The organism is Pseudomonas sp. 1176_21, from assembly GCF_052850635.1.
Genome location: NZ_VXCV01000001.1, coordinates 1,017,238 through 1,060,859, shown reverse-complemented (window position 1 = coordinate 1,060,859; position 43,622 = coordinate 1,017,238). Strand labels below are relative to the sequence as shown.

The window sequence follows — 43,622 nt, the reverse complement described above, 5'->3', positions numbered from 1 at the left end:
TTACCTGTATGAGCCGGGCAGCTTTGTGCCGGTGGCCCAAGCCCTGCGCAGGGGGCCGGTGCGGCTGCACAAGCAGCCGGACTGGAGCCAGCGCAGTTACGACTTCGACCAGGACCCGTTGTGGCACACGCACATGCAGCCGCAGGCGTTTGATGCGATTGCGTGGTACCAGTGCGATCACCTCGGCACGCCGATGGAGCTGACCGACCACAAGGGTGAGGTGGCGTGGGCGGGGCAGTACAAGGTGTGGGGGGAGGTGCATGAGGAGCGGTCGGGCTGGGCAAAGCAGGTAGGGCTGAGTAACCCGCTACGGTTTCAGGGCCAGTATCACGACCGGGAGACTGGGCTGCATTACAACCGGTATCGGTACTATGATCCTGGGATTGGACGGTTTGTTAGCAAGGACCCGATTAGTTATTCGGGTGGGTTGAACCTGTACCAATACGCACTAAATCCGACGGATTGCGTTGATCCATTGGGTTTGGCGGGGCGAAAAGTAGCTAAACCTCGTATTGATCCTGGCAATCGAAAAGAAGGCTGGCAACATATTGATGAGCGGCATGTGAGTGGCACCCATCCAGGGGGCCATGGCGACCTGTTTCCTGAGGGGACAACGCAAGAACAAATTCAGACGGCATGTGAGTGTCTTGTGAAAAAGGGTAATAGAGTTTCTGATCCTAGTAGCAGAATGCAAATCTATGAGAAGCGCATAAAAATAAATGGTCGCACCGACCGGGTTCGAGGTGTATTCGACTCTCATGATGGAAATAGGACAATTACGGTTTTCCCTGTTAGAGGAGGCTAATAGTTATGGAGTTCTACATTTCGAGATCCGAAGAGGGCGGTGAGCCAGAAGGATTTGACTTGGGGGATATGAGGCTTTCCTCTGGCGATCAAGGTATAGACTCCAAGGATGATTCAAGACTTCGGATGATGATATATTTGTCAATTACCTCCTTAATTGATGGCTTGGTGAAATTGAAAAGCACAAAATCTTTTGAATTTATCGGAGTTGATTCATCTTTTGCGTTATTATTTAAGATTAAAGGAGAAAGGCTTTCTATTTTTTATCAGGGTCGTTTTTTTGCCGAAGCTAGTTATCGTGTTTTTTTAGGGGTTATTGATCGTGAAGTCGATAGGTTCCTTGCTGAAGAAGGAATTTCTATTGTCGATCCGGTTTTTGGGGACGTGGAGGCTTCTAGGAAAAAAATCAAATCCTCAATCAACACTAAATAGAACGTGTGGCAGTTTCCGTTGGTTACGACGGTGAGACCAGGCTGCATTACAACCGGTATCGGTACTATGATCCGTGGTAGGGCGATTTAGTGGGCAGAGCCCGATTAGTTGTTCGCGTGGATTGAATATGCAATGCCGCGCCCCGGTGTTTTACATTAAAAATACATATGCTGAGATTCAAATAGATGAAGTTACACGGGTTGTACGCAAAGATAATAAAAAAAGAAGCCTACAATGATCTGCGTTGCCTGGCAGGCGCGTTCGACGAATTTGAAGAATACCCCATCATTTCACGGGACAGCAGATTAAAAAAATTACAAAGGAAACTTGAGAAAAAAGACATCTCGGATTTTCTGTTGGGGCTTGCTGTTTTCGTATTGAATACCGTACGTGCACTCGCCCGCAGCAATCAAAGGCAGTTAGAGCTGACTGCCATCACCTTCACACGCTTCGATGCCAGCGGTGGCTCCACGTTGGTGCCCCAACTCTTCATATACCCAAGTACCGCAGCCAGCGCACTTCGCCAAACGCTTATCAAGAATCAACCTGAAACGGACTCAATGGAAATGACCACGGTCAAGCAGCTGTTCACGACCTGCGGCTTCGTTGAGAGCTTCGTTTTTCTAGAGAGCAGGTTCTTTGACCACGCCTGCAACGAGGAACTTGTACGTATTTATGCCATCCCTCGACAGACGATGTAGCGCGCCTGGAGGGTAGGGGGTTCGATGCGCTTGCTGGCACTCCGCTGACACCTTGCCATCGAGCGCAAAGCCGCTAGAAGCCCCGCTTCTGGGTTGGTCAATTCGCTATATATTTTTGTGTACAGCGTTGTAACGTCCTGTGAACAACGCTAGCATTCCTGCCGTTTGGCCCTGCGCCATCCCGCTTTCCCCCCTAAAGCAACCACCGGCTGATCACCTCCTGGGGAGGTCGTGACCAGAAAAACCGTCGGTCGCTATATAAAATAATACACAACGTCGCCCGGGCGCCGCCTACGTCAAGGCCGACACAGGAGCAGCAATGAAGCCGCTAACACCGCACGCTCTGCTGGTTGCCGTCGCAGCCCTGGGCGGTGAATCCGCCCTCGCGGAGCAGAAAAACACCTTCACCCTCGGCGAAATTCAGATCTCCGCGCCCCAGGACGAAACCCTGTCCACCGGCGGCTCGGTCATCGACCTGAAGGACATCCGCCTGCACGACCGCGAAACCGTCGCCAGCGCGCTCACCCTGGCCCCCGGCGTCAACCTGGGCTATATCGGCGGTCGCGCCGAGCAGGTGGTGTTCGTGCGCGGCTTCGATCGTCTGCAGGTGCCGGTGTATATCGACGGCATCCCCACCTACGTGCCCTACGACGGCAACATCGACCTGGGCCGCTTCACCACCTACGACCTGTCGCGCATTCAGGTGGACAAGGGCTTTGCCTCGCTGCTGTACGGCCCCAACACCCTGGGCGGGGCGATCAACCTGGTTACCCGGCGCCCGGTGCAGGAATTCGAAGGCGAAGTGGGCGGGGGGCTTGAGCTGACCGATCACGGCAACGTGAACGCCTACCGCACCTACGCCAACGTGGGTTCCAACCAGGGCGCGTGGTGGATGCAGGGCGGGGTGTCGTATGTGGATTACGACTACACCCTGCTGCCCGACGACTTCAAACCCACCAACAACCAGCAAGGCACCGGCCGGCGCGAGAACAGCGACCACCGCGACACCAAGTTCAGCTTCAAGCTGGGCTTCACCCCCAACGAAACCGATGAATACGTGCTCGGCTACGTTCAGCAGGAGGGCAGCAAGGGCCAGCCCACCTATGCCGGCAAGCTGCCGCCGACCGGCCAGCGCGCACGCTGGTGGGAGTGGCCGCGCTCGGACAACACCAGTGTGTTCATCGCCACCAAAACCGGCTTTGGCGAGCACTTTCTGAAAACCCGCGTGTACCACGACACCTTCAAGAACTCGCTGGAAAGCTTCGCCTACCGCAACGGCGTGGTGGGTAACCTGCAGAAGGGCTTCCCGAGCAAGTACGACGACGAGAGCACCGGCTTCTCGGTGGAAGCCGACCTGGCCCTGACCGAAAACAACCGCCTGGGCATCGCCTACCACTTCAAGGATGACGTGCACCGCTCCCGCGATGGCGACAGCCCGCAAACCCACTTTCGCGACCAGACCCAGTCGATTGCCCTGGAAGACACCCTGCGCCTGAACGAGATTTTCAGCGTGGTGGGCGGCGTTTCCTACAACTACCGCAAGAGCCTGGATGCCGAAAACTACGGCACCACCGCCAGCTCGCCCAAGCAGGCCGTGCTGTACGACGAACCCACCGGCAGCAACGACGCGGTCAACGCGCAGCTCGGCCTGTTCGCCAACACCAACCCGCTGCTGGGCACCGATGACAACGGCCAACTGCGCCTCACCGTGGCGCGCAAAAGCCGCTTTGCGACCATCAAGGACCGCTACTCGACTCGCTTCGGTACGGTCATCCCCAGCCCGGACCTGAAGTCCGAACGCGCCACGCACTACGAGTTCGGCTACAGCGGCCAGGTTGCCCCGCAATGGCAGCTGGACGCGGCGCTGTTCGTGGCAAATATCGAAGACTCCATCCAGAAGGTCACCGTGCCCGCGCAGGACAACTGCGCCGCGCCCTGCGGCCAGTTCCAGAACATCGCCAAGGCGCGCAACCAGGGGGTGGAGCTGGGCATCAACGGCGACCTGGGCGAGTGGGAGCTGGCAGCCAACTACACCTTCCTCGACCGCGAGAACCGCAGCGACCGCGACCTGCACCCCACCGACACCCCGCGCCACAGCCTGTTCGGCTCGGCCTCGTGGAACCTCGACGCCTGGAAGCACACCGCCAGCGTGGAGGCGGCCTCGCGTCGCTACAACACCTCCGACGCCACCCAGATGGCACCGGGCTACGCGGTGTACAACCTCAAGACCGGCTACCGCTTCAGCAACGACGTGCTGATCGAGGGCGGCGTGCGCAACCTGTTCGACCGCCTGTACGAGTACAGCGAGGGCTACCCGGAAATGGGCCGCCAATACTTCGTGCAATTCAATGCGCCGCTGTAACCGCTGGCTGGCGGGCCTGCTGCTGGCGTTCAGCGGCCTGCTGAGCGCGGCCCCGCAAAGCGTGGTGGTGATGACCAGCTACCCCGAGGAGGTGATGACGCGGGTGGAGGATGGCTTTGCCCAGGCCCACCCGGAGTATCGCCTGCAGGTCCTCTGGCGCCAGGGCTTCGATGCCTTGCCCTACCTGCTGCAAGCCAGACAGGGCGGGGTGGATGTGTACTGGGCGCCGTCGCCGGGCAACTTCACCCGGCTGGCGAAGGCGGGCAGTTGGCAGCCGCTGGGTATCAGCCTGGAGGGCCTGCCGGCGCAGATCGGCGGCCTGGCGTTGCGTGATCAAAAAAACCTGTACCAGGCGACCGAGCTGTCAGGTTACGGCTTTGCCATCAACGCCGCGTCGCTCGCCGAGCTGGGCGTGCCCACGCCCAAGGACTGGCCCGACCTGCTCGACGCCCGGTTGCGCGGGCGGGTGGCGCTGCCCGACCCGGGCCGGGTCGGGTTTGCCCCGGTGCTGCTGGATATCGTGCTGCGCGCCTATGGCTGGGAGCGCGGCTGGGCCCTGTGGAGCGAGCTGGCCGGGCAGGCGCGGCTGGTCACGCGCGGCGGTACGCTGGTGAGTGACGAAGTCACCAGCGGGCGGGCAGCGGTTGGCTTGTCGATCGACTTCTTCGTCGCCTCGGCCAAGGCCAACGGCGAGCCGGTGGACTTCGTGTACCCGGCCCACAGTGGGCTCAACCCGGCATTCATCGCCATTACCGCAAGCACTCAGGCGCCGGCCGGTGCCCGGGCGTTCGCACGGTACGTGTTGTCCGACGCCGGGCAGGCGCTGCTGGCCGATGCCGACATTCGCAAGCTGCCGGTGCGCCCGAGCGTGTATGCGCAGCTGCCCGCGCAGTACCACGACCCGTTCGTTGCCGCAGGGCACGGCGCCTATGACTACGGCAACGGCAGCTCGCGCGAACGCCTGGCGCTGATCAGTTCGCTGTTCACCCAATGGCTGGGCCTGCCCCACGAGGCGTTGAACGAACTCTGGACGCGGCTGCACGCGGCCGAAGCGGCGGGGCATGACGTAGCCGCCATACGTCAGCTGTTGACCGCGCCGCCACTGACTGCCGGGCAAGCCGAGGCCAAGCCGTTGCTGGGCCTGTTCGCGGCACGTCAGGACAAGGGCATGGCCCACGAGCCGGCAACCGACCAGGATGCACTGGGCCGCACCGAGATCACCTGGCAGTTCCAGGCCGCGCTGCAGCGGGCAGAGGCGGCGCGGTTGCTGGAGGGGCTGGGGCAGTGACCGTTGTGCGCATCGCCGGGCTGTCGATCGGTTTGCTGGTAAGCGCGCTCGCCAGCGCCGATGTCACCCACACCGCGGTCAACCGTGAAGCCTATGCCCAGCCCTTCGCCGGGCTGGACGAAGGCCAGTTGGAGCGCTTCTTTCGCGGGCGCAGCCTGTTCCGGCAGGCGTGGGTGGTCGCGCCGTCTCGCGACGAAGCGGTGGATGGGCTCGGGCCGTTGTACAACCGGGTGTCGTGTATCGCCTGCCACCCCAAGAACGGTCGTGGTCAGGCGCCGCAGCAGGGGGAGGCGATGCGCAGCCTGTTGCTGCGCCTGTCCGTGCCGGGCCGCGATGCCCGCGGCGGGCCGAAGCCTCATCCTGTGTATGGCGACCAGCTCAACGACCAAGGTGTGCCCGGCGTGCCGGGGGAAGGGCGGGCCCATGTGTACTGGGAGGAACACGCGGTGCCGCTGGGCGATGGCGAAACCGTGATGCTGCGCACGCCGCGTGTCGAACTGCGCGAGCTGGCCTATGGGCCACTGGACGGGGTGTTGACCTCGGCGCGGGTGGGCTCGCCGGTATTCGGCCTCGGTTTGCTGGAGGCCATCGAGGCCAGCGCGCTGCAGGCCATGGCGGCTGAAGCCAAGCCCGACGGCGTGACCGGGCGCGTCAATCAGGTGTGGAGTGTGGAGCGACAGCGTGCCGAGGCGGGCCGCTTTGGCCTCAAGGCCAACCAGCCCGACCTGCGCCAACAGATCGCCCACGCCATGCTGGGCGACCTGGGCATCACCTCCACGCTGGCTCCTGAGCAGAACTGCACCCCTGCCCAACAGGCCTGCGCGCAGGCGCCCCACGGCGGCGAGCCGGAGCTGGGCGCGATGCAGCTTGGTGACCTGCATTTCTACCTCGCCCACCTGGCCGTGCCTGCGCGCCGGCAGCAGGCCGAGCCTGCTGTTGTGCAGGGTAAAAAACTGTTTGCCGCGATTGGCTGCACGGCCTGTCACCGGCCCGAACTGGTCACGGGCACACACCCGCTGTACCCGGCGCTGAGCCAGCAACGGATCGCGCCGTACACCGATTTGTTGTTGCACGACATGGGCGAGGGGTTGGCCGATGGCCGTGAGGACTTTCTCGCCAACGGCCGCGAGTGGCGCACCCCTGCGCTGTGGGGGCTTGGGTTGGGTGAGCGGATCAACCCCGGCAGTGGCTACCTGCACGACGGCCGAGCGCGCACGCTGGAGGAAGCCATCGTGTGGCATGGAGGTGAAGCGCAAGTGGCCCGGCAGCGCTATGTAACGCTGGGGGCGAAGGAACGGGCGGCGATTCGGGCGTTTCTTGAGTCGCTGTAGGGCGCTGGACCCAAGGCGATCATCTCTCAGTGAAGGGAGCGCGATTCAGCGTGAGAAGGCCAGGGCATGAAGCCCTGGCCAATCGCAACCGTCACTTTTTCTTTTTCGCAGGTTTATCTGCCTTGTCCGACTTCTTGGCCTTCTCGGGCTTGCTGTCCGATTTTTTTGCAGATTTCTTGGGTTCGGCATCTTTTTTCTTGTCTTTCTTTTCTTTCTTTTCAGAGGCTTTGGAAAGAGCCGATGCCGCAGCTGATTTCTTTGCCGATGATGACTTCTTGTCTTTCAAATCCTTGCTGGCTTTTGAAGACCCGTCTTTGCTTTTCTTCTCGTCCTTAGCCACGTTGACCACCTCTGATAGCGCTTGCCGGTATTGGCACGTTGCATGTGGGATCATCCACATGCTGATCATTAGGCGAGTTCGCCCAGAGGCGGTTCAAATTATTTGAGGCGCTGGGCAGGGCCTTGGCGGGTGTTGCGTCAGGTACCGGGGCTTGGCATGCCCGGCAAGCTGGGCCAAGCTTGCATGGGCCTGCAGCAGTTGCTCTACTACGGGCCTTTCATCGATAGCGCTGATGATTACTATCAAAGGGCCCGCCTGTCGGCGCGGCAAAACCCGCTTGTATAATCGCCTTCGATTTTTCCCCGCTTCCCGCGCCTGCTCAAGGCGTCATTTCCCCCATGGAACCCAGCACCATGCCAAGCGCAAGCCAGGCCCCTAGCGGCCTTCCCGAACACAATCAACAGAGCGTCAAACAGCAGTGGCTGGCGATTCTCTCGGTCGCGGTGGGCGCCTTTGCCCTGGTGACCAGCGAATTTCTGCCGGTGGGCGTACTCAACGATGTCGCCAGCGACCTGGGCATCAGTGCCGGTCATGCCGGCCTGATGGTGACGCTGCCCGGCATCATGGCCGCACTCGCTGCGCCCTTGCTGTCGGTGGGCATCGGCGCGATGGACCGGCGCTACCTGCTGATCGGCCTGACCCTGATCATGATCATCGCCAATGCGGTGGTGGCCTACGCCACCGACTTCAGCCTGCTGCTGTTCGGCCGTGTGCTGCTGGGGGTGAGCATCGGCGGGTTCTGGGCCACGGCCATCGCCCTCAGCGGCCGCCTGGCCCCCAAGGGTGTTGGGGTAGCCCAGGCTACCTCGATCATCATGGTGGGTGTGACCCTGGCCACCGTGCTGGGCGTGCCCGTCGGCACCTGGCTCAGCGGCCTGATGGGCTGGCGCATGACCTTCCTGGTGACCGCGCTGGTGGGTGTACCGGTGCTGCTGGCCCAGGTGTTCCTGCTGCCGCGGCTCAACCCCGACAAGGCCATTCGCATCAGTGACCTGCCGGCACTGTTCATCAATCCGCAAGCCCGGGTCGGCCTGATTGCGGTGTTGCTGATCGGCCTGGCGCACTTTGCCGCGTACACCTACGTGGCACCGTTTTTCAAGCAAAGCGCCGGCTTCGATGGGCCGACCATTGGCTCGCTGCTGTTGCTGTATGGCGTGGCCGGGGTGCTGGGGAATGTCTTCGCCGGGTTTGCCGCCAACCGCAGCGTGCGTTACACGCTGATGCTGGTGGCGCTGATGATTGCCGTCAGCACGGCGCTGTTCCCTTACTTCGCCACCGGCATGACCGGTGCGGTGATGCTGATCGCGCTGTGGGGCTTTGCCTTCGGTGCCTTTCCGGCCTGCGCCAGCATCTGGATGTTCGTGGTGGCGCCCAAGGATGTCGAGCGCGGCATGCCGCTGTTCGTGGCTTTGTTTCAGGTGATCATTGCGCTGGGGTCGTTCTTTGGCGGGCGCATCGTCGACCAGATGGGCAGCTCGGTGCTGCTGAGCCTGGCCACGGCACTGGTGGGCTGCGGGTTTGTCACGGTGCTGGTGCTGGGGCGCAAGGTCAGTAACCGAATGGCGGTTCAGCCTTGCTAGCAGCCCGGCGCATGGGCTGACGTCAATCTTGATGGGGCCGCGTGTGCGGCCTTGCAGATCGCTGAGATTCGATAGCCCAAATCAGCACTTCATTGCTGATCTACGGCGCATAGAAACACCCGCCCAGCGGGTCAGTCCACACCAGCTCCCCGGTAGCGGGGCGGCGCATCAGGTTGTCGAGCTTGGCATCCACGTCACATTCATGGCGCTGCGCAAATTCCGCCGCCCTGGCGAGTGTGATCAACACCCCCGCCAGCGCGGGATGTTCACCGGCCAAGGCCAGGCACTGTTCAGCAAGCACGGCGTTGGCCGGCAGATCATCATTGTCGTCGAGCAACCCCGACAGCAGGCTGGCAAGCAACGGCTCGCTGGCCTCATCCACGCTTATCAACCTTTCCACTTCGGCCAGCCAGTAGAACTCGTTTTCGCTTCCCCTGAATGAAGCGTCAGAGGGCCCCACGGCGCCATAGTCGTGAATGACCTCGACGACATTACGGTTGCCCTGGGCCCACTGCCGGGCAAGAAAATTGTGGCCGCAACCTTCGAGCGTGAGGCGATAGAGCCTGGTACCGTGCTCGAACAGCATGCTGCTCGAACCCTGGCAAAGGAACGTCGCCTGGTTCAGCGGTGCGCTTGCCAGAATCGCCTGGAAGTGTTTGCCCGCCAGCACCGGTTGATCAGCCATGCCCATTCCCCCCGCTGAAGTTGCCGACCCCTGATGCTTGAACAGCCGCTTTCGAGAGCAGGCCAAGCCTGCTTCTCGGGTGATCCCTTTCCCCAAGCCAGTTGGGGATCAAGGCGCCTTGCGCCGCAAAGTGCTCGACATGCACCACGGTGATTCTGCCGTCTGTGTAGGCCACGGCGTTGATCATCTTCCATGCGCCGGGGCGGGCATGGCGCAACAGCGCGTAGGCAGACGCGACATAGTTCATCCCCGTGCCCAGGCCGAACATCACGATCAGTCGGGTCTCTTGCGGCAGGTCGCGAAGAAAGGCCGTTGTACAGTTGCTGGCCACCGACTTGCCGAACGGGCTGGCAATGAACTTGTCCAGCATCCCGCCGCCTGATCCTTTCCAGGTACCAGCCTTGCGGTCGTGGCGCTCTACGGTGCAACGGATGAGCGATGCGAAATGAAAGCGCCCGTCGTTGTCCGCAATAAGGCGGTCCACCTGTTGCTTGAGCCTGTCAGGCGGGGCGGCGGGGATAAGGCCCACGTGGGCCAGAATCTTGCCCACATTGAGACGACTGCCCTTGTAGGCGATGTCGTCGTGAGGTGTGCTGGCAAGTGCCCCCGCCTGAGTGGGGCCCTTGGAGAAGCCCAGCACAACCACCTCTGGCGTAGTACTGCCCCATGCCAGCGGGTTTGCCGTAATACGCCACTCGCCCTCGGTGCGAGTGGCTACATCGAATGCTGGCGCACTCTCGGTGTGGCAACGCGAGCAGGAGACTCTGCCGTGACGGGGTAAGCAACTCATCAATCCTCCCAAGGTGCCGACGTTTGAAGTAGCAGGGCGCCACAAGATGGACTCGATCCGGCTATTACGCGGCAACTGCGAGCAGCGTAGTTGACGTTGTTTACTTTGCCATCAGCGTGTCTACCGCCCGTTTGTGCTCGGCCAATAGCCGACATGGCGCCTAGCCGGGCACGGGTGCTTCAGTGAGGCCAAGTCGAAGGAAGCTCAATGCATCCTTGTAGAGTGGGTGCCATGCGTCGGATGGCTCGCTATGGAGTGGATGCCAGAAAAACCTGAACGCGTGCCCTCCGTCATCCTGGGTAAAGTGAACCCAGGTGTCGGGAAGCTCGTGGGTGACGTGACATTCATGAAATGCCCACACATGCCCGGTTACCTCAGCGCGCCACACGCCAAGATTTCGTCCCACCGTGCCTTGAATTCCGGCTTCCTCGAACAGTTCTCGTACAGCAGCGTCTTCGCTCGGCTCACCTGGCTCCACACTTCCCTTGACCAACTGCAGGCCCGCCAACGGATGCGCGAACGCCAGAATCTCCAACGTTTCACGGCTGCGCAGCACCACCGGGCAAGCTTTATCCACTGCCATGTTGTTCTCCCCTTGGCTCATTGCTGTTGAGTGTTGAGCGCGTCGAAAGCTGAACGATGTCAGCTGCCTTCAACACTGCACGATCTTAAAGCATCCATCCGGCTCTGCCGGGTTTTTGCCTCCCTCCCAAGTTCAGGACAAACCAGGCAGCACACTGATGAACCCTGCCCACATGTTGCAGTTTGTTGCCGCAGCCAGATGCCTGGCCTTGAGGTTGACGCAAATCAAGCCGCCGCCTATAGCGTTCGGGAGACCATGGCGGCACGAAAGGAGCGGACCGACAGCAGGCCAACGCCTCGATCCGCATGCGCCACATTGCATAAGGAGCCCCACATGAGCCCGTTGAAGCACGTACTGGTTGCCACCGATTTGTCCACTTCTGCGCGCAACGCAGCAGAGCGGGCCGCACTCCTGAGCCAGGCGCAGCATGCCGCGCTGGACCTGCTCTACGTTGCCAACCCCGCGCCTTACGAGCGCCTCAAGCAGGTTGTGGTACCCGATGACAACCTGTTGAATCGCGTGCTGGAAAGTGCCGGCGAAAACCTGCGTGCAGTGGCTGCCATGCTGTTCCACCGCTACGCCATCTCCGCTGGCACACAGGTCGCGCCCGGTTCGGTGGCTACCGAAATCACCCGTGTGGTGCAAGACAAACACACCAACCTGCTGGTATGCGGAGCCAAGGGGCAGAACCTGGCGCGCCGCCTGCTGGGCTCCACCGTGCAGCGCATGCTGAGCCGCATGCACTGCCCGATGCTGGTGGTCAAACAGGCCCCGCGCGAGGCGTACCGCCGCGTGCTGGTGCCGGTTGATTTTTCGCCTTCGTCGCTGCGTGCCATCGAGCTGGCAAAAGCCGTGGCCCCGCAGGCCGAAATCATTCTGATGCACGCGTTCGAAGCGCCCTTCGAGGGCAGCATGCGCTTTGCCTACATCGACCAGGACACCCTCACGCACTACCGCAACGCCATCAAGAAGGATGCCGTGGAGCAACTTGCGGCCCTGAGCGAAGCCGCCGGCCTGCCCAATGCTCGGCAGATCATTGCACACGGCGACGCAGCCTGGCGGATCGTGGAAACCGAGCAGGAGCTGGACTGCGACCTGATCGTGGTCGGCAAGCAGGGCGAAAGCGCGCTGGAAGAGCTGCTGGTGGGCAGCGTCACCAAGCACGTGCTGAGCGAATCGCAGTGCGATGTGTTGGTGTCGATCTAGGGTCTGTACGTAGGGCAGGGGGCCGGAAACGCTTGGCACAGCACACGCGATAACGGTTCTGTCGCAAGCGCCGTGCGGCGTTGGTGGCATCCGCAAGGCCCATGTTGCGGATGATGGCGTAATGGTATTGTTGGCTACCGTTACGCCATTCATCAATCGGCACAGAAGAAGTGCTTCATGATCGACACCGCACAGATGGCCCTGATTCTTGATGCGCTGCCCGACCCTGCCTTCATCCTGTCGCGCAGTGGCAAGTACGTTGCGGTGTTTGGTGGCCGCGACGCGCGTTATTACCACGATGGGTCCGGCCTGATCGGCCTGTATATTTCAGACCTGATCAATGCCGACAAGGCGAACTGGTTTCTGGAGCAGATTGCCCGGGCACTGGCCACGGGAAACCTGCTGGTCGCCGAGTACGAGCTGAGCAACAGGGACGTAAAGGGCCTGCCCGATGAGGGCCCCAAGGACCCCATCTGGTTCGAGGGGCGCATCCAGGCCCTGAACTTCAGGGTGGACGAAGAGGAGGTCGTGCTGTGGGTCGCCAGCAATATCTCCGAACGGCACACACTGGAAGTCAGGCTCAGGGAACTGAGCGATACCGACCAGCTCACCGGTCTGTTCAACCGCAGAAAGCTCGAACATGACCTGAAACTGCACCACGAGTCCCTGACACGCTATCGCGTGCCGACGTCGGTGTTCCTGTTCGATCTGGACAACCTCAAGAAAATCAATGATACCCAGGGGCACCACGCCGGCGATCAGATCATCCAGGCGGTGGCCGAGATCTGTCGTTGCGCGCTGCGCGCAACGGATTTCGCCTGCCGCCTGGGTGGCGACGAGTTTGTGGTGGGCCTGCCCAATACCGAGCGAGAGCAGGCGCTGCAGCTTGCCGAGCGTCTGCATGAGCGCTTTCGCAAAGAGCTGAGCCGCTATTGGGCAGGCGACACGGTGGTCACCGTGAGCATTGGCGCAACGGCCATGCTGCCCGAGGACCACGCTTACGAGGACACCTTGAAACGGGCCGATCGTGCCCTGTACGTGGCCAAGAGCATGGGCAAGGACCGGATTGTGTGGCTCTGACGCCAGGGTATGGCCAATGTCAGAAAACCCTTGACCTTCCAGACGTGGCAAGTCGGATAAGTACGCGAACGTTGCTTTGCCCCCGCAAAGCAGGTCGACACTCGTGCGAAAGGCCATGTGATGAACGTCAAACGCGTAACCCTTTTCACTGCGGCGCTAAGCGTCGCGCTCACCAGCGTCGGGTGCAAGGAGACGGCACCCGCGACTGAACCCGCCAAGCCTCCCAGTGTTCCGGTAGCCGAGGTGATCGTGCGCCCGGTAACGCCCCATGCCGAATTCACCGGGTCGCTGACCGCGATCAAGCGGGTCGAACTGCGCCCGCGGGTGGCCGGCTATATTCAGGCGGTGAGCGTGCCCGAGGGCCGCATGGTAGAGAAGGGCAGCCAGCTCTTTGTCATCGATCCGCGGCCCTTCCAGGCCGCGCTCGACGCCGCCACCGCACGCCTGCAGGAGGCCCGGGCGGCGTGGCTGCTGGCCCAGGCAGACCATGCCCGAGCCCGGCAACTGTATGCGCAAAAGGTCGTTGCGCGGGACCGGCTCGACAGCGCGATTGCGGCGCTCGATGCGGGCCAGGCCCAGGTCGATGCCGCAAAGGCCGCGCTGGACGCTGCAAAGCTCGACCTGAGCTTCACACGGGTCACTGCACCGATCAGTGGGCGTGTAGGGCAAACCCTGGTCACCGAAGGCAACTACGTCACCAATGGGGTGACGCCACTGACCACCATCGTCTCTGTCGACCCCCTGCATGTGTACTTCGATGTGGATGAGCGCACGTACCTGCGCTCGCTCGCATCAAGCCGCCCTGGCGCGGGCGCGCAGGCGGCGAAGGTGAGGGTGGCGCTGGCCACCGACAAGCAGTACGCGCGGCCCGGCCGCGTCGATTTTCTGGCCAACGCCGCCGATCGCAACACCGGCACGCTGCGTGTTCGCGCGGTGGTCGACAACCCCGACGGGCAGCTGACGCCCGGTTTGTTTGCCAAGGTGAAGCTTGAGACCGGCACGCCACAGGCCAGGGTGCTGATCTCGGACCAGTCGATTTCGACCGACCAGGGCAGCCGCTACGTACTGGTAGTGGGCAAGGACGACAAGACCCAGTACCGCCCGGTCGAACTCGGCCCGATGGTGGAGGGCTTGCGCGTGATCGAAAAAGGCCTGCAGCCCGGCGAGCGCATCGTGGTCAAGGGCCTGGTGCGCCCGGACATGCAGGTTACGCCGCAGCCCACCTCGATCGAGGGTTCGCCCGTCAAGGCGCAGCAAACCCTGGGGGCGGCGCAATGACATTCCCGCGCTTCTTCATCGATCGTCCGATTTTTGCCATCGTCCTCTCGATACTGATGATGATTGCCGGCATCGTCGCCTTCTTCCAGCTGCCGCTGAGCGAGTACCCGGCGGTCACGCCGCCGACCGTGCAGGTGACGGCGTCCTATCCGGGGGCCAACCCCCAGGTAATCGCACAAACCGTGGCCGCGCCACTGGAGCAGGCGATTACCGGGGTCGAGGGCATGCTGTACATGGCGTCGCAGTCTGCCACCGATGGCCGGATGGTACTGACCATCACTTTCGCCCAGGGCACCAATGCCGATATTGCGCAGATCCAGGTGCAGAACCGCGTTTCGCGGGTTCTGCCGCGCCTGCCGGCAGAGGTGCAGCACCAGGGCGTGGTCACCCAGAAGACCTCGCCGGACATGCTGATGGTGGTTCACCTGCTGTCTCCCGACAAACGCTACGACCCGCTCTACATGTCCAACTACGCCTACCTTCAGGTGCGCGATGAACTGTCGCGCCTGCCCGGCATCAGCGATGTGCTGGTGTGGGGCGCCGGGGAGTACAGCATGCGGCTGTGGCTCGACCCGGACCTGATCGCCGCGCGCGGGCTCACCGCAGGCGAGGTGATCGAAGCGGTGCGCGAGCAGAACGTGCAGGTGGCAGCGGGGTCGGTCGGCCAGGCGCCCAACGCCACCGCCGCGTTCCAGGTAACCGTGAACACCCTGGGGCGGCTGACCGATGAGCAGCAGTTTGGCGACATCATCATTCGCACCGGCGACGACGGTCAGGTCACGCGCCTGCGCGATGTGGCCCGTATCGAGATGGGCGCCGACTCTTACGCATTGCGCAGCCTGCTCGATGGCGAACCGGCCGTTGCGCTGCAGATCATCCAGAGCCCGGGCGCCAATGCCCTGGACGTTGCCCAGGCGGTGCGCGAAACCATGCAGCGGCTGGAGGCGAACTTCCCGGCGGGGCTCACCTCGCGCATTGCCTATGACCCCACGGTGTTCGTGCAGGCCTCGCTGGAGTCGGTGGCCATCACCTTGCTGGAGGCGATCATGCTGGTGGTGATCGTGGTGGTGCTGTTTCTGCACAACTGGCGCGCGTCGCTCATCCCGCTGATGGCGGTGCCGGTGTCGCTGGTGGGCACCTTTGCGGTCATGCACCTGATGGGCTTTTCGCTCAACACCCTGTCGTTGTTCGGCCTGGTGCTGTCGATCGGGATTGTGGTGGACGATGCCATCGTGGTGGTGGAGAACGTCGAGCGTCATATCGAGAACGGCGAGGCGCCGGCCCAGGCCGCCAGGCTTGCCATGGACGAGGTGACCGGGCCCATCATCGCGATCACCTCGGTGCTGGCTGCGGTGTTCATCCCCACGGCGTTCCTCAGCGGCCTGCAGGGCGAGTTCTATCGCCAGTTCGCACTCACCATTGCCATCTCGACGATTCTGTCGGCGGTCAATTCGCTGACCCTCAGCCCCGCACTCGCCGGGTTGCTGCTGCAGCCACGCCAGCACGGCAACACCCCCGACCCCCGCAGCCTGCGCGGGCGTGCCCGGCGGTTGCTCGGCGCCCTTGGCCGGCCGTTCCAGCGTGCACCGCAGGCCTATGGCAACACGGTGCGCAAGGTGGTCCGGCTCAGCGGCCTGGTGCTTGTGGTGTACGTCGGCCTGCTCGGGTTGACCGCGTTCGGCTTCAATGCCGTGCCACCGGGCTTTGTACCGATGCAGGACAAGTACTACCTGGTGGCTATCGCCCAGTTGCCCAACGCGTCGTCGCTGGACCGCACCGAAGCGGTGGCCAGGCAGATGTCGCAATTGGCCCTGGCCGAGCCGGGCGTCGAAAGCGTGGTGGCGTTCCCGGGGCTTTCGATCAACGGTTTCGTCAACGTGCCCAACGCCGCGGTGATGTTCATCATGCTCGACCCGTTCAAGGAGCGTGCCTCGCCGGACCTGGCTGCAACCGCCATCGCCGGGCGCCTGCAGGCCAGGTTCGCGGGTATTCCCGATGGTTTTCTTGGGGTGTTCCCGCCACCCCCGGTGCCCGGCCTGGGTGCCACCGGCGGCTTCAAGATGCAAGTCGAGGACCGCAGCGGCGCGGGGCTGGAGGCCCTGGTGCAGCACACCCGCATCCTGATGATGAAGGCCACCGAGTCGGGGCAGTTGGCCGGGCTGATGACCAGCCTCGATATCAATGCACCGCAGCTCGACGTGGTCATCGACCGGGCCCAGGTCAAGAGCCAGGGCGTGCGCCTGACCGATGTGTTCGAGGCACTGCAGGTGTACCTGGGCTCGCTGTACGTCAACGACTTCAACCGCTTTGGCCGCACCTACAAGGTCACGGCGCAGGCCGACACGGACCACCGCATGCAGGCCGAAGCCATCGGCCGCCTGCAGGTGCGCAATGCGGCCGGGGCCATGCTGCCGTTGTCGGCGTTTGTCAGCGTTACGCCAAGCTCCGGCCCGGACCGGGTGATTCACTACAACAGCTACCCCTCGGCGGACATTGCGGGGGGCGCAATGCCGGGCGTGAGTTCAGGGCAGGCGGTTGCGCTGATGGAGCGTCTGGCTGGGGAAATGCTGCCTGAAGGCATGACCTTCGAATGGACCGACCTGACCTACCAGCAGAAGCTGGCCGGCGATTCGGCGCTGTTCATCTTCCCGCTGTGTGTGTTGCTGGCCTACCTGATTCTGGCGGCGCAGTACAACAGCTGGCTGCTGCCCCTGGCGGTGCTGCTGATTGTGCCGATGTGCCTGTTGAGCGCGATCATCGGGGTGTGGCTGATGGAGGGCGACAACAACGTGTTCGTGCAGATCGGGCTGATCGTGCTGGTGGGCCTGGCCGCCAAGAACGCGATCCTCATCGTCGAGTTCGCCCGCACCCTGGAAGCGCGGGGGGCGAGTGTGCTGGAGGCGGTTGTGGAGGCATGCCGGTTGCGCCTGCGCCCGATCGTGATGACGTCCCTGGCCTTCGTCGCCGGCGTCGTGCCGCTGGTGCTTGCCAGCGGCGCAGGTGCCGAGATGCGCCAGGCCATGGGGGTGGCGGTGTTTGCCGGCATGCTCGGGGTGACGCTGTTCGGGTTGTTCCTGACCCCGGTTTTCTATGTGGTGATCCGTGGCCTGGCGGCCCGCTTCGAGCGGCACACGCCCACAGCCCAGCCTGCCCTGGAGGAGCGCCGTTCATGAACCTTTGCTATCGAGCTGTTCTGGCGCCCCTGGCCACCCTCATGCTGCTGGCCGGGTGTGCTGCAGTGGGCCCCGACTACGTTGCGCCGTCGCTGCCGGCAACGCAGCTTCCCGCACGCTTCGATGAGCTGCCTGCCGGGCTTGGCCCCGGCAGCGTCGAGGCCCGGTGGTGGGGTGCCTTTGACGAGCCCGCATTGACCGGGCTGGTGCAGCGGGCGCTTGCCGCCAACCATGACATCGCGATTGCTGCCGTGCGGCTCGAAGAAGCCAGGGCGATGTTGCGCGAAAGCCGCCAGGGTTTCCTTCCGCGTGGCGGCCCTGCGCTCAGCTACGAGAACCGCCGCTGGAGCGAAGTGCAGACACCGGCTGGCCAGTCGCGGCAGAACGAAACCTATCGGGGGGCGGTCGATGCGTCCTGGGAAATCGACCTGTTCGGCCGCGTGCGCCGCTCGGTGGAGGCCGCACGCGCCCAGGCCGGTTCGCGCGAGGCGTTGCTGCGCGGGGTGCAGGCGAGTGTGGCGGCCGAGGTGGCGGCCACCTGGTTCGAGCTGCGGGGCATCGAGGCCGAGTTGGCGGTTGCCGCCGATACCCGCCAAAGCCAGCGCGACAGCCTGAGCATGGTCGAACGCCAGGTGAACGCCGGGGCGGCCACCGAGTTCGACCGGCTGCGCGCCGAAGCCCTGTTGCGCTCGGTCGAGGTGAGCGTGCCCGAGCTGGAGCGTCGGCGTGATGCCTCGGTCAACGCTCTGGCGATCCTGCTGGGCGAGCCGCCGCAGCGGTTCACACCACCGGCCGCCGAGCCTGGGGATCAGGCGCTGGCCCTGCGCACGATCGCCGTCGGCGAGCCCACCGCGTTGCTCTGGAGACGCTCCGACATTGCCGCGGCAGAACGCGCCCTTGCGGCCGCCACGGCGCAAATCGGGGTCGAGACGGCGGGCCTCTATCCCGAGGTGCAGGTGCAGGGCTCCATCGGTGTGGTCACCGGAAGCCTCGACGGGATGAGTGGCGCGGGCGCGTTGTCGAGCTTTATCGGCCCGATGATTCGCTGGTCCCTGCTGGACACCGGGCGTGTACGTGCCCGCATTGCCGCCAGCGAGGCACGCGCCAGGGAGGCGTTGATCGTGTACGACCAGACGGTATTGCACGCGTTGCAGGAAACCGATGATGCCTTCAAGGCCCACGGGGCTGCGAGCAATACCCTGAGGCTGCGATTGCTCGAATCGGCGGCCAACGGCGAGGCGGCGCGGCTTGCCCGGGCGCGGTTCTCGGAGGGCGAGGGCGTCTACCTGGATGTGCTTGAGGCAGAGCGCGCCGATTACGCCAGCCGACGCGCCCTGACCGCCGCACGTACCCGACAACGCCTGGCGGTTGTGGGCATCTACAAGGCGCTGGGTGGTGGCTGGGAAGTCTGCGCGCAGGCCCGGCAGCCGTGCGACGGCGCCTCTCTCTAGCCTTCCATCAGGCAAAAATAATCCCCGAAACCGGGGATTATTTTCATACGGCTTCCACCAGCGTGTTACTGCTGTTCAGTAGCGTCGGGCAACGCATAGGCAATGATGTAGTCGCCCACATCAGGCGAATGGCTCATGCCGCCCGCCGAGATCACCACATACTGCTTGCCGGTCGCCGGCGACTGGTAGATCAACGGCGCTGCCACTGCACCTACCGGCAGGCGGGCTTTCCACACCTCCTTGCCGGTGGCCGAGTCCAGAGCCCGCAGGTAGTAGTCCTGGGTGCCGGCAAAGAACACCAGCCCCGAGGCGGTCGAGGTAGGGCCGCCCAGCGTCGGCATGCCCAGCGGGATCGGCAGGTGGGTCTTGAGGCCCAGGGGGCCGGTGTCCTGCACGGTGCCCAGCGGTACCTGCCACACCAGTTTCTGGGTGTTCAGGTCGATGGCGCTCATGCTGCCGAACGGCGGGGTGTTGCACGGTACGCCCAGGGGGGATTGCAGGATGTCGATTTTTACCCCGCCATAGATGCCCGCCACTTGTGGGCGAATCGTACCCATGAAGCCCGGCACCTCATCGGTGGAAACCTTGAACTTGCTGGTGTTTTCCTTGGTGACCAGCGCCATGCGCAGCGGTACGCGCATGTCGTTGACGAACATCATGCCGGTGTTTTCGTCGATGGAGATGCCACCCCAGTTCATGCCACCCAGCAGGCCCGGCCATTCGATGTAGGGCTTTTCGGTCGGCGGGGTGAAGGGGCCCACGTACACCGAGTCCTTGAACATGATGCGGCAGTACAGCTGGTCGAAGGTGCTCACGCCCCACATGGACTTCTCGGTCAGGGGCTCGGCACCAATCACCGGCATGCCCACCGAGTGCGGTTGGGTCGGTGCCAGGTGTTCGCCTTCGGCGGCGGGGGATGTCGGTACGGGCAGCTCCTGAACTTCAGTCACCGGCTGGCCGGTGCGGCGGTCCAGCACGAAGATGTTGCCGGTCTTGGTGGTCTGGATCAGCACCGGGGTCTTTTCGCCCTGGGCGTTCTTGATGTCGTACAGCACCGGTTGCGAGGGCAGGTCGTAGTCCCACACATCGTGGTGCACGGTCTGGTACACCCACTTGGCCTTGCCGGTCGAGGCATCGACGGCCACCACGGCCGAGCCGTACTTTTCCTTGGCCTGGTTGCGGTCGCCACCCCAGTAGTCGGGCGGGCCGTTGCCGGTGGGCAGGTACACCAGGTTCAGTGCCTTGTCGTAGGTGGGCACGGTCCACACGTTGGGGGTTTCCAGGGTGAACTGGTGGTCGCTGGCGGTTGCGTCCTGGCCTTCAGGCGCACCGATGTCCCAGGCCCACACCAGCGCACCGGTCAGCACGTCGAAGGCACGCACGGCGCCCGACGGCTCCTTGGCGACGATGTCGCGCACCCAGCCGCCGACCACGGTGAGGTGGCCCATTACCACGGGCAGGGAGGTGGGGTGGTAGCGCTTGCTGTTCTCGGTGGGGCCCATGCCTTTTTTCAGGTCGACATAACCGTTGTCGCCAAAGCTCGGGCACAGGGTGCCGGTGTGTGCGTCCAGGGCAAACAGGCGTGCGTCGACCGACGACACCAGGATGCGCTGGCGGCACTGCTGCTCGCCATACGAGGCCTTGACCTCGGCGCTCAGGCTGTCGTCCTTGTCGATGTCGTGGTAGCCCACGCCGCGGCACGTCACGTGCTCGGCGCTGCGCGCGTGCGGGTCGAACTTCCAGATCGGCTTGCCCGTGTCGGCGTCGAGGGCGGTGATCAGGTTTTCTGGCGTGCATGAATACAGCACGTTGCCGATCTGCAGCGGGGTGTTCTCGTCCACGCCGGCACCGGCGCCCGTGGTTCTGCGGCCGGTGCGGTAGATCCAGGCCACTTGCAGGTCCTTGACGTTCGCCGGGGTGATCTGGCTGAACGGCGCAAAGCGCGTGCCCGAGGCGTTGCGGCCGAAGAACTCCCAGTTTTCCGGCGCGGCGGGGGCTTCGGTTGGCGCAGGCTTGGCGGTAGAGGCGAGCGGGGTGGAGATTGCACCGTGCGGGTAGAACGCCGCCACGAAGGTCGCGATCAGCCCCGCGAACACCGCAAAGCCGAAGCGGTTGGCCAGGCGTCGGGTGCTTGCCGAGGTGCCGGGCAAGGCTGCGCCGACCCACAGGCTGAGGGTCAGGATGATTGCCGGTACCACCAGGCGTGGCAGCAGTTCCCAGTAGCTGAACTGGCCGACTTCGTAGAATGCCCACACACAGGTTGCCAGGGCGATGGCTACCGAAAGGGCGATGCCGACGCTTTTGCGCAGGAACATCAGCGCTGCCAGCAGCAGGTATGCAACGCCTGCGATCAGGTAGTACGGCGAGCCATCGAGTGCTACCAGTTTGAAGCCGCCGTAGATCATCGCCAGCGATACGAGCAGCACCAGCAGGGCAAACAGCACCCTTGCGGTGGTGCCGAGTGCAAACTTCCGAGTTTGCGGTTGATGGTCATCCGTCATTTTTTTCATACGTTCCGTTAGTCAATGGAAAGTGCACGCAAGCTCTGCGCAGGGGTCAAGGCATTCAGTCGGCAGCGGTAAAGATCGAACCCGTGGGGTGTGGCGATCAGCGCGCAAGGGCGTGCGCGATCATTCGATACGGGGGGCGCCGAAGGCTCTGGGAAAGGGTGTTGGCGTTGGGGTGGCCTTTGCGGAGTCGGCGCGGTAGGGCTGCCTGAAAACGGTGGCCAGTTTAGGCGGGCGAGGCGGGGCGGATAAATGCTCAAGGTCGAAAAGCATTGTTGGGGAAACAGTAACAATGGGGACGGTCGGTAGGCCGCGTGTGCGGCCCGCGGAACGAAAGGGAGGCAGCTGTACGCGGGTTAGCAGACCAGGGATCAAGGACCCCGGCGCGCATGAATGCGCCCCGCGTACAGTCGCCATGACACCCGACGACAAAGGGTGACGGCCGTAAGCAGGATGGTAGACCGGGACTCCAGAAACCCAGCGCGCACGAATGCGCCCTGCGTACAGCCGTCATAAAACGAAACAGCGGGTGCAAAAAGGTGTCAGCTGAGACGGATGGACGCTTGCACGTCCTAAGGTGCTCGGGCTAGCAAACCCGAAAGGATGCAGCTATAGCTCGGTAGCCCACCTTTGCAACAGGCCGCCACAACCCAAAGCAGGCATATTGGCTTCTGGATCAGTAGGTAGCCCCCGCCAGTCCTAAAATCGAGACGGCGGTTCATTTCCAGCTTTGATCTGTGAAAAGACATGGTCTGGATCTGCCTGGCACCAATATCTGAACAGAAGGCGAGGTTCGGTATCCCCAAAATACTGACTCAGGAGGCTCTCGGCGGGGATTAACAATTTAGTTTCTGGCCATTGCTGAGCTAAAACACCTATGTGTTTGCCAGACGAACAAATAATCCACGTCGCCTTGCCTCCACTGATGTCAGGCAGGTAACCCATACCTTGGATCGCTTCGAACAAAGCGCGCAGTGTTACTGCTGGATCAAGCCTGATTGATGTCCTGTGACTTTCCAGATCATCCCCTGCATGCACGCTATCCCGATCAATTTGAATGACCAACATGAATGTTCCTTTTTAGCGTTGTGAGATTACTAGAATGCCAGCGTAGGAATGCCAGCTATCTGTCTACAGTCCGCTTCTGGCCGATTGCGGCCGTTAACCACCGGCAGCCTTGGGTCCGTTAGCGACGGCCGAGACCGTGTTTGCCCAGTAATCTCGAATCGCACTCGCCGCAGCTTTTTCTCCAGCATCACCGTGGCTGCTGATGACCCTCTATGAAGGACGGGCAGTTGTTTGTTCTTCTGCACTTTCAACTGCTGAACAGCCCGACAACCCCTCCAACTGCACATACTCAATGCGGTGCCGTCCGTTGTTTTTAGCCGCATAGAGCTGCTGGTCCACGGCTTTGATGAAGTCTGTAGGCCTGTCCCGCTCGCCTGGCACCACCGAGCCCGCGCCTACGCTGACAGTCAGGCGGTGGTCATGTGGCGATAGCGCATGCACGATGGACTGCTTGTGGATCAACCGCTGGCAGCGCTCAGCCACTTTACGCGCCACCTCGGCATCGGCTTCGGGCAGCAGCACGATAAATTCTTCGCCGCCATAGCGAGCCACAAGGTCGCGTGGGCCATCCAACGCCAAACTCAGGGTCTGGGCAATCGCTATCAAACATTTGTCGCCTTGAATATGGCCGTACAAATCGTTGTACTGCTTGAAAAAATCGACGTCCAGCAACAGCAGCGACAATGGTCGGCGCTCGCGGCGCGCACGTTCCCACTCCAACTCGAAACAGTTGTCGAAGCGACGACGGTTGGCGATATTCGTCAGGCCGTCCTTGAACGAGAGCACCTCCAGTTCCTTCTGCAAACTGAGCAACTGGTCTTCGGTCTTCTTGCGTTCGCTGATGTCGAACATGAAGCCGATCAGCGCTTCGACTTCGCCCCTGTCATTGCGCACCACGTGCACAACGTCGCGGATCCACACATAGCCGTTGTCCTTGGTCAGCGCTCGGTAGTCCGCCTCGTGGTCCACGCCAGCCTTGGATTGCGTCACGCAGAAGTTCACCACATGCTCGCGATCTTCTGCATGCATGCGCATGGCCCAGTCTTCCACGCTCACCCAACTTTCAGGGCTCCAGCCCAGCAACGCCTCGATCTGAGGGCCGATGTAGGTGAACTTCATCGAGGCCCAGTCAATCTTCCAGGGAATCGCCTTGGTCGACTCCAGAAGGGTTCTGTACACCTCACTGTCATTGACAAGCTCGCTTGCATCGGACATACACGATAGCCCTCGGAACCCTATGGATAAGCCACTTTAGCAGCCCTGGCAGGGCAAGTACTGCGTACCGAGCCATGGGTCGGTACATGGCGACATGGAAGAGGTTGCGGGCACGCTGAAAGCCCTTCGTATTCTGCTACTCATCTGTTTTGGTCGTCAGATCACCGGCCACTTCCTTGGCCAGCGCCATAAACGCCCGGGCAGCCGCGGATTGATAGACATTCTTGCGCTGCATCAAGACCGCTGTACGCTCTAGCCGATGCGGCCCCAACTCGACAGACACCAACTCTGGGTGCTCCTGCGCTAGGGCGGCGGGCAGCAAGGTCGACAGCGTGGTTCTGCGCACTACCTCAATCAACGCACCAATTACATTGGCCTCCATCACCACGCGCGGGCGAATGCCGTGCTGGTTGCAATAGCGGTCGATCTGTTCGCGGGTGGCGAACGCTTTGCTGAGCAGAATCAGCGACTGCGCATTCAGCGTCTCCAGGCCGACAGCCCGCGCCCCGGCCAGCGGATGTCGGCTACCAACGACCAGGGCAAGCGTTTCAACCAGTAGCGGATAGGCTTCGATGTCTGGCGCATGCACCTCATCAAACGCAATCCCCACATCCAGTTCGTCCCTCAGCAGCAGGTTCTCCATCTGCTCCTGGGCCAGTTCATGCACGTTCAGCGTGATGTTCGGGTAACGGCTGTGAAAGGCTTCCACCAACGGCCCGACCAGGTAGGTCGTGAAGGTTGGCGTCACCGCTATGCGCAGCGTTCCTCGACTGAGATCGCCCACATCATGGATCGCCCGCTTGCCTTCGCGCAGCTCTTGCGCCGCCCGCAATGCATAACGCAGGTACACCTGCCCGGCATCGGTCAGGCGTGTTTTGCGCCCTGAGCGATCGAACAACTGCGCCCCGAGGCTTTCCTCCAACTGGCGCACTTGCTGCGACAGCGCGGGCTGCGAAACATGCAGTGCCGCCGCGGCACTGGTAAAGCCCTGATGTTCGGCGACCGCAAGAAAATACTGAATATGACGCGCCAGCATGCCTGTACCTATAAGTTTATCTGATGCAGATAATCATATATGAGACTTTTACCTTATTGCACGGCCTCCGTAACCTTTGCCTCATCGCATCGCGAACCAACGGAGTCAACCATGCAAGACATCATCGACGGTTTCCTTAAATTCCAGCGCAATGCCTTTCCTGAACGTGCCGGCCTGTTCAAAGACCTGGCCAACCAGCAGAGCCCGCGGGCGCTGTTCATCTCCTGCTCCGACAGCCGGCTGGTGCCGGAGCTGGTCACACAGCGTGAGCCGGGCGACCTGTTCGTCATCCGCAATGCGGGCAACATCGTGCCGTCCTACGGCCCTGAGCCAGGCGGTGTGTCCGCCTCGGTGGAGTACGCGGTCGCAGCCTTGAAAGTCAGCGACATCGTGATCTGTGGGCATTCCGACTGCGGCGCCATGACCGCCATCGCCACCTGCAAATGCCTGGACAACATGCCCGCCGTGGCCGGCTGGTTGCGCTACGCCGATTCCGGTCGGGTGGTCAACGAGGCCCGCCAGCATGTCGACCAGCATGCCAAGGTCGCCTCGATGGTGCGCGAAAACGTCATCGCGCAGTTGGCCAATATTCAGACACACCCCTCGGTACGCCTCGCGCTGGAAGAAAAGCGCGTGACGTTGCATGGCTGGGTCTACGACATCGAAAGCGGCTGCATCCAGGCCTTCGACAGCCGCACCGGCAAGTTCGTGTCGCTGGCCGAAAGCCCTACCGTTTGCGTTGCTACCCACTAACCCTCGTTTCTACCCACGGAGATATCCCCATGATCCAATCACAAATCAGCCAAGACACTCGCCTTGCCCTGACCGACGTCATCCTGTTGGCCAAGGCCCGCAAAGACCTGTCGTTCGCTCAGATTGCAGAAGGCACCGGCCTGCACGAAGCTTTTGTCACCGCCGCCTTGCTTGGTCAGCACCCGCTGCCGGCCAACGCAGCCCAGGTGGTTGCCGACACCCTGGGCCTCGACGCCGATGCCGTGCTCCTGCTGCAAAGCATTCCGCTGCGCGGCAGCATCGGCAACGGCATTCCTACCGACCCGACCATCTACCGCTTCTACGAAATGATTCAGGTCTACGGCACCACGCTCAAGGCGCTGGTTCACGAGAAGTTCGGCGACGGCATCATCAGCGCCATCAACTTCAAACTGGACGTCAAGAAGGTCGATGACCCAGACGGCGGCTCCCGCGCGGTGATCACCCTGGATGGCAAGTACCTGCCGACCAAACCGTTCTGATCACCCCACCCATGGGCCCGGCGCTGCATGGCTGCCGGGCTCCATGTTCTTGAAAATGTGGAGGAGGGCCTCTGAACATGAAGGCGTTACCTGTACTGATAGCGGGCTTTTTCTGTGCTGCGGCGATGGCCGACGAACCGATACCGGTTGAGCAATATAGCTACGCCCAGCACCTGGACATCGCCCGCGTCATTTCCATCAGCGAAGTCGCGCACGTCTGCGCCGTGGTACCTGTGCTCATGACGTATGAAGACTCCAAGGGCCAGAAACACATTCTTGAATACCGAGTGATGGGTAACGGCTGTTCCAACGGTTGAACTGCCCATGGTTCGTTTTTTACCGATGCGCCTTGGGGCAGCATCATAGAGGGCCAACGTCATGGATCTGATCTTTCGCAATGTGCGCATCGACGATACAAAACCGCTGATGGACGTAGCGGTGCACCACGGCAAGATTGTCGAGATCGCGCCGACAATTTCAGTGCAGGCCGTGCAGGAAATCCAGGGCCACGGCCACGTGCTGATCCCGGGCTTTGTCGAAGGGCACCTGCACCTGGAAAAAGCCAACATCATGCACCGCAAGGCCAATCGCTCCGGCACGTTGAAGGAGGCGATAGCGGTTACCGCCGAGCTCAAACCCACGTTGACTCGCGACGACATTCTCGCGCGCTCCACTCAAGCACTACGTGCGTTGGTGCAGTCCGGCACTACCCACGTACGCGCCCACGCCGAATTCGACCCGGTGCAAGGCTTCACCGGCTTTGATGTGGTGCTGGAACTGCGCGACAAGCTGCGCGACGCCATCGACATCCAGGTGGTGGCCTTCCCGCAGGAGGGAATACTGAAACTGCCGGGCATGCAGGCAATGATGGTTGAGGCCATGGAGAAGGGCGCAGATGTAGTGGGCGGCATTCCCTACAACGACGACTCGGCCCATGACCACATCGACTATGTATTCAACCTGGCCAGGCGCTACGGCAAGGACATCGACTTCCATCAGGACTTCGCCGACAACGCCGAACACATGACCATTGAGTACCTGGCGCGCAAGACCATCGAGCAAGGCTATCAAGGGCGCGTATGCGTCGGTCACCTGACCAGCCTGGGTGCCGTGGCGCCGCACAAACAGCGGGAGATCATTGCCTTGATTCGCGAGGCTGGCATCAGCGTCATGTGCCTGCCCGCCACCGACTTGCACCTCGGTGCGCGCGGCGACAGCCATGACGTGCGCCGTACCCTGACGCCGGTGCGGGCCCTGCGTGATGGCGGCGTGAATGTGTGCCTTGCCACCAACAATATTCGCAACGCATTCACCCCGTTTGGCACCGGCGACTTGCTCAACATCGCGCAATTGGCGATTCCGGCCTGTCACCTGGGCGGGGCGGATGACCAGGCCACGGTACTGTCGATGCTCACTACCCATCCGGCGAAAGCGCTGGGGTTGAAGGATTATGGGTTGATGCCGGGTGCGCCTGCTGACGTGGTGTTGCTGGAGACGCATTCGGTGGGTGACGTGATTCTCGACCTGCCCACACGGTTGATGGTGCTCAAGCGCGGGAAGATCGTGGCGACGTCGGCCTGTCAGCGTTCGGTGGCTTTCTGATCCAGTTCGATGCAAGCGACTGGTCGTGGGGAGCTGTTACTTCGCTCGCCCACCACCTGGTTCACCCAGCGCGAGCTGCCTGGCCGTTCAACATGAAAATCGTGGTGAGCATAGGGTCCATCCAAGCGGCCGTTACAGCCGCTTGAAATCGTCCTGCCGACCACTGCTCACGGCTAGTTCTCGTAGCGCAGCGTGACGGCAAAGTTGCGGGGTTCGCCGTAATAGTTTCCGGTGTCCTGGCTGAAAATCGCGGTGTAGTACTTCTCGTCGAAAACGTTGTTGAGGTTCAACTGAACGCTCAGGTTCTGGTCGATCCGGAAGTTGGCATTCAAGTCCACAAGGTTGTAGGCACTCTGCGAAATACTGTTCAGGTACAGCTTGCTCTGATGGTACACGCTGGTCCCGACTCGCCATTGGTCCAGGCTACCTGGCAACTGGTAGGTGGTGGCGGCCTTGAACAGTCGCTGTGGCGAGTTCTCTGTGCCATAGGTGTCACCCCTCCTGCTACCCGCCACGTATTCTGGATGGCTGTAGGTGTAGCCCATGGAGGCATTCCACCCGGGCATCAACTCGCCCGAGACCTCGGCATCGAACCCGCGGTTTCGTACTTTGGCGCCCTCGGTGTAGCACCGCGAATCGCGCGTGGGCCCACACACGCGCCCAGCCTCGGGCACGACCTGCGCAAGGCCTGTCTGATCCACCTGGAACAGCGCCAGGGAGGTATTGAGCCTGCCATCGAACAGTTCGTTTTTTACGCCCACTTCGTAGTTGCTGCCCGTTGTGGGTTCGAGCAGTTTGTTGTCGACGCTGTAGTTGCTCTGCATCTTGTAGATCTCGGTATAGCTGGCATACACCGAGGTAGTGTCATTGACGTCGTAGACGATGCCGCCGTAGGGGATGATCTTGCGGTTTTCCCTGAAGCGGTCCGTCTCCCACGGGCCCTGGGTGTCGTAGTCGACCCAACTCAAGCGGCTGCCCAGGATCACGTGCAGATCATCGAATGGGTTCAGGCGAGTGGCTGCATAGATCCCCTTGTCCTTGCGCACATGTCGACTGGGCGTCAGGCTGCCGACTATCTGCGGTTTCGGGAATGTGGAGGTATCGAAGTCCAGAATGTCGACGATAGGGTTCACGCTGGACGAGCCTGTGACGTATTGCAGCCTGTCACGCCGCAAGTTGGTACCGATCACCACCTCATGCTTGCGCCCCAGCAGGTTGAACGCACCGTTGAGCGCCGCGTCGAGATTGATCTGTTCATCATCGTAGCGGGCGCTGTTCGGCCAGTACTGCATCGTCGAGTCGGTGTCCTTGGTGTGGTACCCAACCTGAGCGAGAAAATCCGAATTGGACCAAATCAGGTTGGTGGCGACGGTGAGGTTCCAGTCCTCATTGAAGCTGTGCTTGATATCGGCAAAGACGTTGCGGTTGATCTTGTCCAGGTACGCCCACTTTCCAGCGAACGACTTCGACCGCGAGAAGTTGTATGAGCTGCCATCCAGGTGGGTAGGCAAACCGCCCCAATCGTAGCCGCCACTGTTGTCCTGCTGGAAGGACGCCCCCACTGCAACCGTGGTCGAGTCATTCAGGTCGACTTCGCCGATGGCGTAGAACAGTTGGTTGTCCTTGTCAGCGTAGTCCTGATAGCTGTTTCGACTGTTGTACATCAGGACCGTACGGCCACGCACGGTGCCCTCTGCGTTCAAGGGGCCGCCAACGTCGAGTTGCGTGCGGTAGTTGTCCCACGAGCCAGCACCGATCTCTGCCTTGAGCCGGTATTCACGCGTCGGTCGCTTGCGAACCATGTTGATGGCCGCTGACGGATTACCTGCCCCTTGCATCAGGCCGTTTGCGCCTCGGACAATCTCCACCCGGTCATACATGGCCATGTTGTTCACCGACATGACGTCCATCGAGAAGCTTTCCGTGACGCTGCTCGGCAGGCCGTCGAATTGCAGGTCGTCGACCTGGAACCCTCGCGAGTAGTAAAGCGGACGCTCAGTGCCGAACCCCTTGACCGTGCTGATGCCCGTGGCTGCCCTTGCAACGTCTTCCAGGGACTGCATGTTCTGGTCGTCCATCTGCTGACGCGTGACGACGCTGATCGACTGCGGCGTTTCGCGCAGCGAGAGATTCATCCGCGTCGCTGTGGTGGTGTTACCTGTGGTGTACGACCCCGAATCCTCGGTGATGGCGCCCAGCCCCGAGCCTGTCACGTTGGTCGCGTCCAGTTGCAATGAACCCGACGGTGCAGCCGGCAGCAGCACATAGCTGTTGTCCCCACCTGCAACCGCCTGCAACCCGGACCCGCTCAGCAACACGGCAAAGCCCTGGTCGATGCTGTAGCGGCCATTGATGCCCCGGCTCTGCTTGCCTTCGGTCAGCCCGTTGTCGAACGACAGCACCACGCCTGCTTCGGTGGCAAAGCTGTTCAGCACAGTGGCCAGCGCCCCGGCTTCAATGGCAAATTCCTGCTGATGCAGCGTACGGGCTGTTACCTGGCCTTCAGCAGCGTGGCCAAGTGCTGGAGTGGCCATCAACAACGATGCGCCAAGTAGGGCAAGGCATAGCGCGCTTGGGGTGTTCAACGTGGCGGTGCAGAAGCCTGGAAGGGGATGCTGCATGCTTACTCCTGATGCGGTTGTTGGCATTTTGTGAGGTGTCTGCAAAAGGAGTCGCGTAGCCAAGAGGAAAGTGACAACGCGTTTCGAAATTTTTTCCTGGCCTGATTTTCACGGCCAGAAGTCGATTGCTCTCAGGCCATCATTTCACTATATTGCGATTAATTCTTATTCACTGTTTGGCCTGGATATGCCGTCTGGCAACCTTATCGCGACCCTCTACAACGACCATCAACCCTGGCTCATCAGTTGGCTGCGCAAGCGCACCGGGTGTTCGCAGGCGGCGGCAGACTTCGCCCAGGACACCTTTGTTCGCGTGCTGCTCGCCGAGCGCCGTGAGCCCCGGGCGGCCATGCTCAATGAACCTCGGCATTTTCTGGTAACCATCGCCAAGCGGGTAATGATCGACAGTTTTCGCCGTCAGTCGGTGGAGCGTGCCTATCTGGAAGTGCTCGCCGCGCAGCCCGAGTCGTTCGAGATTTCTGCCGAAGAACAGCTTTCGTTGCTCCAGACACTTCTGGAGCTGGATCGCATGCTTGACGGCCTGGGCGTGAAGGCCAAAACGGCGTTCCTGTTGTCGCAAGTGCAAGGGCTGACCTACCCTCAAATCGCCGAGCACCTGCAGGTGTCCGCCAGCTCGGTAACCAAGTACATGGCCCGGGCCACCGAACGCTGCCTCCTGTACCTGGTGGACAATCCGTGGTGACCACCGACGCCCAGCGCCAAGCACTTCGCCATGCGGCGCAGTGGTTCGCGCAGCTGTGCGCGAACCCTGAAGACGCGGCGCTGCGCGCGCAGTGGCAACGCTGGCACTGCCGGAGGGCGGAGCATGAATGGGCATGGCAGCAGTTGACCGAATTGCAGGCGCGCCTGGGCGGCATGCCGCAGCAGTTGGCCTGGAACGTCATGGAAAAGTCCACGCTGCGCGAAAGCGGCCCGAATCGCCGCACGCTACTCAAGGGGCTGTTGCTGGGCGCCGGCGCCAGTTCATTGGCATGGCAGGGATATGACGTTGCGCCCAGATGGATGGCCGACCTCAGAACGCGCACCGGAGAACAGCGCCAAGCGGCTCTTGCCGACGGCACCCTGCTGGTGTTGGATACCGATACCGCGCTGGATGTACTGTTCAATGCCAGCACGCGCTTGCTGGTGCTTCGGGCGGGGGAGGTCCATGTAACCACCGGCAAGGACTCACGTCCGTTGCTGGTGCGCAGTGCACAGGGTGATCTGCGCGCATTGGGCACTCGCTTCGCCGTGCGCCAACTCGACGGGCTGACACGCCTCAGCGTCTACCAGCATGCCGTTGCGGTCCGTCCTGAGCAGGCTGAAGGCGAGGTCGTGATCGAGCAAGGGCAATCGGTGACATTTGATCGTCAGCGACTCTTTGCCACGCAGCCGTTGAAAAAAGGCGAAGAGGCCTGGGCTCAGGGGCGGCTGGTAGTGGAGGGCTGGAGGCTGGATACACTCATCAACGAGTTGCAGCGCTATTGCCCCGGCTATCTGGGCTGCGCCTCGGAGGTCAGCCACTTGCGGGTGTCGGGCTCGTATTCGCTTGGCAACATCGAGCTGACATTGAACACTATCGCCCGTTCGTTACCCATCCGAATCCAGCAGATTACCCGTTACTGGACGCGCATCCTGCCGGTTTGATGATTTACGACTTTCGAAGGCCGGTGGCTCAGACATCGGCTCGCACGGTCCGCTTTTGGCACCACTGCCGCTCGGCCGGCAACTCACCCACCGAGCGGCAACCCGTTTCACACGCCAGCTTCGCCTATTTCAACGGAACGTAGATATCCGTCTGCCATTGATCCTGCGGTGTTTCGGGAAACACGCTCAGGTAATGGAAGAACAACGGGTGATCCCGAAGCTCTTCGTTACTGGAGGGTAGCCAGTCGCGGTAAAGCGGGTAGATGGATTCTCCGATGTAGTCAGGCGACCCCGTATGGCGAATCACGGCGCAACGCCCTGCCGGGATGACCCGTTCATGCACGCCGAATTCGTTGGGCAGCACGGCCTCGTCTATCTCGCCGCAAATCGCGAACCTGAAGGCCTCTGCGGGCGTGGTATCGGGATTGTCATAGGGGATGCCAAACGAGCGGCTCACGGCCACTGGCGACTGACCGCTCTGCATGCGCCACTGACGAAAACGACTGACGCTTTGACTGACGAGGCCGGGCGCCCCGCAATGTTCAAGCGCCGCCACGCGGGTTTCGGCGAACGTCACGATACGGATCTGCATGGTGATACTCCTGGAAAAGTGAGGGACAACGAAGACCGCATTCCAGACCTGCCAGCTCGGTGCCTTGGCGAACGCACTCGGCGCCATGCCAAAGGCGCGCCTGAACGCCCTTGAAAAGGCCTCGGGGCTTTCGAAGCCAGCACCCAGTGCTGTCTCCAGCACGGACTGACCCGGTGAACCGACCAGTTGATGCGCAGCGCGCCGAAGCCTCATCAACTGCACATACTGTGCAACCGGCACGCCTACATACGCCGTGAATTGCCGGTGAAAATGAAACACCGAGAAGTTGGCGACGCGGCTCAGTGCACTCACCGAGAGATCGCCCTCGAGGCAGGTATCGATATAGGCGAGTACGGCGTCGAACCGTTTTGCGTAGGCATGGCTGTTGCTTGAGTCGGTCACCGAACAAAACCTCCTGAAGATGCGGTGAGCAATAGCATCCGCCTTTGCCCCCTCGTCGTGCCTAGCCGGGTTTGCTCTGATAGGGGTTGCTGCCCCTATGCAAGCCGAGCCAGTTCCCGCGCCACCATCGCCGCCTGCTGCGCACTGGCAACATTGGTAAACCCCATTACCAGCCCGTGCCTGGGCGCACCTGCCAGGTACCACTGCGATAGCGGCTCCACCGCCAGCCCGGCGGCCCGTGCGCGCTTGGCCAGTTTTACATCGTCCACGCCGGGCAAACCGGCTACCAGGTGCATGCCGCCTGCCTGGGTATCGATCAGCAAACGCTCGCCCAACTGCTGCTGCAATGCCTCGATCAGCCATTGCCGGCGCCGGGCGTACAGATTGCGCATCTTGTTCAGGTGCCGCGCAAAGTGGCCTTCGTTGATAAACGCCGCCACGGTGGCCTGCAGCAGGTGAGGGCAGTGGTTGTGCAGCCGGTCGGCCTGGCGGGCGAAGGCCTCGCATTGCTGCGCCGGCACCACCAGGTAGGCCAGACGCAATCCGGGGAACAGCACCTTGCTGAAGGTGCCGGTGTAGAGCACGCGGCCCTGCTGGTCGAGGCTCTTGAGGGCGGGCAGGGGCTTGCCGCGATAACGGTATTCGCTGTCGTAGTCGTCCTCGATGATCCAGCTGCCTTGCCGGTTGGCCCACGCCAGCAGCGCCAGCCGGCGCGGCAGCGACAGCGACACGCCCAGCGGGCTCTGGTGGGTGGGGGTGACCACGGCAAAGCGCGCATCCACCGCGCGGGCGATGCCCTGTTCCACATCCAGGCCCTGGTCGTCCACGCTGACGGGCACCAGCTGCGCGCCGGCTTCCTGCAGGGCGTTGCGGGCCATGAAGTAGCCGGGTTCCTCCAGCCAGCAGCGGTCGCCCGGCTGCATCAGCGTATGGCAAATCAGGTCGAGGCAGGCGCGATAGCCGGCGCACACGAACACCTGCTCGGGGCGGCAGGTGATGCCCCGCGAGATGCCCAGGTAAGTGGCAATCGCCGCCCGTAGCGGTGCGTGGCCGCGTGGGTCCGGGTACACCAGGCTTTCCAGGCCGCCTTGACGCAGTTGCCGGCCGGCCAGCCGCGTCCACAGCTTGCGCGGGAAGGCGTCCAGGGCCGGCAGGCCCATCTGCAAGGGCAGTGGCAGCTCGCCGGAATGGGTGGTCGGGTAGGTGCTGGCGGATACGCCAGGGCCTAGCTGGGGTGGGGCAACCGGGGTCAGTTGCGGGGTGACCACCGTGCCGGCGGCGCCGCGCGCCATCAGGTAGCCTTCGCCGATCAACAACTGGTAGGCCGCCTCCACGGTGCCCCGCGCCAGGTTCAGCTCGGCGGCCAGGGCGCGAACGGCCGGCACGCGATCACCTGGGAGCAGGCGGCCGTCGGCGATGGATTGGCGAAAGCGCTGGTAGAGCTGGCGATAGATCGGCGCCTGCTGGCTGCGGTCCAGTTCGAAGGAAAGCATCTTGGCCTAGTCGTTTATTCATTTTTCGGCCCTGTAGCTTAAGCCATTGCTTGCTTAAAGTGGGCGCTCTTGAAAAGCGGACGACGACCATGGCCTACACCCTTCAACACCTCGAAAGCCACGCAGCCTTTGAAGCCAGCTTTGAACTGATGCGTGTACTGCGCCCGCACCTCAACGACCTGGCCGACTATGTGGCGCAGCTACAGCGTCAGTCGGCGCAGGGCTACCGCTTGTTGGCGGCGTGGGAGGGTGAGCAGGTGGTGGGCCTGGCGGGCTACCGCCCGCTGGAAAACCTGTTGTACGGGCGCTTCATCTATGTCGATGACCTGGTGGTAAGCCCCGACCTGCAACGCGGCGGCCTGGGCGCGCAGTTGCTGAGCGCCGTGCGTGACGAGGCGCTGCAGCGCGGTTGCGATCACTTCGTGCTGGATACCGGCCTGCACATGCCGCTGGCCCAGCGCTTCTATTTTCGCCAGGGGTTGCTTGCCCGTGGCATGCACTTTACCCAAAGCCTTAAGCCGGGGAGCCCGCAATGAACAACGTACTGCTGCTCAACGCCAGCCCGCAGGGGGCGGTGTCCCATGCCAATCAACTGGCGCTGGAGCTGGTGGCCACCTTGCGCCGGCGCCACCCCGGGCTGCAACTGATCGAGCGTGATCTGGGCGCGAGCCCGCTGCCCCCGCTCGATACCGATTACGCCCGCGCCCTGACCACCCGCACGCCATTCGACGCACCCACTTTCGCGGTGTCCGAGGCGTTGATCCAGGAACTGGAGCGCAGCGATGTGCTGCTGATTGCAACGCCCATGCACAACTTCATGCTGCCGGCCGCGCTCAAGCTGTGGATCGACTACGTGCTGCGCATTCACCGCACCTTCAGTGCCGGCCCGCAGGGCAAGGTCGGTTTGCTGCGCGACCGCCCGGTGTACGTGCTGGTGGGCTCCGGTGGCATTCACCAGGGCGAGGCGGCGCGCCAACCGGACTTTCTCACGCCGTACCTGCGCCATGTACTCAACACCCTCGGGCTGTTCGACCTGCACTTCACCTACCTGCAGGGCCTGGTAGGCGGCGAGCAGGCGGTGCTTAGCGCAATCGACGCCGGCCGCGCGCGCCTGGCGCTGGAGCCCTTGTTCAACCCACAGGTTTGCGCCTGATCCCTTTCACTTCACTGGAGTTTCACCATGAGCCAACTCAGACTGCCGTTCGCTTCCCTGTCGCCTGAGGCCTACCAAGGCCTGCTCGCCACCAACAACGCACTGGCCGCCAGTTCCCTGGGCCTGCCATTGATCGAACTGGTGTACCTGCGCATTTCGCAGATCAACGGCTGCGCCTTCTGCCTGGGCAAGCATTCGCAAACCCTGCGTGACAGCGAGGTGGCGCAAGCCAAGCTCGATTGCCTGGCCGGCTGGCGCATCAGTGGGCTGTTCAACGAGCGCGAGCGCGCCGCACTGGCCTGGGCCGAGACGCTGACCCATGTCAGCGAAAAGGGCGCACCCGATGCGTTGTACGAGCCCTTGAAAGCCCATTTTTCCGACGTCGAGATTTCCGACCTGACCTTGGCCGTGGCGTTGATGAATGCGTTCAACCGGCTGGCCATCGGCATGAACCTCTGAGCGCGTTCTACTGTTGTGGGTGCTAGCGCCGGCACGGCATCATGGCGGTTCATCAATCAGGACAACGCCATGGTCACCCCGACGCTTCATCTGATGTGCGGCAAGATCGCCTCCGGCAAGTCGACACTGGCCAAGGCCCTGGCAACCGAACACGCGGCGATCTTGCTGAGCGAGGATCACTGGCTCTCCAGGCTGTACCCGCAGCAGATCCACTCGGTGGCCGACTACGTGCGCCTTGCCCGCCAGGTGCGGGCGGTGATGGGGCCGCTGGTTACCGACATGCTCAGGGCGGGCACCAGCGTGGTGCTGGACTTTCCGGCCAACACGCCTGCCGATCGCCAATGGCTGCGCGCCCTGGCCGACGCCGCACAGGTGCCGCACTGCGTTCACTACATCGAGGCAAGCGATGAGACTTGCCGGGCCAGGCTGCACCTTCGCAACGGCCGCGCCGAGCATGAGTTCGCCGCGACCGACGCCGAGTTCGATCTGATCACCAGCCACTTTCGGGTGCCCGACCCCGAGGAGGGGGTCGAGATCAGCGTTCACCGGCTCTGACCCTCGGCGCGCACAACTCAGTAGAGTTCGATCAACTGCCGGTCGATCGTGGCGCCCGGCATCATCTGCAAAAGCCCGGCGCCCAGTTCGTCAGCCGCAGCTTGCAGTGCCTCCAGGGGCATTGCAGGCAGGCTTTCGAGGATGAACCACATCTGTTCTGCATCGGCGTCCAGGCGCGTTCGGGTTCCCTGACGCCAGTTCCAGCGCCGACACGTCACACCCAGGTCGTCGCGCCAGATCACTTCACCCTTGTCGGGCGATTCGTTGGCGGCGCTGCCGTCCTTGATGGTGTCGAACAGCTCCGTACCGGTGGCAACGGTCAAACGCGGCACACCTATGTAGGCAGCGAAATTCTCGCCGCCGACCGGCACGGCGAACCTGAGGCTGATGGCGTTGTACAGGTCGACAATGGGGTCGATGCTCGGCAGCACGGCGTCGCGCAGCACGCGCTTGCGCAGTGCCTCGGCCGAGCACGGCGTGCGCTGCGGCTTGGCGCCGAACAGCCGGAAGGTGTGTGCCCATGCCGCAAGGTGCGCCTCTGCCCAGTCCGGGGCGCCGGCTGTGACCGCCTCACAGGCCTGCGTCAGGGCGTTGGTCGCCACCTCGGGCCGGGTGATCGGCGTGGCTTTGACGCAGATGCTCATGGCACGGAACCCCGGTGCTATCTCTGCAATCTGCGGGTCAAGAACAGGCACGACAAACGACATGTATTTCTCCAGAAGGCAGGGGGAGCAGAACAGGTGCGCATTCTTGAACGGTGAGCCTTATCAGATCCAATGATTAGGCCTCATGCCTTATCAGTTCTTCTTATCCTGCGGATGGGGTGGTGCACGCACCTGTGTATTGCACACGCTCGGCGGCTTGTATGATGTCGGCCGGTTTTGGGCTTTGCAGCAAGCCCTGTTCAACGGAGTGGCAGTTGCAATGATTGTGGTAGTCGAAGGTATCAGCGCCAGTGGCAAGACCACCTGGTGCACAAGTCACGCCGAGCAACAGTTGATTGCCGAAAACGGGCGTTTTGAGAACGAGCCCGATCGCGCGGCAGATCCGCTCGGGGCGGCTGCGTTCTGGGCCGAACGCAACGTCGATCGCTGGCAGGCGGCGCTGGCCATGGAGCAGCGCCATTCGCGGGCCGTATGCGACAGCGACCCGCTCAAGCTGCATTACATCTGGAGCCTTTGGCAGATCGGCGAGGCCAGTGAGCGCGACTGGCAGGTGGAACTGGACGCCACCCGGCAGACCTTCGCGCAAGGGCGCATCGGCTTTGCCGACGCCTACCTGGTTGCGCGCATCGACCCGCAGCTGGCACGGGAGCGGGCCCGGGCCGACAGCACGCGTCGGCGCAGCAGGTTCGAGCTGCACGTGCGCCTGCAGAAAGCAGTGCTGAACTGGTACGGCGCCATCGAGCAGGTACTGCCCGGCAGGGTGCAATTCGGTTTGCCCGCGCAGTTGCCCACGTTGCAGCGCCTGGAAGGGCGCTATGCGCTGGAGGCCTTTGACCAGATGATCGCCTCGCTACCCAGGCCACGGCATGTTTGACGACTATCTCAAGCGCTGGCAACTGACTGTCGATGGCGAGCCGTTCGACTCGCTGAACGGCACCCTGCTGCCGGTGCGCCAGCAGGGCAGGCCAGCCATGCTGAAGATTTCGCACGTTGCCGAAGAACAGGCGGGCAGCCTGCTCATGGCGTGGTGGCAGGGCGAGGGGGCAGCGCCGGTACTGGCTCACGACGGCCAAGCCCTTCTTATGGTGCGCGCGCAAGGTACGGATGCACTGACGCAGATGGTCAAGGACGGGCACGACGAGCAGGCCACGCGCATTCTTTGCGCGGTTGCCGCCCGCCTGCACGCACCGCGCGCCACGCCCATGCCCGCCCTGGTGCCACTGGAGCAGTGGTTCGAGGGGTTGTGGCACGGGGCCGACAGGCACGGCGGTCTTCTGCAGCACTGCGCCAGCACCGCCCGCGAACTGCTGGCTGCGCCGCGCGATGTGGGGGTACTGCATGGCGACATCCACCACGGCAACGTGCTCGATTTCGGCGCAGCCGGCTGGCTCTCCATCGACCCCAAGGGGCTGTATGGCGAGCGGGGCTTCGATTACGCGAACATTTTCTGCAATCCCGATGGTGAGCAGGCGCTGGTACCGGGGCGCTTCGCGCACCGGGTCGAGATCGTCGCCAAGGCCAGCGGCATGGAACCTCGTCGGTTGTTGCAGTGGGTGCTTGCGTGGACGGGCCTGTCGGTCAGCTGGCTGCTCGAAGACCATCAACCGCCGGGCAGCACCCTTGAGGTGGCGAAACTGGCCGCAGCGGGGCTTGGTTATATGGAGTGACTGCGCTCCATATGGATCGATTGATGGAGCGCTGTCGCTCCGTTCGCGGTTGATATGGCACATTGCCATGGATAGTCTTGCCGTCATCGCCACACGCAAGAGGCCCCCATGAACAGTCCTGTCTCCGTACCACCGAAAAGTTTGGGAGCGCACTTCAGTGACAACCTCAGCGCGGTACTTGCCATCGGTGGCAAGCAGCGCGAGGACGGCCGGCCAGGCCCTGTCACTGCCGCCTGTATTCAACGCGAAACCGGCATCGCTCGCAGCACGCTGAGGGCATTGAAGTCACCCCGCGAACAGCTCGACCCCAACCCGGACCTGCACACGCTCAGCCGCATTGCCGATGCACTGGGAGTACCCCCTGCGTTCCTGCTGATGCGCCCGCAAGACTGGCTGGCGCTGGGGCAGGCGGTGGGTGGCAGCCGCGATTACCTGGCGGCAGCAGTCAAGCTGCAGAGCGAAGGCAAGCTCGAGCAGGGCAACCCGGTCGAGAAGGTGCTGCGCGAATGCAAGGTGCATCCCGACGTGCGTCCCATCGGCGTGGGTGCGTCGCCCGAAGTCAGCCGTGTCAATGCCCGTGACGAATGGCGCCGGCGCAGTTGCCTGAAACTGGACGCACTGATGCTGCGCCAGGTGCGCTCCGACCAGCCCCGGGCCTGGCTGACAGCCATTGCGGGGGCCTTCGTCAGCCGCAGCACCCCGCATGCCCCGACCATCATCGACTGACCCCTGGTCATCAAAGGAGCCCCCCATGTCAATGATTCAAGATGCCGACCTGGCAGACGTAATGATGAGCGCGAGCAGCGACGATATCGGGCTGCTCATCGATGTGATCACCGACAGCGGCAAGGGACGCATCTCGTTGTCGTCCTCGGTCTGCCGCCAGTTGAGCGCTGCTAAGGAGCGTGAGATCACCGACCTTGATCGCGGCCTGGTGGTCGAGGAACTCACGCGCTTTGGCGGCAACTCGCTGATGAACGTGTTTCGCGGTGGCAGCGGCGTGCCCTACAAGGAACTGCTCACCGACGTGGCTTCTCACGTCGGGGTTGCCAAGAGCGGCCTCGGAGACTGCGCCAGTATGGAGATGGCGATCATCGCCAAGGTGGTCGAGCAGTCGGTGGGGCGCATGAGCGAAGACGACAAGAAGACCTTCTTCGAATCGGTCGGGGCGGGTTACCGGCCGGGCATGGGGCCCACTGCACTGGCAAGCTTGATCGCCAGCCTCAGCGCCTCCGGGCTGACCTCCTACCGCCTGGCCGCGGTAGTGGCCAGCGCGACCATGAGCAGCCTGGTGGGACGTGGCGTGATGCTGGCAGGTAGTGCGGGCCTGGGCAGGGGGCTGGCCGTGCTCGCAGGCCCGGTCGGCTGGGCCATCACGGGTCTGTGGACCGCGTTCGACCTGGCCAGCCCGGCCTACCGGGTAACTGTGCCCTGCGTTATCCAGATCGGCCATATGCGCCAGAAAATGCTGGTTGCCAAGATGTGCCCCGCCTGCGGTACAGCGGTTGAGGCATCGAGCCGGTTCTGCGGCCACTGCGGCGTACGCCTGGGTGAAAGGGGGCTGGCATGAACACCACGATCTCGCCGCTCGAATTTCTGCTGACCAATGCCATCTGCGTTGCTGCCGGTGCCGTTACCGTACTGGCATTGCAATGGGCGGGCAGGGCGGCCTACCGCAGCGGGCAGCGCAATGCGCAAGACCCCGTGTAACCCTGGCCTGTCGATTACAAGGAACGATCATGTATAGGAATGAACACGCGGCCCGGGTGGTCGCCCTGACCCAGAAGACCGCATCGATCAACCTGGATATCCAGAAGTTGACCCTCGACATGCAGTGGTACGACGCATTCGACTGCGAGCACGCCAGCGCTCAACTGGCCCAGCGCAACCGCATCACCCTGGATATCAAGCAACGGCTCAATCAGCTCAGCGCCACCCTGCAGAGCACCAGCCAGAGCAAGCAGACCTGCCAGGGCGTGGCCGGTGGCTGGCTGTCGGGCCTGTGGCGCTCCACCGAGCAGAAGGTGGCGCAGCACCAGGCCAGTGAACTGGACAAGCGCCTTGCGATGCTTGAGCTGTCGCGCAAGGAGGCCCAGGCCGAGCTGGCCAGCCATGAGCCCGAAGAGCGCCGGCTGGCGGCGAACTTGCGCCGGTATCGCCAGTTCAATCCGCTGGAAGCAACGGCCACCATCGCCGGCTTGAACGAGGAACTGGCGCACCTGCACCAGTTGATCGAGCATACCCGCAGTGCCAGCGAAAAATGGGAAGCCATGGCCGGCGACGTGTCGCGCCAATGGGAACGCCAGCAGCGCCAACTGCAGCAGATCGACAACGACATCGCCAAGGCGCAAGGGTTTGAGTGGGCGCTCTCGAATGCGTCGAGCGGCAGGGAAAAAGCGCTCATACATCAAGAGTGCGAGAGCTTCTTCGAAAACAGCAAGCCGGGCATGGTACTGAGCGGGTTGAATGCCAAGCGGCGCAAGCTCGAGCGGGATATCGAGAAAATCCAGGAACGCCTGCGCGACATCACACGGCTGATGGAAAACCACATCGAAACGCTCATCCTCGATGGCAACAACCTGTGCTACCTGCCTTCGGAGAACGGCAAGGGCACCTTCATCGGGCTTGGTGCACTGATTGCCTTGGTGCCGGTCCTGTGCCAGGGGTACAAGGTGACGGTGATGTTCGACCCGGGCATCTATGCACGGGTGTCGAGCAACCATGCCGGGCTTCAGGCGCTGTTCCCCGGGGCCAAGGTGGTGGTGATGCCCCGCGATGTGAAAGCGGACGAGGCCCTGCTGGCCGCTGCCGAGTTCGACCAGGCCGCCTACATCGTCAGCAATGACCGGTTCGCCGACTACGCGGAAAAATCCGCGGTCAAGGAGCGACGCGTGTTGACCCACCTGATTCACCCGCATTCGGTACAGATCCAGCAGTTGCAGGTCAACGTGCCTTACTGACCTGGCTGGGCTCAGGCGGTAGCTCAACCACAGGCGTGCAGGTGGGCTGCTGCTGGCCGACGATCGTGCGCGGTGCATCAGCCAGATCGCGTTCGCAGGTTTTGCTGGCGCTGCGCGCCAGTTCGCGGGCAAGGCCCGCTCCTACGCCCTCCGGGCAGAAGCCCCAGCGCTGTAGGAGCCAGCATTGCTGGCGAACGAGCGCGAAGCGGTCGCAGAACCTGCGTGTGCGGTGCATCAGCCAGATCGCGTTCGCAGGTTTTGCTGGCGCTGCGCGCCAGTTCGCGGGGCAAGGCCCGCTCCTACGCCCTTCGGGCAGAAGCCCCAGCGCTGTAGGAGCCAGCATTGCTGGCGAACGAGCGCGAAGCGGTCGCAGAACCTGCGTGTGCGATGCATCAGCCAGATCGCGTTCGCAGGTTTTGCTGGCGCTGCGCGCCAGTTCGCGGGCAAGGCCCGCTCCTACGCCCTTCGGGCAGAAGCCCCAGCGCTGTAGGAGCCAGCATTGCTGGCGAACGAGCGCGAAGCGGTCGCAGAACCTGCGTGCACGGTGCATCAGCCAGACCACCCGCAACTCCTGCGCCTAACCCTCGGCAGCCCCTTCCAGAATCCTCGGCCCCGGTCCATCCTGCCCCAGCGCATCCCCCGGGTTGCGCAACGGGCAATCATCCAGCGACAGGCAGCCACAACCGATGCAGTTGTCCAGGCTATCCCTCAATGCCTCCAGCGTCCGGATGCGCGCATTCAGGTTCTCGCGCCAGGCCGATGACATCTCACCCCACTGCGCCGCCGTCAATTTGCTGTTGGGCGGGTAGCGGCTCATCGCGTGCTTGATCTCTTCCAGCGGAATCCCGGTGCGCTGCGCCACCTTGATGATCGCGATGCTGCGCAGCACCAACGCCGGAAATCGCCGCTGGTTGCCGGCATTGCGCGTGCTGGCGATCAACCCCTTGGACTCGTAGAAGTGCAAGGTGGAAATCGGCACGCCACTGCGTCTGGCCACCTCGCCGATGGTGAGCGAGCGCGCACCATCCATCGTCTTTTCTGCCGCCACGTGTGTTGACCTCAAGTTAAGTTGAGGTTTTATAGTCCGGCCCGATCTTTCCTGCAACCGCTTTGCCGTGCCGATGCCAGCCGTCGGCACGGGATGCGCTGTGCAGCGAACACACCACACCGATGAGCGGAGCAAAGATGGGCAAGAGGATGCTGTTGGGAGGGGGCGCCGCTGTTGTGTGCGTGCTGGCCGTCGTCATGCTGCTGACCAGAAAGGACTCGACGGCGCACGCCACTGCGGCGTGGCCGGTGACCAAGGTCGCGCTGGCCACCGTCACCTCGCGTGAGGCGCCCCGCCAGACCTTCGCCGCCGGCGAGCTGGAAGCCGCCCACCAGGTGCAGGTGGCCGCGGAAACCACCGGGCGCATCACGCGCATCGCCTTCGAGTCGGGGCAAAGGGTCAAGGCCGGGCAACTGCTGGTGCAGCTCAACGATGCCCCCGAGCAGGCCGACCGGGTGCGCCTGAGCGCACAGCTGCGCAATGCCCGCACCCTGCATCAGCGCATCGGCAAGCTGCGCACCGCCAATGTCACTACCCAGGAGCAACTCGACAACGCCACCGCCGCCGTGCAGATGGCCGAGGGCGAACTGCAGCA

The 43,622-nt window shown here is 62.7% G+C and carries 42 protein-coding genes (1 of these 42 running past the window's edge); 29 read left to right on the top strand and 13 right to left on the bottom strand.

What is annotated here, in order from left to right; genetic code table 11:
- From FW760_RS05025 to FW760_RS05000, 6 genes are all read left to right on the top strand, one after another.
- On the top strand, window positions 1-805 hold an 805-nt coding region (locus tag FW760_RS05025; protein ID WP_446443669.1), incomplete at its 5' end, for an RHS repeat domain-containing protein.
- Between the two features lie 5 nt (window positions 806-810).
- Window positions 811-1,236 (top strand): hypothetical protein, encoded by a 426-nt coding sequence (locus tag FW760_RS05020; protein ID WP_426427310.1) that lies wholly within the window; start codon window positions 811-813, stop codon window positions 1,234-1,236.
- Between the two features lie 185 nt (window positions 1,237-1,421).
- Window positions 1,422-1,937: an Imm15 family immunity protein gene (locus FW760_RS05015; protein ID WP_446443668.1), complete on the top strand. Its 516-nt coding sequence runs from the start codon at window positions 1,422-1,424 to the stop codon at window positions 1,935-1,937.
- Between the two features lie 319 nt (window positions 1,938-2,256).
- Window positions 2,257-4,299: a TonB-dependent receptor plug domain-containing protein gene (locus FW760_RS05010; protein WP_446443667.1), complete on the top strand. Its 2,043-nt coding sequence runs from the start codon at window positions 2,257-2,259 to the stop codon at window positions 4,297-4,299.
- A complete protein-coding gene (locus FW760_RS05005) occupies window positions 4,286-5,587 on the top strand; it encodes an ABC transporter substrate-binding protein (RefSeq protein ID WP_446443666.1) in 1,302 nt (433 codons plus the stop codon). The genes FW760_RS05010 and FW760_RS05005 overlap by 14 nt, the downstream gene beginning before the upstream one ends.
- A complete protein-coding gene (locus FW760_RS05000; RefSeq protein ID WP_446443665.1) occupies window positions 5,584-6,918 on the top strand; it encodes a di-heme oxidoreductase family protein in 1,335 nt (444 codons plus the stop codon). Before FW760_RS05005 ends, FW760_RS05000 begins: the two co-directional genes overlap by 4 nt.
- Window positions 6,919-7,009: 91 nt before the next feature.
- On the opposite strand, the gene FW760_RS04995 is transcribed toward FW760_RS05000, so the two are convergent.
- Window positions 7,010-7,258 (bottom strand): hypothetical protein, encoded by a 249-nt coding sequence (locus tag FW760_RS04995; RefSeq protein WP_231390615.1) that lies wholly within the window; start codon window positions 7,256-7,258, stop codon window positions 7,010-7,012.
- A 353-nt stretch (window positions 7,259-7,611) separates the two neighbouring features.
- Between FW760_RS04995 and FW760_RS04990 the strand changes: the two genes are divergently transcribed.
- A complete protein-coding gene (locus FW760_RS04990) occupies window positions 7,612-8,838 on the top strand; it encodes an MFS transporter (protein ID WP_043859956.1) in 1,227 nt (408 codons plus the stop codon).
- Window positions 8,839-8,938: 100 nt separating this feature from the next.
- Here the strand turns inward: FW760_RS04990 and FW760_RS04985 are convergent, their stop codons facing one another.
- The 3 genes from FW760_RS04985 to FW760_RS04975 all read right to left on the bottom strand — a co-directional run bounded on the left by FW760_RS04985 (window position 8,939) and on the right by FW760_RS04975 (window position 10,896).
- Window positions 8,939-9,523, bottom strand: coding sequence for a hypothetical protein (locus FW760_RS04985; protein WP_157811410.1), 585 nt, complete (start codon window positions 9,521-9,523; stop codon window positions 8,939-8,941).
- Window positions 9,516-10,163, bottom strand: a complete 648-nt coding sequence (locus FW760_RS04980) for a hypothetical protein (RefSeq protein WP_201023423.1) — start codon at window positions 10,161-10,163, stop codon at window positions 9,516-9,518. The genes FW760_RS04985 and FW760_RS04980 overlap by 8 nt, the downstream gene beginning before the upstream one ends.
- A gap of 310 nt (window positions 10,164-10,473) precedes the next feature.
- On the bottom strand, window positions 10,474-10,896 hold the full coding sequence (locus FW760_RS04975; protein WP_236176356.1) for an NUDIX hydrolase: 423 nt from the start codon (window positions 10,894-10,896) through the stop codon (window positions 10,474-10,476).
- Window positions 10,897-11,229: 333 nt separating this feature from the next.
- Between FW760_RS04975 and FW760_RS04970 the strand changes: the two genes are divergently transcribed.
- The 5 genes from FW760_RS04970 (at window position 11,230) to FW760_RS04950 (ending at window position 19,084) form a co-directional block, all read left to right on the top strand.
- Window positions 11,230-12,102 carry a universal stress protein gene (locus tag FW760_RS04970; RefSeq protein WP_043859950.1) on the top strand — a complete coding sequence of 291 codons (873 nt, stop codon included), beginning with the start codon at window positions 11,230-11,232 and terminating at the stop codon, window positions 12,100-12,102.
- A gap of 177 nt (window positions 12,103-12,279) precedes the next feature.
- Window positions 12,280-13,182, top strand: a complete 903-nt coding sequence (locus tag FW760_RS04965; protein WP_054916663.1) for a GGDEF domain-containing protein — start codon at window positions 12,280-12,282, stop codon at window positions 13,180-13,182.
- 120 nt (window positions 13,183-13,302) lie between these two features.
- Complete coding sequence (locus FW760_RS04960; RefSeq protein WP_116054334.1) at window positions 13,303-14,460, top strand: efflux RND transporter periplasmic adaptor subunit; 1,158 nt, start codon at window positions 13,303-13,305, stop codon at window positions 14,458-14,460.
- On the top strand, window positions 14,457-17,633 hold the full coding sequence (locus FW760_RS04955; protein WP_116054331.1) for an efflux RND transporter permease subunit: 3,177 nt from the start codon (window positions 14,457-14,459) through the stop codon (window positions 17,631-17,633). Before FW760_RS04960 ends, FW760_RS04955 begins: the two co-directional genes overlap by 4 nt.
- Window positions 17,630-19,084, top strand: coding sequence for a TolC family protein (locus FW760_RS04950; protein WP_116054328.1), 1,455 nt, complete (start codon window positions 17,630-17,632; stop codon window positions 19,082-19,084). Before FW760_RS04955 ends, FW760_RS04950 begins: the two co-directional genes overlap by 4 nt.
- A 65-nt stretch (window positions 19,085-19,149) precedes the next feature.
- Here the strand turns inward: FW760_RS04950 and FW760_RS04945 are convergent, their stop codons facing one another.
- The 4 genes from FW760_RS04945 to cynR all read right to left on the bottom strand — a co-directional run bounded on the left by FW760_RS04945 (window position 19,150) and on the right by cynR (window position 24,910).
- On the bottom strand, window positions 19,150-21,585 hold the full coding sequence (locus FW760_RS04945) for a membrane-bound PQQ-dependent dehydrogenase, glucose/quinate/shikimate family (RefSeq protein WP_116054326.1): 2,436 nt from the start codon (window positions 21,583-21,585) through the stop codon (window positions 19,150-19,152).
- Window positions 21,586-22,290: 705 nt separating this feature from the next.
- Window positions 22,291-22,659, bottom strand: a complete 369-nt coding sequence (locus FW760_RS04940) for a hypothetical protein (protein WP_078480310.1) — start codon at window positions 22,657-22,659, stop codon at window positions 22,291-22,293.
- 210 nt (window positions 22,660-22,869) lie between these two features.
- Entirely contained in the window at window positions 22,870-23,874 is a 1,005-nt protein-coding gene (locus tag FW760_RS04935) for a sensor domain-containing diguanylate cyclase (RefSeq protein ID WP_116054325.1), read from the bottom strand.
- 136 nt (window positions 23,875-24,010) lie between these two features.
- Window positions 24,011-24,910 carry a transcriptional regulator CynR gene (cynR, locus tag FW760_RS04930; RefSeq protein ID WP_116054324.1) on the bottom strand — a complete coding sequence of 300 codons (900 nt, stop codon included), beginning with the start codon at window positions 24,908-24,910 and terminating at the stop codon, window positions 24,011-24,013.
- Between the two features lie 111 nt (window positions 24,911-25,021).
- On the opposite strand from cynR, the gene FW760_RS04925 reads away from it, so the two are divergent.
- The 4 genes from FW760_RS04925 (at window position 25,022) to FW760_RS04910 (ending at window position 27,765) form a co-directional block, all read left to right on the top strand.
- Complete coding sequence (locus FW760_RS04925) at window positions 25,022-25,663, top strand: carbonic anhydrase (RefSeq protein WP_043861411.1); 642 nt, start codon at window positions 25,022-25,024, stop codon at window positions 25,661-25,663.
- Between the two features lie 29 nt (window positions 25,664-25,692).
- Entirely contained in the window at window positions 25,693-26,163 is a 471-nt protein-coding gene (cynS, locus tag FW760_RS04920; RefSeq protein WP_043861410.1) for a cyanase, read from the top strand.
- Window positions 26,164-26,240: 77 nt separating this feature from the next.
- The gene (locus FW760_RS04915; protein WP_116054323.1) at window positions 26,241-26,480 is read left to right on the top strand and encodes a DUF2790 domain-containing protein; all 240 of its coding nucleotides are present in this window, start codon (window positions 26,241-26,243) and stop codon (window positions 26,478-26,480) included.
- Between the two features lie 61 nt (window positions 26,481-26,541).
- Entirely contained in the window at window positions 26,542-27,765 is a 1,224-nt protein-coding gene (locus FW760_RS04910) for an amidohydrolase family protein (protein ID WP_116054321.1), read from the top strand.
- Between the two features lie 173 nt (window positions 27,766-27,938).
- On the opposite strand, the gene FW760_RS04905 is transcribed toward FW760_RS04910, so the two are convergent.
- A complete protein-coding gene (locus tag FW760_RS04905) occupies window positions 27,939-30,386 on the bottom strand; it encodes a TonB-dependent siderophore receptor (protein ID WP_446443664.1) in 2,448 nt (815 codons plus the stop codon).
- A gap of 187 nt (window positions 30,387-30,573) precedes the next feature.
- Here FW760_RS04905 and FW760_RS04900 point away from each other — a divergent pair, with 187 nt between their 5' ends.
- Together FW760_RS04900 and FW760_RS04895 are read left to right on the top strand one after the other, a co-directional pair.
- Window positions 30,574-31,089, top strand: a complete 516-nt coding sequence (locus FW760_RS04900; protein ID WP_043861406.1) for a sigma-70 family RNA polymerase sigma factor — start codon at window positions 30,574-30,576, stop codon at window positions 31,087-31,089.
- The gene (locus tag FW760_RS04895) at window positions 31,086-32,033 is read left to right on the top strand and encodes a FecR domain-containing protein (RefSeq protein WP_116055385.1); all 948 of its coding nucleotides are present in this window, start codon (window positions 31,086-31,088) and stop codon (window positions 32,031-32,033) included. Before FW760_RS04900 ends, FW760_RS04895 begins: the two co-directional genes overlap by 4 nt.
- 124 nt (window positions 32,034-32,157) lie before the next feature.
- Here FW760_RS04895 and FW760_RS04890 read toward each other — a convergent pair whose 3' ends face one another.
- Together FW760_RS04890 and pdxR are read right to left on the bottom strand one after the other, a co-directional pair.
- Complete coding sequence (locus tag FW760_RS04890; protein ID WP_088514997.1) at window positions 32,158-33,027, bottom strand: AraC family transcriptional regulator; 870 nt, start codon at window positions 33,025-33,027, stop codon at window positions 32,158-32,160.
- A 95-nt stretch (window positions 33,028-33,122) separates the two neighbouring features.
- A complete protein-coding gene (gene pdxR / locus FW760_RS04885; protein WP_116054316.1) occupies window positions 33,123-34,520 on the bottom strand; it encodes a MocR-like pyridoxine biosynthesis transcription factor PdxR in 1,398 nt (465 codons plus the stop codon).
- 89 nt (window positions 34,521-34,609) lie between these two features.
- On the opposite strand from pdxR, the gene FW760_RS04880 reads away from it, so the two are divergent.
- The 4 genes from FW760_RS04880 to FW760_RS04865 all read left to right on the top strand — a co-directional run bounded on the left by FW760_RS04880 (window position 34,610) and on the right by FW760_RS04865 (window position 36,687).
- A complete protein-coding gene (locus tag FW760_RS04880) occupies window positions 34,610-35,056 on the top strand; it encodes a GNAT family N-acetyltransferase (protein ID WP_043861403.1) in 447 nt (148 codons plus the stop codon).
- Window positions 35,053-35,673, top strand: coding sequence for an NAD(P)H-dependent oxidoreductase (locus tag FW760_RS04875; RefSeq protein WP_116054314.1), 621 nt, complete (start codon window positions 35,053-35,055; stop codon window positions 35,671-35,673). Before FW760_RS04880 ends, FW760_RS04875 begins: the two co-directional genes overlap by 4 nt.
- 27 nt (window positions 35,674-35,700) lie before the next feature.
- Complete coding sequence (locus FW760_RS04870) at window positions 35,701-36,132, top strand: carboxymuconolactone decarboxylase family protein (RefSeq protein WP_043861401.1); 432 nt, start codon at window positions 35,701-35,703, stop codon at window positions 36,130-36,132.
- Window positions 36,133-36,201: 69 nt separating this feature from the next.
- A complete protein-coding gene (locus FW760_RS04865) occupies window positions 36,202-36,687 on the top strand; it encodes an AAA family ATPase (RefSeq protein ID WP_078480319.1) in 486 nt (161 codons plus the stop codon).
- 17 nt (window positions 36,688-36,704) lie between these two features.
- Here the strand turns inward: FW760_RS04865 and FW760_RS04860 are convergent, their stop codons facing one another.
- Window positions 36,705-37,394, bottom strand: a complete 690-nt coding sequence (locus FW760_RS04860) for a B3/B4 domain-containing protein (RefSeq protein ID WP_116054311.1) — start codon at window positions 37,392-37,394, stop codon at window positions 36,705-36,707.
- A gap of 217 nt (window positions 37,395-37,611) precedes the next feature.
- Here FW760_RS04860 and FW760_RS04855 point away from each other — a divergent pair, with 217 nt between their 5' ends.
- The 6 genes from FW760_RS04855 (at window position 37,612) to FW760_RS04830 (ending at window position 41,979) form a co-directional block, all read left to right on the top strand.
- The gene (locus tag FW760_RS04855) at window positions 37,612-38,226 is read left to right on the top strand and encodes a hypothetical protein (protein ID WP_116054309.1); all 615 of its coding nucleotides are present in this window, start codon (window positions 37,612-37,614) and stop codon (window positions 38,224-38,226) included.
- The gene (locus FW760_RS04850) at window positions 38,219-39,019 is read left to right on the top strand and encodes an aminoglycoside phosphotransferase family protein (protein WP_116054306.1); all 801 of its coding nucleotides are present in this window, start codon (window positions 38,219-38,221) and stop codon (window positions 39,017-39,019) included. The genes FW760_RS04855 and FW760_RS04850 overlap by 8 nt, the downstream gene beginning before the upstream one ends.
- A gap of 108 nt (window positions 39,020-39,127) precedes the next feature.
- Entirely contained in the window at window positions 39,128-39,745 is a 618-nt protein-coding gene (locus FW760_RS04845) for a helix-turn-helix domain-containing protein (protein WP_043861396.1), read from the top strand.
- A gap of 25 nt (window positions 39,746-39,770) precedes the next feature.
- Window positions 39,771-40,589 carry a zinc-ribbon domain-containing protein gene (locus tag FW760_RS04840; protein ID WP_043861395.1) on the top strand — a complete coding sequence of 273 codons (819 nt, stop codon included), beginning with the start codon at window positions 39,771-39,773 and terminating at the stop codon, window positions 40,587-40,589.
- Window positions 40,586-40,729 (top strand): hypothetical protein, encoded by a 144-nt coding sequence (locus FW760_RS04835; protein WP_167400193.1) that lies wholly within the window; start codon window positions 40,586-40,588, stop codon window positions 40,727-40,729. Before FW760_RS04840 ends, FW760_RS04835 begins: the two co-directional genes overlap by 4 nt.
- Before the next feature lie 29 nt (window positions 40,730-40,758).
- Window positions 40,759-41,979 (top strand): hypothetical protein, encoded by a 1,221-nt coding sequence (locus FW760_RS04830; RefSeq protein WP_147303876.1) that lies wholly within the window; start codon window positions 40,759-40,761, stop codon window positions 41,977-41,979.
- Between the two features lie 577 nt (window positions 41,980-42,556).
- On the opposite strand, the gene soxR is transcribed toward FW760_RS04830, so the two are convergent.
- The gene (gene soxR, locus FW760_RS04825) at window positions 42,557-43,009 is read right to left on the bottom strand and encodes a redox-sensitive transcriptional activator SoxR (RefSeq protein WP_054914623.1); all 453 of its coding nucleotides are present in this window, start codon (window positions 43,007-43,009) and stop codon (window positions 42,557-42,559) included.
- Between the two features lie 155 nt (window positions 43,010-43,164).
- On the opposite strand from soxR, the gene FW760_RS04820 reads away from it, so the two are divergent.
- Window positions 43,165-43,622, top strand: partial view of an efflux RND transporter periplasmic adaptor subunit gene (locus FW760_RS04820; RefSeq protein ID WP_116054300.1) — the 5' end (the start) only. The gene runs 640 nt beyond the window's last position; 458 of the gene's 1,098 nt are visible here — the first part of the coding sequence; its start codon is at window positions 43,165-43,167; its stop codon lies off the right edge, out of view.

Coding starts and splice junctions, on each gene's coding strand:
- FW760_RS05020 (WP_426427310.1), top strand. CDS start 811: ATGGAGTTCTACATTTCGAGATCCGAAGAGGGCGGTGAGCCAGAAGGA.
- FW760_RS05015 (WP_446443668.1), top strand. CDS start 1,422: ATGAAGTTACACGGGTTGTACGCAAAGATAATAAAAAAAGAAGCCTAC.
- FW760_RS05010 (WP_446443667.1), top strand. CDS start 2,257: ATGAAGCCGCTAACACCGCACGCTCTGCTGGTTGCCGTCGCAGCCCTG.
- FW760_RS05005 (WP_446443666.1), top strand. CDS start 4,286: ATGCGCCGCTGTAACCGCTGGCTGGCGGGCCTGCTGCTGGCGTTCAGC.
- FW760_RS04990 (WP_043859956.1), top strand. CDS start 7,612: ATGCCAAGCGCAAGCCAGGCCCCTAGCGGCCTTCCCGAACACAATCAA.
- FW760_RS04985 (WP_157811410.1), bottom strand. CDS start 9,523: ATGGCTGATCAACCGGTGCTGGCGGGCAAACACTTCCAGGCGATTCTG.
- FW760_RS04975 (WP_236176356.1), bottom strand. CDS start 10,896: ATGGCAGTGGATAAAGCTTGCCCGGTGGTGCTGCGCAGCCGTGAAACG.
- FW760_RS04970 (WP_043859950.1), top strand. CDS start 11,230: ATGAGCCCGTTGAAGCACGTACTGGTTGCCACCGATTTGTCCACTTCT.
- FW760_RS04965 (WP_054916663.1), top strand. CDS start 12,280: ATGATCGACACCGCACAGATGGCCCTGATTCTTGATGCGCTGCCCGAC.
- FW760_RS04960 (WP_116054334.1), top strand. CDS start 13,303: ATGAACGTCAAACGCGTAACCCTTTTCACTGCGGCGCTAAGCGTCGCG.
- FW760_RS04955 (WP_116054331.1), top strand. CDS start 14,457: ATGACATTCCCGCGCTTCTTCATCGATCGTCCGATTTTTGCCATCGTC.
- FW760_RS04950 (WP_116054328.1), top strand. CDS start 17,630: ATGAACCTTTGCTATCGAGCTGTTCTGGCGCCCCTGGCCACCCTCATG.
- FW760_RS04945 (WP_116054326.1), bottom strand. CDS start 21,585: ATGACGGATGACCATCAACCGCAAACTCGGAAGTTTGCACTCGGCACC.
- FW760_RS04940 (WP_078480310.1), bottom strand. CDS start 22,659: ATGTTGGTCATTCAAATTGATCGGGATAGCGTGCATGCAGGGGATGAT.
- FW760_RS04935 (WP_116054325.1), bottom strand. CDS start 23,874: ATGTCCGATGCAAGCGAGCTTGTCAATGACAGTGAGGTGTACAGAACC.
- cynR (WP_116054324.1), bottom strand. CDS start 24,910: ATGCTGGCGCGTCATATTCAGTATTTTCTTGCGGTCGCCGAACATCAG.
- FW760_RS04925 (WP_043861411.1), top strand. CDS start 25,022: ATGCAAGACATCATCGACGGTTTCCTTAAATTCCAGCGCAATGCCTTT.
- cynS (WP_043861410.1), top strand. CDS start 25,693: ATGATCCAATCACAAATCAGCCAAGACACTCGCCTTGCCCTGACCGAC.
- FW760_RS04915 (WP_116054323.1), top strand. CDS start 26,241: ATGAAGGCGTTACCTGTACTGATAGCGGGCTTTTTCTGTGCTGCGGCG.
- FW760_RS04910 (WP_116054321.1), top strand. CDS start 26,542: ATGGATCTGATCTTTCGCAATGTGCGCATCGACGATACAAAACCGCTG.
- FW760_RS04905 (WP_446443664.1), bottom strand. CDS start 30,386: ATGCAGCATCCCCTTCCAGGCTTCTGCACCGCCACGTTGAACACCCCA.
- FW760_RS04900 (WP_043861406.1), top strand. CDS start 30,574: ATGCCGTCTGGCAACCTTATCGCGACCCTCTACAACGACCATCAACCC.
- pdxR (WP_116054316.1), bottom strand. CDS start 34,520: ATGCTTTCCTTCGAACTGGACCGCAGCCAGCAGGCGCCGATCTATCGC.
- FW760_RS04880 (WP_043861403.1), top strand. CDS start 34,610: ATGGCCTACACCCTTCAACACCTCGAAAGCCACGCAGCCTTTGAAGCC.
- FW760_RS04875 (WP_116054314.1), top strand. CDS start 35,053: ATGAACAACGTACTGCTGCTCAACGCCAGCCCGCAGGGGGCGGTGTCC.
- FW760_RS04870 (WP_043861401.1), top strand. CDS start 35,701: ATGAGCCAACTCAGACTGCCGTTCGCTTCCCTGTCGCCTGAGGCCTAC.
- FW760_RS04865 (WP_078480319.1), top strand. CDS start 36,202: ATGGTCACCCCGACGCTTCATCTGATGTGCGGCAAGATCGCCTCCGGC.
- FW760_RS04860 (WP_116054311.1), bottom strand. CDS start 37,394: ATGTCGTTTGTCGTGCCTGTTCTTGACCCGCAGATTGCAGAGATAGCA.
- FW760_RS04855 (WP_116054309.1), top strand. CDS start 37,612: ATGATTGTGGTAGTCGAAGGTATCAGCGCCAGTGGCAAGACCACCTGG.
- FW760_RS04850 (WP_116054306.1), top strand. CDS start 38,219: ATGTTTGACGACTATCTCAAGCGCTGGCAACTGACTGTCGATGGCGAG.
- FW760_RS04845 (WP_043861396.1), top strand. CDS start 39,128: ATGAACAGTCCTGTCTCCGTACCACCGAAAAGTTTGGGAGCGCACTTC.
- FW760_RS04840 (WP_043861395.1), top strand. CDS start 39,771: ATGTCAATGATTCAAGATGCCGACCTGGCAGACGTAATGATGAGCGCG.
- FW760_RS04835 (WP_167400193.1), top strand. CDS start 40,586: ATGAACACCACGATCTCGCCGCTCGAATTTCTGCTGACCAATGCCATC.
- FW760_RS04830 (WP_147303876.1), top strand. CDS start 40,759: ATGTATAGGAATGAACACGCGGCCCGGGTGGTCGCCCTGACCCAGAAG.
- soxR (WP_054914623.1), bottom strand. CDS start 43,009: ATGGATGGTGCGCGCTCGCTCACCATCGGCGAGGTGGCCAGACGCAGT.